Here is a 56104-nt window from a genome sequence, read left to right on the forward strand (position 1 = left end):
CTGCACCCCCAAACGGGAAAATGCGGACACAACCCCAAAAAACAACAAACAAAAACCACCAAACACACTATTGAGTTCTCAAACAACACACCCGCTCCGCGGGCAACCCTGCCACTGTACTGCATGTGGACAGAGAGGTCAAACCGCGTCCGCCGGGCCTTTCGGCCGGGGCCGTCGGTGTTTCACTAGCATACGCGCTGATGCCGTGAGCTCAAAATCGGCTGGCCACAAGGCAAATCGGCGGCGCGCCGACCGCCACAGCGGCTAGGAGACCCGTTCGATCTCCGCGCCGAGACTCACCAGGTTCTCGACGAACAGCGGATAGCCGCGGTCGATGTGGAACACGTCGTGAACCTCGGTGTCGCCGTCGGCGACCAGGCCGGCGAGCACCAGTCCGGCACCGGCCCGGATGTCGGACGACCAGACCGGCGCGCTGGAGAGCTGCGGTATCCCCCGCACCACCGCGTGGTGGCCGTCCGTGCGCGCATCGGCGCCGAGCCGGATCATCTCCTCGACGAACCGGAACCGGGCCTCGAACACGTTCTCCGTGATCATCGACGTCCCGTCGGCGATCGCCGCCAGCCCGATCGCCATCGGTTGCAGGTCGGTGGGAAAGCCCGGGAACGGCAGCGTCGCGACGTTCACCGCTCGGGGGCGCTCGTACTGAACGACCCGGAAGCCGTTGTCGTGCTGCGTCACGGTCGCACCGGCGTCGTGCAGCTTGTGCAGCACCAACTGCAGGTGCTGCGGGTCCACCCCTGTCACCGAGATGTCGCCGCGTGTCATCGCCGCAGCGATGCCCCAGGTGGCGGCGACGATGCGGTCACCGATCACGCGGTGCTCGGTGGGATAGAGCCGGTCGACACCGGTGATCGTCAGCGTCGAGGAACCGGCGCCGGAGACCTGCGCGCCCATCTGGTTGAGCATCGTGCAGAGGTCGACGACGTCGGGTTCGCGGGCCACGTTGTGAATCGTCGTCACGCCTTCGGCGAGCACCGCGGCCATCAGGATGTTCTCGGTGGCGCCCACCGACGGGAACTCGAGCTGGATCTCCGCCCCGTGCAGATGATCGGCCTCGGCCACGACGCAGCCGTGTTCGATGTTGCACCGCGCCCCGAGCTGTCGCAGCCCTGCCTGGTGCATGTCCAACGGCCGCGACCCGATCGCGTCGCCGCCGGGCAACGCGACCTTCGCCCGCTTACATCGGCCGACCAGAGGTCCGAGCACGCACACCGACGCCCGGAACTGCCGCACCGCGGCGAAGTCGGCGTCGTACTTCAATTCGTCGGGCGACGTGATCCGCACGGTGTCCCCGGTCAGTTCGACCGTGGCACCCAGGCCGCGCAGGACCTCCGCCATCAGCGGAACGTCGAGGATGTCGGGGCAGTTGGTGATCGTGCTCGTACCCTCGGCCAACAGCGACGCGGCCATCAGCTTGAGCACACTGTTCTTGGCGCCCCCGACGGCAACTTCGCCCGATAACCGGCTACCGCCGGTCACCACGAATCGCTCGCTCACGCCGGTCAGTGTAAACAGCGCACGGGGCTAATACAGAAATGCGAGCCGAGCTCCCCGGTGCCGCGTGCCGGTACGGTTTGTCCATGGCCGTGCACCTGACCCGCATCTACACCCGCACCGGCGACGACGGAACGACCGGTCTCAGTGATTTCAGCCGGGTCGCGAAGAACGACCCCCGGCTGGTGGCGTATGCCGACTGCGACGAGACGAACGCCGCGATCGGGACGGCGATCGCCCTGGGCAACCCGGATCCGCGTATCCGGGAGGTGTTGCTGCAGGTGCAGAACGATCTGTTCGATGCGGGCGCCGACCTCTCCACGCCCGTCGTCGACAATCCGGAACACCCGCCGCTGCGCGTCCCGCAGACCTACATCGATCGGCTCGAGACGTGGTGCGACGAGTTCAACGAGCCGCTTCCGGCGTTGAATTCCTTTGTCCTGCCCGGTGGTACGCCCCTCTCGGCGCTGCTGCACGTTGCCCGCACGGTCGCCAGGCGCGCGGAACGGTCGGCGTGGACGGCAGTCGACGTGCACGGCGATTCGGTCCACGTGCTGCCGGCCAAGTACCTCAACCGGCTGTCGGACCTGCTGTTCATCCTGTCGCGGGTGGCCAACCCCGGCGGCGACGTACTGTGGCAGCCCGGCGGCCCGGCAGGTACCAAGGCGACCTAGCGCGTCAGTAGTTGCGGCGCCTGGCCCGTGGGGACGGCCGGGACTCCAGCCAGGACAGGAACGCCGTCAGCGCGCCGCGGTCCAATGCCACCTCGTAGCCCTGCCGTTCGTCTCCGGTGTCCCGCAGTTCGAGCACCACGATCTCGTCGGTCATGATGTCGAATTCGTCGCCGCGCGGGGCCCGCCGCGACACGATCTCCACGCCACGGCGGCTCAACCGCCGATCCGGCCACCATCGCAGGCTCGACAGCCGGTAGAACTCGGCTTCCCCACCGCGGTACCGCATCACGCCGTGCCGCCAGCCGTGGCCGCCGACCGCAGGGACATCCCGCAGGATCGCGCCGGTACCGCCGACCTGCCTCAGCTTCCACAGCCGGTAACACAGGACGGCGACGACCGACGCCAGCACACCGGTGAGCGCAACCATGATCCACATGGACGCGCTCATGGCCGGAATCTAGTCGATCTGGCCCAAGGCGCGAAGCCTCGCGCGCCCTCTGGCCGCGGTCGCCTCGTCGTCGGAGTCCGCGTCGGTCTTCGCCTGCTCGGCGTTGATCTCGGATTCCAACTCAGCCGATTCCGCGAGGATGATCACGCCTTCATCGGTGACCGACATGAAGCCGCCGTCGACGGCGACCCGCAGGTCCTCTTCGCCCTCGCGTTCGACACGCACCATGGCGTCGTCGACGAGTTGCGCCACCAGCGGGATGTGCCGGGGCAGGATGCCGATCTCACCGGAGGTGGTGCGGGTGAAGACGAAAGTCGCCTTCCCCGACCAGATCTCCCGCTCGACGGCGACGATGTCAACGTCCAGTTCGGAGTCAGCCATCGCTAGTCGTCCTTGTCAGCGTCATCGCCCTTGCTGTCGCCGCCCTTCTTGGCGTCGTCCTTCTTGGCGTCGTCCTTCTTGCTCTCGCCGTTCGAATCGCCGCTGTCCGAGTCGCCGTCGGAGTCGCTGCCGTCCGAGTCGCCTTCCGAGTCGCTGCCGTCCGAGTCGCTCTGGACCGGCGCACCGTCGCTGGCGTTGTCGTCCATCTTCGCGCCGAGGCTCTCCGCCTTCTTCTGCAGATCCTCGAGGCCGCCGATGAGGAAGAACGCCTGCTCCGGCAGGTGGTCGAAGTCGCCCTTGGACAGCTTGTCGAACGCCTCGATGGTCTCCTTGAGCTCGACGGTCGAACCGGGCTGGCCGGTGAACTGCTCGGCAGCCATCATGTTCTGGCTCAGGAAGCGCTCGATACGACGGGCGCGCTGCACCAGCTGCTTGTCCTCCTCGGCGAGTTCGTCGATGCCGAGGATGGCGATGATGTCCTGGAGGTCCTTGTAGCGCTGCAGGATCCGGATGACCTCCTGGGCAACCCGGTAATGCTCGTCACCGACGACCGACGGGTCGAGGATGGTCGAGCTCGAGGCCAGCGGGTCCACCGCCGGGAAGATGCCCTTGGAGAACACCGAACGGCTCAACTCCGTTGTCGCGTCGAGGTGGGCGAACGTGGTCGCCGGCGCGGGGTCGGTGTAGTCGTCGGCGGGCACGTACACGGCCTGCATCGAGGTGATGGAGCGGCCACGCGTCGAGGTGATGCGCTCCTGGAGCTCACCCATCTCGTCGGCCAGGGTCGGCTGGTAGCCCACCGCGGACGGCATACGGCCGAGCAGCGTGGACACCTCGGAGCCGGCCTGGGTGAACCGGAAGATGTTGTCGATGAAGAGCAGCACGTCCTGCTGCTGCTCGTCGCGGAAGTACTCGGCCATGGTCAACGCCGACAGGGCGACGCGCATACGCGTGCCGGGCGGCTCGTCCATCTGACCGAACACCAGCGCGGTGTCCTTGAGGACGTTGGCATCGGCGAGCTCGACCCAGAGGTCGTTGCCCTCACGGGTGCGCTCACCCACGCCGGCGAACACCGAGGTGCCGCCGAAGTTGCGGGCGATGCGGTTGATCATCTCCTGGATCAGCACCGTCTTGCCGACGCCGGCACCGCCGAACAGGGCGATCTTGCCGCCACGCACGTACGGCGTCAGCAGGTCGACGACCTTGAGGCCGGTCTCCAGCATCTCGGTGCGGGGTTCCAGCTCGTCGAACGGCGGCGGCTTGCGGTGGATCGACCAGTGGTCGAAGTCCTCGCCGTAGCCGGGCTCGTCGAGGCAGTCACCGAGCGCGTTGAACACGTGGCCCTTCACGCCGTCACCGACCGGCACGGAGATGGACTTTCCGGTGTCGGTCACCTCCACGCCGCGGACCAGGCCGTCCGTGGGCTGCATCGAGATGGTGCGCACCAGGCTGTCGCCGAGGTGCTGAGCGACCTCGAGGGTCAGCGTCTTGGCGAGGTCGCCGTAGGTGATCTCGGCGTGCAACGCGTTGAACAGCTCGGGCACCGATCCGCGCGGGAACTCGACGTCGACGACGGGCCCGGTGATGCGTACCACGCGACCGGCGGTGTCGGTGCTGGTCTTCTTTTCAGCAGTAGCAGTCATGTCTCTTCTTCGCTTCCTAGCTTCTTCGCTGGGCTTCCGGGCCTTGGTTTACTTCTTGGCGGCGTCCGCGAGCGCATTGGCGCCACCGACGATTTCGCTGATTTCCTGAGTGATCTGGGACTGCCGTTCACGGTTGGCCATGAGCGTCAGTTCCTTGATCAGATCGTCGGCGTTGTCCGTCGCCGACTTCATCGCACGCCGGCGCGATGCCGACTCCGACGCCGCCGCCTCGAGCAGCGCGGCGAAGATCCGGGTGGACACGTACCGCGGCAGCAGAGCGTCGAACAGCGTCTCCGCGTCGGGCTCGAAGGAGAACAGCGTGTGCGGCTCGTTGTCCTCCTCCTCGCTGTACTCCACCACCAGCGGAGCGATCCGGCGGGCGATAGCCGACTGCGACAGCATCGACTTGAACTCGGTGAACACGATGTGCAGTTCGTCCAGACCGAGGACGCCGTCCGCACCCGCGTCGTCGCCTTCGTCGTCCTCACCCGCCATGAACGCGTCGACCAGGGTCGACCCGATCTCCTGCGCGTGAGAGTAGTCGGGCCGCTCGGAGAAGCCGTTCCACGACTCGGCGATGTCCCAGTTACGGAAGCTGTAGTAACCCAAGGCTTTACGGCCGACCGTGTAGAGGACGGGCTCCTTGCCCTCCTCGCGCAGCAGCGAGAACAGCTCCTCGGAACGCCGGAACACGTTGGCGTTGTAGGCCCCGGCCAGCCCTCGATCCGAGGACACCACCAGCACACCGGCCCGCCGCGGATTCTCGCGTGCGACGAGCAACGGATGGTCCAGCGCACTGGCGCTGGCGAGCTCGGTGAGCATGTTGGTGATCTCGCGGTCGTAGGGCCGAGCCGCCTGGACTCGGGCCTGCGCCTTGGCGATACGCGAGGTCGCGATCAGCTCCTGGGCCTTGGTGATCTTCTTGATCGAGCCCGCGGAGCGGATGCGGCCGCGCAGTTCGCGCAGTGTGGCAGCCATGGGTTATGAACGCCTTACTTCTTCTTCGGAGCGGGCTTGCGGACCTTGACCGATTCCTTCTCGAGGTCCTCGTCGGACATGGCGTCGACGTTCTCGTCGGCAACGACGGATTCGCCGGTGGAGCTCTCGAAGCCCTTCTTGAAGTCGTTGACGGCGTCAACGAGCTTCTTCTCGAGCTCATCGGACAGCTTCTTGCTGTCCCGGATCTCGTCGAAGATCTCCTGCTTCGAGGACTTCACGTGCTCGAGGAACTCCTGCTCGAAACGCATCACGTCCTCGATCGGCACCGAGTCGAGGTGTCCACGGGTGCCGAGGAAGATCGCCACCACCTGCTCCTCGACCGGCATCGGGCTGTTCTGCGGCTGCTTGAGCAGCTCCACCAGCCGGGCGCCGCGGTCCAGCTGCGCCTTGGAGGTCGCGTCCAGGTCTGAGGCGAAGGCGGCGAACGACTCGAGCTCGCGGTACTGAGACAGATCCAGGCGCAGCGAGCCTGCCACCTCCTTCATCGCCTTGATCTGCGCGGCGCCACCGACGCGGGACACCGAGACACCGACGTTGATGGCCGGCCGCACACCCTGGTTGAACAGGTCGGTCTCCAGGAAGCACTGGCCGTCGGTGATCGAGATGACGTTGGTGGGGATGTAGGCCGAGATGTCGTTGGCCTTGGTCTCGATCAGCGGCAACCCGGTCATCGAGCCGCCCCCCAGCTCGTCGGAAAGCTTCGCGCAACGCTCCAGCAGCCGCGAGTGCAGGTAGAACACGTCGCCGGGGAACGCCTCGCGGCCCGGCGGACGGCGCAGCAGCAGGGAGATGGCGCGGTAGGCCTCGGCATGCTTGGTCAGGTCGTCGAACACGATCAGCACGTGCTTGCCGTCGTACATCCAGTGCTGCGCGATGGCCGAACCGGCATACGGCGCGAGCCACTTGAAGCCGGCCGAGTCCGAGGCCGGCGCGGCGACGATGGTGGTGTACTCCATCGCACCGCCGTCTTCGAGCGTCTGCCGCACGCTCGCGATCGTGGTGCCCTTCTGGCCGACGGCGACGTAGACGCAGCGCACCTGCTGATCCGGATCGCCGGTCTCCCAGTTCTGTCGCTGGTTGAGGATGGTGTCGACGCAGACCGCGGTCTTGCCGGTCTTGCGGTCACCGATGATCAGCTGCCGCTGGCCACGGCCGATCGGCGTCTGCGAGTCGATCGCCTTGATGCCGGTCTGCAGCGGCTCGCCGACGCCTTGGCGCTGCACCACCGACGGGGCCTGCAGCTCGAGGGCGCGACGCTCGGTGGTCTCGATCTCGCCGCGGCCGTCGATCGGCTGGCCCAGCGGGTTCACGACGCGGCCCAGGAAGCCGTCACCGACGGGTACCGACAGCACCTCGCCGGTCCGCTTGACCTGCTGGCCCTCTTCGATCTTGTCGAAGTCGCCGAGGATCACCGCGCCGATGCTGTGCTCGTCGAGGTTGAGTGCCACGCCGAGGACACCGCCGGGGAACTCGAGCAGTTCCTGCGTCATCACCGAGGGCAGCCCCTCGACGTGCGCGATACCGTCACCGGCGTCGATCACGGTGCCGATCTCTTCGCGGTCGGTGTCGGTGGCGAAGTTGGCGACGTAGTCCTCGATCGCCCCCTGGATGTCAGCAGCCGAGATGGTCAACTCTGCCATGCGTTCGTCTTCCTGCCTCTTGTGTTCGTGGTCTGTGGTGTGGTTGTCAGCCCGGTAACCGGGTCTCGGCCGCGGCGAGACGCGACGACAGCGAGCCGTCGATGACCTCGTCGTTCACTGCGATGCGCAGTCCGCCCAGGATGTCGGGCTCGATCTGCATCTGGATCGACACCGGGTGACCGTAGATACGGCTGAGCACCTCGGTGAGCCGGGTGCGCTGGTTGTCGCTGAGCGCGGCGGCGGCGGTCACGTGGGCCACCACCTCACCCCGCCGGGCCACGGCGAGCTCGGCCAGCTCACGCACGACCTCGTCGGCGCGTTCACCGGTCAGCAGTTCGACGGCCTGGGCGAGCAGTGCCTTCGTGGTGTCGCTGGCTCCACCGGCCGAACTCCCGAGCACCGAGTCGAGCAGTGCGATCCTGCCCTCTGCGGGAGTGGTGTAGTCGCTGAGCAGTGCGCTGAGCTGGTACTCCTCGTCGATGATCCGGCTGAAACGGAACAGCTGATCCTCGACCTCTGCGGTCTCGTCGTTGCGCTCGGCGCGCACCAGCAGGGCGACCCTGGCGGCATGCCGCAGCGCGAAGACCAGATCGTCGGAATCGGACCACCGCTGCAGCGCCGCCGTCTTGACGACCTCGAGCGCGGTGTCGGACACCTTGCCCGAGAGCAGTGTCTCCGCCAGATTCGCCCTGCCCTCGGAATCGTCCGTCGACTCCGCCAGGTGTTTGGCCAGCACAGTCTCGGTGCGCAGCAGCTTCGTCACGGCGACCAGATCGTCGGCCAGCGTGGTGAGTCCGTCCGCGTCGGCGCCGTCGGTCAGTTCCTCGAGACGGGCCACCACCGCGTTGAGCGCTTCGCGGCTCGTCGCCCGCAGCCGGGCGCCGACGGCTTCGTCGACCGAAGCCTCCGACGGAGCCATCGCGTCGAGTTCGTCGAGGAACCGGTCGACGGTGGCCGACTGACGGCCCTCGTCGGACACGTGCTCGCGAACGATTTCGCTTGCGCGCGCGACTGATTCGGTGCCCAGATGCTGTCGCAGCTCGCGGATGAGCTGCTGGCGCAGGAGCTGGACCTGCTGCGCGCCCTGCACCTTGATCCGCTCGACTTCGCTGTCGGCCTGGGCCCGCATCTGCTCGGCGATCTTCTCGGCGTCGGCGCGGGCCTCCTCGACCACCCTGGCCGCGTCGGCCTTGGCCTCCTCGACCGCCTTGGCGTGCTGGGAGTCGGCCTGAGCAACCTTGTTGGAGGCCGTCGCGCTCTCCTCCAGCTGCCGGCGCACCGTCTCCTGCTGCGTGGTCATCATCCGGCGAACCGGAGGAACGACGTAACGCCACAGCAGCCAGAGGATGACCACGAAACCGATGAGCTGACCGATGAATGTCGACATGTGGTTACCGTCCCTGACTGGTCGCTGCGGACCCGCTGGTGACATCGACTCCGAGCACGCGGCTCGCCAGGGTCGCCGACAGCGTCTCGATCGACGACTGCAGTTCGGCCGAGGTCTGCCGACCCTGTTCGGACAGTTCGTCGTTCGCGCGTGCAAGCGTCTCCGCCGTCTCGGCGCTCGCCCGGCCGCGCATGTCCTCGAGGATCTTGCGGCCCTCGCCGCGGGCGTCGTCGCGGATCCCCGCGGCGTCGCGCCGGCCCTTGCCCATCACCCTGCGGGAATCGGCCTGCGCGGCCGCGAAGAGTTCGGCCGACTTCTTGTTGTCGTCGTTGGTCTTGGCGACCATCGCCTCGCGGTCGTTCAGCACCTTGCTGATCGGCGGCACCACGAACTTGGCGATGACGAACAGCACGATCAGGAAGATGAGCAGCACGAAGAAGAACGTGCCGTTCGGGATGAGGAAGTTGCCGCCGCCCCCGCCGCCTTCTTCGGCGGCGAGGATGGCGGTGCTCAGGTCGCCCATGCCGCGAATGGCTACTTGACCGGGGTGGCGAACACGAACAGGGCCATGAACGCCAGGTTGATGAAGTACGCGGCCTCGACCAGACCCACCGTGATGAAGAACGGCGTGAAGAGTCGACCCTGCGCCTCCGGCTGACGGGCGATTCCGGCGATCAGCGCGTTACCGGCGATACCGTCACCGATACCCGCGCCGATGGCGCCGCCGGCCATGATCAGTCCACCGCCGATGAGTGCGCCGGCAGCGATTGTGGGATCCATTCCTTATCCTCCTTGATAACTGGTAGTGGCCTACCAGGACGTGGGTCGTGCTCGTGCTCGTGCGGTAAAGCGGTGGCGCGGTCGATCAGACGATCAGTGATGGTCCTCGTCGAGTTCCATGGACTGACTGAAGTACAGGATGGTCAGCAGCGCGAAGATGAAGGCCTGGATCGCGCCGACGAACAGGTCGAACATCTTCCAGATCGCGTTCGGCGCCCACATGATCCAGGGCGGGAACAGTGCGATCAGGGCGACCAGGATGCCGCCGGCGAAGATGTTGCCGAAGAGTCGCAGGGACAGCGAGATCGGCTTGGCCAGCTCCTCGACCAGGTTGATCGGCGCCAGGATCGCGACGTGGCCCTTCAGCAGTTTCTTCGGGTGGCCGAGCGGGCCACGGCGCCAGAAGCCGGCCGCGTGGTAGGCGATGAAGACGAAAAGCGCCAGCGCCAGCACGAAGTTGATGTCCGACGCCGCCGGTTTGAGCAACTCGTGGACGCCGGTCGCGTCGGAGTACTGCACCGGCAGGACGGACAACCAGTTGGCGACCAGGATGAAGGCGAACAGCGTCACGGCGAGCGGCAGCACGAACGGTGCGATCTTCATTCCGATCGCGGCCTCGATCTGGTTGCGCATCTGGACGGTCAGCGCCTCCCAGAACAGCTGTACGCCGTTGGGCACGCCGCTCGAGGTGACCTTGGCCCGCAGGAAGAAGGCCAGCCCCAGCACGATGGCTGCGGCGATCGCCGTGGAGAGGATCGTGTCGGTGTTGACGGTCAGCCCGAACCAGTGGGCCTCGGTGTGGTGGCCGACCTGAATGCCGCTCTCCGCGGCCAGGATGGTCTGCGTCATTGCTGTGGAGTCTCTCCTTCGAGTCCGTCAGCGGCTTGGGCTTTGAGCTTTTTCACGACCGGCAGTGCCGTCGAGGCCACCAGGATGACCTGGAACAGCGCCATGCCGAACACCACTCCGAGTCCCTGTGGCTTGAAGATGTAGGCGATGGTCAGCCCGATCACCGTCATGACCAGCAGGCGGGTGGCCGAGTTCAGCGCCATGTTGCGCTTGAGTGGGTGGTCCTTCGCGGTGATGGACTCCACCGACCGCTGGATCAGCACCGCGTTGATGAGACCGAGCGCGAGGCCGATGGCGAAGAAGGCACCCACCATGGGGTGATCGAGCAGTGCAGCGGCCCCGGTCGCGAGCGCGGCCAGCGCCACGCAGATGATGAGCAGGCGCACCGGCCGGAAAGCGACTGCGGGCAACACCAACGGCGCGTCCTGCGCTGGCGTCGTCACGACTTCACCTCAATCCCGCGAATCTGAGAAGTTGTCCCGATGTTCCTGTGCGTGCCTGCCGAGCGTATCGGAGGGCGAAAAGCTCGCTGGAATCACCCAAGGGGCAGCTCCCTTTGTCGGTCGTTCTTCCGCGTCGTCAGGCTGTGAAACCGACGACCCGGGGGCCGGCAACCCGCGAGGTCTTTCGGGTTCTGGAGGAAAGGTACCACATGGTAGGCGGCCCTAAACCGGACCTACTACTTTTTGTCGTACATGGCCGGATCGGCCGCTTCCACGGGGTCCTGCCCGCGTCGCAGGAGCGGGATCAGGGTGGCCACGATCGCGACCACGATGGCGGCGAGCATCACGCCGCCGGTGTATCGCGGATCGAAGAAGATGGTGCTCGCGGCGCCCAGCGCGATGATGCCCACCCACAGGTAGATCAGCAGCACCACCCGACGGTGCGAGTGGCCGATCTCCAGCAACCGGTGGTGCAGATGCATCTTGTCGGGGCTGAAGGGGCTGAGCCCCGCCCGGGTGCGACGGATGATCGCCAGCAGCATGTCGAGGGCGGGCACCAGCATCACCGCGACCACCAACAGGAACGGCGACAGCAGGGCGAACACGTCGCGCGCGCCGTAGGCGGTCTGCGAGATCGGGCCCGCCGCGGTGGTCGACGCCGCGGCCAGCATCAGGCCGATCAGCATCGACCCGGAGTCGCCCATGAAGATCTTGGCGCGGTGGAAGTTGTGTGGAAGGAACCCCAGACACGCACCGGCGAGCACCACCGAGATGACTGCCGGCGGGTAGAACAACACGTCGCCGCCGTGGTCGCGGAGCAGTCCGACGGAGAAGATGCAGATCGCCGACGCGGTGATCAGGCCCAGTCCGGCGGCCAGACCGTCCAGACCGTCGACGAAGTTCATCGCGTTGACGATCGCCACGGTCAGCGCGAGCGTGAGCAGGATCGACGACACCTGGTCGAGCACGATGGTGCCGACACCGCCGATCGGGATGTAGAGCACGCTCCACGCCACCCCCATCGTGACGAGCACGCTGGCGGCGGTGATCTGGCCGGCGAACTTGGTCAGCGCGTCCAGCCCCCAGCGGTCGTCGATCAGGCCGATCGCCATGATCAGCCCGCCGGCGACCACCACCGCAGGCATGCCGGTCGAGTAGACGAACCCCCGGGTCAGAGCGGGAAGTTGAGAGGCGAGCAGGACGGCTGCGGCGACACCGACGTACATCGCCAGGCCGCCCATCCGGGGGGTCGGCTGCACGTGCACGTCGCGCTGGCGGGGAACGGCCACCGCGCCGAGACGGGTGGCCAGCACCCGCACCCATCCGGTGGCGAAGTAAGTGATGATGGCGGCGGTCAGGCCGACGAGCGCGAGCTCGCGCAGCGGCACGCCCGCACCGCGGTCGGACAGCGCCAGCAGTTCCTGCGACGCATGATCGAGCACTGCTGTCATTACCGCGCCACCGTACTGCAACCGCGCGGGCTCACTCGGTGAGCAGGCTCTCGGTGTTCACCCCGAGGACCTCGGCGATCGACTCCGCGCTGACCGGCCCGACGCGCAGGATGCGCGGGTGGGCGCCGGTGAGGTCGACGATGGTGGAGGCCGACTGCTGGGCCGACGGGCCGGCGTCGAGGTACACCTCCACCTGGTCGCCGAGCTGGGCCCGCGCGTCGGCGGCCGTCACCGCGGCGGGCCGGCCGGAGATGTTGGCGCTCGACACGGCCATCGGGCCGACCTCGCGCAGCAGTTCGATGGCCACCGGGTGCAGCGGCATCCGCAGCATCACGGTGCCGTCGGCGTCGCCGAGGTCCCAGGCCAGCGACGGTGCCTGCCGCACGACGAGGCTCAGCGCGCCCGGCCAGAACGCCCGGATGAGTTCGCGGGCCGTGCGCGGCACCGTGTACACCAACCCGTCGATGGTGTGCCAGGAGCCGACGAGCACCGGCACCGGCATGTCGCGTCCGCGGCCCTTGGCGGCCAGCAGGGCGGCGACCGCGGAGCTGTCGAAGGCGTTGGCGCCGATGCCGTAGACGGTGTCGGTGGGCAGCACCACCAGTGCGCCGCCCTTGAGTGCGCTGACCGCCGAGGCGATCCCGGTGTCTCGCTCGTCGGGGTCGGTGCAGTCGAAGTATCCGGTCATGTCGTGCACTCGATCATGTGGTGGGCCTCCGGATCGCGGTGACGAAGCGCGGCCGCCCGGCGAGATCCCGGTGCGCGGCCGCGTCGGTGAAAGTGCCGTGGTCGGTGAACGCCGCGACGGTTTCCGCCGAGGTGGTGTCGTCGTGTTCGATGCCGCACCGCCCGCCGGGCCGCAGCAGCCGCGCCGCCACCCCGACGATCGGCCGGATCACCGCCATGCCGTCGGATCCGCCGAAGAGCGCGTGCGCGGGATCGTGGTCGGCGACCTCGGGCTCGAGCACCGCCCCGTCGGGGATGTACGGCGGGTTGGCGACCAGAAGGTCGACGCGACCGTCGAGGTCCGGCAGCAGGCCCGGGGCCGTCACGTCGGCGCGCACCACCTCGACGGCGGTGCCTGCCACGTTCTGAGCGGCATAACCGAGGGCCGCCTCGCTGTCGTCGACGGCCACCACCCGGGCGTCCGGCCGGACCCGCGCGAGCGCGAGTGCCAGGGCACCGGATCCGGTGCACAGGTCCACGATCACCGGGCGGTCACCGAGCGGCTGGGCCAGCGCCCATTCGAGCAGCGACTCCGTCTCGGGCCGCGGGATGAACACGCCGGGGCCGACGCGAACCTGCACGGGCCCGAACGCCGCCGTGCCGAGCAGGTGCTGCAGGGGTATCCGCCGGCTGCGGGCGGCGACCAGCTCGCGGTAGCGCTGCAGGACACCGTCGGCGGGGGTGTCGATCAGGGCCAGCCGGCCGCGGTCGGTTCCGGCGGCCTCGGCGGCGAGATCCATCGCATCGACGCGCGGGGAACCGATGCCGGCCGCAGCGAGCGTCGCCGCGGCCTCGTCGATCGCCTCACGCATGCGCGTCATGCCTTGTTGAGTCGGGCCTGCTTGTCGGCGGCGGCGAGCGCGTCGAACAGCGCGTCGAGGTCGCCGTCGAGCACCTGGTCGAGGTTGTGCGCCTTGAAGTTGATCCGATGGTCGGCGATGCGGTTCTCGGGGTAGTTGTACGTCCGGATGCGCTCGCTGCGGTCGACGGTGCGGATCTGGCTGGCCCGGTCGGCCGACGCGTCGGCCGACGCCTGCTCCTCTGCGACCGCCTGCAGGCGCGCGGCCAGCACCTGCATGGCCCGCGCCTTGTTCTGCAGCTGGGACCGCTCGTTCTGGCAGGTGACGACGATGCCGGTGGGCAGGTGGGTGATCCGCACCGCCGAGTCGGTGGTGTTGACGCCCTGACCGCCCTTGCCGGACGAGCGGTAGACGTCGATGCGCAGATCGGACTCGTCGATCTGCACCTGTTCGACCTCTTCGGGCTCGGGGTAGACCAGGATGCCCGCGGCCGACGTGTGCACCCGACCCTGCGATTCGGTGACGGGCACCCGTTGCACCCGGTGCACACCGCCTTCGAACTTGAGCCTCGACCAGACGCCGTCGGCCGAATCGCCCTTGCTGCGGATCGAGAGGGTGGCGTCCTTATAGCCGCCGAGGTCCGAGGTGGTCTCGTCGAGCAGGGTGACGGTCCAGCCGTGCCGTTCGGCGTAGCGGATGTACATCCGGGCCAGGTCCGCGGCGAACAGGGCCGACTCCTCGCCGCCCTCACCCGATTTCACCTCGAGGACGATGTCGTCGGCATCGTGTGGATCGCGGGGGGCCAGCAGGTCGGACAGCTGGGTCTCCAGCGCGTCGACGCTGGCGGCGAGTTCGGGCACCTCGGCAGCGAACGAATCGTCGTCGGCGGCCAGTTCGCGGGCGGCCTCCAGGTCACCCCGGGCGGCCTCCAGTTTGCGGTGCGTGGCGACGATGGGCGCGAGCTGCGCGAAGCGCCGGCCGGCCCTGCGGGCCCGCGCGGCGTCGGCGTGCAGCGCGGGATCGGACAGCTGGCGCTCCAGGTCTGCGTGTTCGGCGATCAGCGCGTCGACCGCGGTGGGTGCGCTCATGTGTGCCGATCTCCTCTCTCACGTCCCCGTAACGCAACCGACGCCCGGCCTGCGCTGACAGCGACAGAACGGGCGTCGGAAGGGCAGCTACTTGTCGGCGGCCTTCTTCTCCGCGGCACCGGCGCGCTTGCCATAGCGCTTCTCGAAGCGGGCGACACGACCACCGCTGTCGAGGATCTTCTGCTTGCCGGTGTAGAAGGGATGGCACTGAGAGCAGACCTCGACCACGATCTGGCCACTGCCCTTGGTGCTGCGAGTCTGGAACGAGTTGCCACAGCCGCACTGGACGGTGGTCTCGACGTATTCGGGGTGAATTCCCGTCTTCATTGGTGTCCTCTTCATTCGTTGGCCGCCGGGTCGCCTGCCATTGACCTGGTAGATCAGGCGTGAACCGGAACCGAGGGTGACTAGCGGTCGATTATGCCAGGTCAGCCGCCAACCTCCTAAACACCGGCGGAGGCTGCCGCTATTCCTTGGCCGGACAGGCCGGGCAGGCCCGCGCGCCGGCCCGAGAGCACCAGCAGGATGTCGCGGATCGGTCCCCGCACCTGCGCGCCGTCACCCACCTGGAAGTCGGCGTCGGTGGCGGTGAACTCGACCCCGGCGAATCGCTTCCGCGCGTGCATCGGGAAGCCCATGTCCCACACCCGCCGGGCCGCGACGACCGCGGCATCGGGCGGCATCGGGCGGTCGACGCCCAGCGGTACGGCGATGTCCTGACCATGCACCAGCGCGTCCATCAGCGGGTCGGCCACGGCGGTGCCCGGTGGCCGCCGCCGGCTGCCCGCCATGGCACGCAGCGTCGCGACGATCTCCTCGGGCGTGCTGGGATCCTCGCGCGCGACACGGTGCACCATCGCGTTGAAGCGGAAGCCGGAGCGCAGCACCTCGCGGACCAGGCGGTGCCAGGGCGCGCCGGACTGGGTGATGTGCACGGCGACGTCACGGACGGTCCATCCCGCACACAGTGACGGTGTCGCCCACCGGTCGGCGTCGAGCGTCTCGAGGAGGTCGGCCAGGGAGGACCGCTCGGAGTCGATGTGATGCCAGATCTTGTCGGTGTTCACGACGCGCCTCCCTTGTAGTCAGGTTACCTGACTAAAGTAGTCAGGAACCCGTACTAAAGTCAACGGGGTGACTGAAGCGCCCAATACCGCGACCCTGCTTTTCATCGCGCATCGCGCTGCCGAGACGCAGATCTTCCAGGCGCTGCGGGCCGCGGGCTTCGACGACCTGACGGTGGCGCAATGTCGAATCGTGCAGAGGTTGAGCTCGAACGGCATCCGTGTCACCGAACTCGCCGAGCAGGCGCAGGTGACCAAGCAGACCGCGGGAGCGTTGATCGATGAACTCGAGCGGAGCGGTTACGTCGTGCGCAGACCCGATCCGGCCGATGCGAGGGCACGCCTGGTGACGCTCAGCGCCAGAGGCGGAGCACTGTGTGCGGCGGCAGCCGCCGAGGTCGCCAAGGTGGAGGCCGAATGGCGCACCCACGTCGGCCCGGAAGCCTACGAACAGTTGCGCGGGATGCTGATGTCGCTGCGCGAGATCACCGATCCGTACCGCTGACCGCCGGCTGACCGTGTGCCGCGTATCCGGTCCCGGATCGCTTCCAGACCACCCTGCCTCGCGGATCCGTCCCACGGGCCACCAGTTCGCGCTTGAGGATCTTGTTGGTGGCCGTGCTGGGCAGGTCGTCGGCGATCCACAGGTAGCGGGGCCACGCCTTCGGCGACAGGTCGAGCTGGGCGGCGAGGAACGTCTCGAACTCCGCCGGTGTCAGCGTCGCGCCGTCCTGCAGCACCACCGCGGCCATCACCTGGTCGCCGACGAGGTCATCGGGCACCGGATACACCGCGACTCTGTTGATCACCTCCAGCCGCAACAAGATCCGCTCGATCGGCGCCGACGTCAGGTTCTCGCCGTCGACGCGCATCCAGTCGGCCGTGCGGCCCGCCAGGTAGATCCAGCCGTCGGCGTCCCGGTAGGCCAGGTCCCCTGACCAGTACATCCCGTGGCGCATCCGGTCCGCCGTTGCGTCAGGATCGTTGTAGTAGCCGCGGAACAGCCCGCTGCCCGCGGTGTTGACCAGCTCCCCCACCGCGTCGTCGGCGTTGACCAGCGCACCGGTGGCGTCGAACTCGGCCACCGCGCACTCCTGCAGGGTCTCGGAGTCGTAGATCGCCACGCCGGGGAAGCCGCGGCCGATGGACCCCGATGGGCAGTCGTCGGGCCGGGTGATGATCACCGCGGTCTCGGTGGAGCCGAACCCGTCCCAGACCGTGCATCCGAAGCGCCGGCCGAAGGCTTCGATGTCGCGATCGGCGGCCTCGTTTCCGAAGGCGATACGCAACGGGTTGTCATGGTCGTCCGGTTGCTCGGTGGTGGCCAGGATGTAGGCCAGCGGCTTGCCGACGTAGTTCATGTAGGTGACGCCGTAGCGGCGGATGTCGGCGAGGAATCGTGACGCCGAGAAGGACGCCGGCGCCATCGCCGCCCCTGCGCCGACGGCGACGCTCCAGCCGGCGTACACGGCGTTGGAGTGGAACAGCGGCATCGCGAGGTAGCAGACGTCGTCCGGACCGAGTTCGTAGCGTTGCACCAGCGCGCTGCCGGCGAACAGCACCATCGAGTGCGGCACCTCGACGGCCTTGGGTTCGCCGCTGGTCCCCGAGGTGAAGATCATCATGAAGGTGTCGTCCGGCGCGACCTCGCGGTGCGGCGTCAGCGCGGGCGCTGCGACAAGACGTTGCGCCCACTCCGCGCTCGACGTGTCGAACACCGTGACACCGGGCAGTTCGAGGCCGTCCAGTAGGGGGCGGTGTTCGGCGTTGGTGAGCAGTATCTGGCAGTCCACCCGGGCGACGTCTCGGGCGAGTGCGTCGCCGCGTCGCGTGGTGTTCACACCGCACAGGACGTAACCGCCGAGCGCCGCGGCGGCCAGCGCGGTCAGCATGTCGGGGGTGTTGCCGAGCAGGACGCCGACGTGCAGCGGCCGCTGCGGATCGGCTGCGGCGATCAGTGCCGCCGCCTGGGTGGTCGCGTCGGCGATGTGCTCGCGCCAGGTCCAGCTGCGCTCGCCGTGGCGCACCGCGACCGTGTCGCGGTCGGCACGTTCGCGCAGGAGTTGCTGCAGGGTTTCGGTCATGCCCGGCCGCCTCGTCGAGTTGTGAACAGATTCGCAGAAGTGTCTACCATGGTTGTCTACCATTCCGGTGTCGCGGACCGTGCGCGGCACGTCACTTGGCAGAATGCATCCGACGCGGGCGGCTCCGCGGCAGATTGCGGAAGGGAACCACAGGTGACGGCGAGCACTCCTACCCCGACGGTGCGCGATCGGTTGATCGACGCCGCAGAGGAGTGTCTGCGCGCCAACGGCATTCGCGCGACGACGGTGTCGCAGGTCGCCGAACAGGCCGGCGTGTCGCGCGGCTGGCTGTACCGGCACTTCCCCGACAAGGTGTCGCTGCTCGGGGCCGCGATCGTTCGCCTCAACGACGCCTACTGGTCGCAGGCGCACGCGATGCTGGAGTCGGTCACCGGCCTCGACCGCCAGCTCGTGGCAGGCATCCGGCACGGCCGCACCGCCTACGACGACCCCGGCGCGCTCCTGATGAAGCTGCGGATCGACGAGCCCGAGGAGTTCGCGGCGTGCGCGGGCGCCGGTGTGGCGGGACTCGTTCCAGACCTCGCCGACTTCTGGTCCCGCTACCTCGTCGCCGCCCGCGACGCCGGCGAGATCCACGCCGAGACTGACATTGCCGAGGCATCGGAATGGATTGCGCGAGTGATTCTCTCGTTGGCCACCGTCCCGGGGAACACGCTCGACGCCGGCGATTCCGAAGCGATGCTCAGCCACGTCCGGCGCTATGTGATGCCCGGCCTGCGGTCCGATCCCGCGATCTGATCCTGATCCGGCCGAGCTTCGCCGTCGCCGTCCCCGTCGTCGTCGAAGGTGAACTGACCACCGGCGATGCGGGCGAGCATCTGCGCCGTCCAGTCCGAGGTGGCGGCGAACGATCCGCGCCACAGGTCCAGCAGATGCTGGGCGTGCGGCGGCTCGTCCGCGTCGGGCCACTGCGTCTTCATGTCCTGCAACTGATCGCCGATTGTTCGCGTGACACCCAGTTGCGCCTCGAGCAACTCGACGACCCGGCGCCTGGGCAGGAAACGCATGAAGGCGATGCCCGCACCGAACTCCTCGATGTCGGGACTGAGCAGGGCCGCCTCGAGCAACCGGTAGAACTCCTGCTCCCCGGCCGCCGTGACGCGGTACGCCAGGCGCGCCGGCCCGCGTGACGCCTCGGTGCGGCCTGCGTCCACCAGCAGTCCTTCGCGCGCCAGTTGTTTGACCGCGTGGTAGATCGACGGCGGCTTCACGCTCGTCCAGGTGTCCACCCGCCACGACGTCAGTTCCCGGTGCACGGCATAGCCGTGTGCGGCGCCGCGCATCCTCACGACGCCCAGTACGAGGAGCCGGACGGTCGACATCAGTCCGACAGCCAGCGTTCGAGCCGGGCGGCCGCGGCCAGGTCGTCGGCGAGCGCGGCACGGTCGGCCTGGGTCAGTGGCAGGGTATTCAGTTCGGCGTCGATCTCGTCGGCGCGCGCCCGGTCCCCGAGTGCGACAGCGACTTCTGCGCGGGCGGCCAACGCGCGGGCGACGTCACGCAGCGGCGCGTCGGCACGGTGACGGCGCAGCCCGGAGTCGAGCGCCCGGGCGGCCGCACGGGGATCGGTCTTGAAGTCGCGGAAGATCCGCGCGTTGTCGATCACCTTGGCCAGCCCGGTCAGCGCCGCCGAGCCGCCGTACTCGAGTTCGATGGGCTCGTCGCGGCTGATGAAGACCAGGCTGTTGCCGGACGGGTCGACCGCGGAGAACCGGGTCTGGCCCGGCCGGAAGTAGGTCATCCGCGGTCTGCCCGTTGCCGGCACCTTCCCGTAGTGGCCGCGCAGCGCGACGGTGAAGTCGCGGTGCAGCCCGGCCAGGGTGTCCTGGTCGTCGACCATCACCACGCAGCCACCGGAGCTCTCCTCGGCGGGGTCGAGGTTCTTCGGCGCTCCCACGTACTGGATCTCCAGTTCGGCGCGACGGAACCACAGCGACAGGTACGGACGGGTCTGGCTGTAGATCGTCTCGAAGCCGAGCGCAGTGAAGAACTCGACAGTCTGCTCGGGCGCGACGCAGGGCAGCATCGGGATCGTTGTGGTGGCCATGCCGCCAGACTACTCAACCCTGAGTACTGACGAGGGGCGAAGAAAAGCCCCCGCCGTTCGGGCGGGGGCTCTTCTGCTCAGCCATTGTCAGTCGTTGTCGACCGATCCCGGCGTGTTCTTGGAGACCTGCACCAGGAACTCGTAGTTGCTCTTCGTCTTGCGCAGCTGGCTCATCAGCAGGTCGATGGCCTGATGGCTGTCCAAACCGGACAGCACCCGGCGCAGCTTGTGCACGACGCCGAACTCGTCGGTCGACAGCAGCAGCTCGTCCTTGCGGGTGCCCGACGGGTTCACGTCGACCGCCGGGAACACCCGGCGCTCGGCGATCTTGCGGTCGAGCTTGAGCTCCGCGTTGCCGGTGCCCTTGAACTCCTCGAAGATCACCGTGTCACCGGTGGAGCCGGTCTCGACCATCGCGGTGGCGATGATCGTCAGCGAGCCGCCGAACTCGATGTTGCGGGCGGCGCCGAGGAAGCGCTTCGGCGGGTACAGCGCCGTGGAGTCCACACCACCGGACAGGATGCGACCCGAGGCCGGCGACGCGTTGTTGTACGCGCGGCCCAGGCGGGTGATCGAGTCCAGCAGCACGACGACGTCCTTGCCCTGCTCCACGAGCCGCTTGGCCCGCTCGATCGCCAGCTCGGCGGCCTGGGTGTGGTCTGACGGCGGCCGGTCGAAGGTCGAGGCGATCACCTCGCCCACCACCGAACGCTGCATGTCGGTGACCTCTTCGGGCCGTTCGTCGACGAGCACCACCATCAGGTGGCATTCCGGGTTGTTGACCGTGATCGCGTTGGCGATGTCCTGCATGATCGTGGTCTTACCGGCCTTGGGCGGCGAGACGATCAGGGCGCGCTGGCCCTTGCCGATCGGCATGATCAGGTCGATGACGCGGGTGGTCAACCGGTCCGGGGTGGTCTCCAGACGCAACCGCTGATTCGGGTACAGCGGCGTCAGCTTGTTGAAGTCGGGCCGCTTCCTGGCGTCCTCGACCGGGCCGCCGTTGACGCTGTCCAGGCGCACCAGCGGGTTGAACTTCTGCCGCTGATTCTGGTTGCCGCCGTCACCACCCTCTTTGGCCACCCGCACGGCACCGGTCACCGCGTCACCGCGGCGCAGGCCGTTCTTGCGCACCATGTTCATCGACACGTAGACGTCGTTGGGGCCGGCCAGGTAGCCGGAGGTCCGCACGAAGGCGTAGTTGTCGAGCACGTCGAGGATGCCCGCCACGGGCTGCACGACGTCGTCGTCACGCAGTTCGGTGTCACCGCCACCGCCGCCGGCGCCCTCGGCGCCTCGTTCCCCACGGCGCCGGCGATCGCGGAACCGGCGGCCACGCCTGCCACCGCGTTCGTCGTCGTCGTTGTCGTCGTTGCGGTTGTCGTTGTTCCGGTTGTCGGCGTTGCGGTTGTCGGCGTTGCGGTTGTCGTTGTTGCGGTTGTCCGCATTCCGATTGCCGCCGCGGTTGTCCGCATTGCGGTTGTCACCACGATTACCGCCGCCGTCGCCACGATTGCCGCCGTCGCCACGGTTTCCGCCGTCGCCACGGTTTCCGCCGTCGCCGCGGTTGCCGCCGTCACCACGATTGCCGCCGTCGCCACGGTTCTCCGCGTTGCGGTTGCCGCCACGGTTCTGGTCACCCTGGTCGCCATCGGACTTGTTGTCGCGCTTGCGTTCCTGGGTCGCGTCGGCCGACGCCTTGTCGCGGTCGTCGCGCCTGTCGCGCGCCTTCTCGCCGTCGGCGGTCTCGGTTTCCTGGCTCTTCACCGCGGACTCCGCCTGCGCGGGCTTGTCCTCGGTCTTGACGTCGCCGTCGCTCTCCGCGGCCGGCTGCTGCGGCTCGCCGTCGACGGGCGCACCGGCGCGGCGGGAGGCACCCCGCCGTTCGCGGCGGGGCCGCTGCTGCTGAGGCGCTTCCCCCTCGGCCGGAGCCGTCTCGGCGCTGTGGCCGTTGGCCTGCCCGGTGTCGGCCTGCTGGCCGCCGTTCTGCTGCTCGCGACGGGCGCGGATGGCGGCGACGAGGTCGCCCTTGCGCATGCCGGAGGCGCCTTCGACGCCGATCTGCCTGGCCAGGGCCCGCAGTTCGGGAAGCACCATGGTGCTCAGCGACGCCGACCGGTCACCCGACGCCACGTCGGCTGTGGGCGCCGTCTCCGCCGCCGACGTGGCGGCGGGGGCGCCGGCAGCCGGTGCGGGGGTGTTGTCTGAGGTCACAGTGTCGGACAGTGCGCCGTTCTCGGCGCCGCCGCCAGCTGTGAAGAGGTCCGTATCAGTCACGGATTTCCTTTCTTCCCTCGCTCGCTATCGCATCTCGCAAGGGGTCATCTGCATTCAGCGGATTCGCTGAACGCGAAGGTCCCACCGCCGCCTGTGCAACGGTGATCGCCGGAATTCGCCGCCCGACTGCGAGTCGTCAATCCACGAGTGGAATTTCGAGAGAATGAGTGGTCGTCCTAGTGTCGGCGCAGGCAGAGACGCTGCGATTGCTGGACGAGAGCGAGAATAGCCCCCTTCTCAGCCGGAAGCAAGAACGTGGCCTTTCGAAAGGTCCGGCATGTCAGCTCCTGACAGGAACGCCGGACGTCCAGCTCACCCCACGGCCGACCGCCATCTTCTCGACGGTGAACCCGTGTGCGGCGCCGTACTCGTGGACGGCCGCCGGAAGAACAGACTCGGTGCTCAGGCCCAAAACCGATGGTCCCGCCCCGGAAAGCACGGCTGGAACACCACAACGGCGCAACAGCTGGAGATATTCCGCCGAGGCCGGCATGGCCGGGCCACGCTGAGGCTGGTGCAGGACGTCTTCTGTCGCGGCCATCAGCAGGTCGGGCCGGTCGGTGAGCGCGACCACCAACAACGCCGCACGGCTCACGTTGAACCGGGCGTCGGTGTGATCGACCTGCTCGGGTAGCAGCACGCGGGTCTCCGCCGTCGACGACCGCTGCTGGGGAATGGCGGGGAACAAATGAATGCCGGGGTGCAGGCGCAGCGAGGCCGCGGCGTAGCGCCGCGAACCGGGGTCCACCTCCGTCCACGACACCACGGCGCCACCCAGCACGGCGGCCGCCGCGTTGTCCGGATGCCCCTCGAACTCCGACGACAGCTGGATCAGCCGGTCCTGTGTCATCGCCGTCGCGCCGGCCTGCACGATGAGTCCGTTGACCGCCGCGAGTCCGCCGACCACGGCCGCTGCCGAGGATCCCAGCCCGCGCGAATGCGGAATGTCGTTGCGGCACCGCACGATCAGACCCGGCGCGCGAAATCCCGTGGCACGCAGGCCCGCCTCGACGGCCCGCACCACCAGGTGCGTCTCGTCCAGCGCCACCTGGCCGGCGCCCTCCCCCTCCACCTCGACCGTCAGACCGGACTCGGTTGTCTCCAAGACGATTTCGTCGTAGAGATCGAGCGCCAGACCCAGGCTGTCGAAGCCGGGGCCGAGGTTCGCGCTGGACGCGGAAACCACCGACGTCGCGGTCAGCCCGACGGGCAGCGTATCGGTCACCGGCGATCGTCCCGTCAGCCCAGTTCCAGTTCCGCGACCACCGCGGCCGGGTCCACCGCGATCGCGGTGACCGGCGGCATCCCGCGAAGCGCAGTATCGGGATCCTTGAGGCCGTTGCCGGTGACCGTGCACACCACGGTGGATCCGCGACGCACCCAGCCGTCCTCGACCGACTTCAGCAGTCCCGCAACGCTGGCCGCCGATGCGGGCTCCACGAACACCCCTTCGGACTGCGCGATCAAGTGGTACGCCGTCAGGATCTCCTCGTCGGTGGCGGCGAGGAAACGGCCCTCGGACTGCTGTGCCGCCTCGACGGCCGACGTCCAGGAGGCAGGCGCCCCGATGCGGATCGCGGTGGCGATGGTCTCGGGGTTCTTCACCGGCTGACCGTGTACCAGTGGCGCGGCACCGGCCGCCTGGGTGCCCAGCATCCGGGGCAGCCGGTCGGCCAGGCCGTCACGGTGGTACTCGCTGTAGCCCTTCCAGTACGCGGTGATGTTGCCGGCGTTGCCCACCGGCAGCGCGTGCACGTCGGGCGCGTGGCCCAGCGCGTCCACGATCTCGAATGCGGCGGTCTTCTGACCCTCGATGCGATAGGGGTTCACCGAGTTGACCAGCGCGATCGCGGGATAGTCGCTGGTCAGCTTGCGCGCCAGTTCCAGGCAGTCGTCGAAGTTGCCGTCGACCTGAATGATCTTGGCGCCGTGCATGACCGCCTGGGCGAGCTTGCCCATCGCGATCTTGCCCTGCGGAATCAGCACCGCGCAGGTGATGCCCGCGCGGGCGGCGTAGGCGGCCGCGGACGCCGAGGTGTTGCCGGTCGACGCGCACAGCACCGCCTGCTGGCCGCGGGCCACCGAGTCGGTGACGGCGACGGTCATGCCGCGGTCCTTGAATGAGCCGGTGGGGTTGAGCCCTTCGACCTTGAGATGCACCGTGCACCCGGTCTGTTCGCTGAGCCGCCGGGCGTGGATCAGCGGTGTGCCGCCCTCGAGCAATGTGACGGGCGTCCAGTCGTCGCCGATGGGCAGGCGGTCGCGGTAGGCGGCGATCAGGCCCGGCCACGGCGTGTGCACCGCGTGAGAAGGTGCGCTCATTCGGTGAAGCCTTCCATCCGCAGGACACTGTTGATGCTCTGCACCACGTCGAGATCGCCGAGCGCGTCGACGGTCTCGGACAATGCGGCGTCGGTGGCCCGGTGGGTGACCACCACGATCCTCGCCCCGCAGGGCTTGCCACCCTCGTCGACCATTCCCTCCTGGCGAACCGAGGCGATGCTCACCTCGCGCTTGCCGAATTCCGCTGCGACCGCGGACAACACCCCGGGGCGGTCGGCGACGTTCATGTTGACGTAGTAGCGGGTCGGGATGAAGCCGATCGGCGACACCGGCAGTGCGGCGTACTTCGACTCGCGCGGACCGCGCCCGCCCTGCACGCGGTTGCGGGCGGCCATCACCAGGTCACCCATCACCGCCGACGCCGTCGGGGCGCCGCCGGCGCCCTGGCCGTAGAACATCAGCCGACCGGCCGCCTCGGCTTCCACCACGACGGCGTTGAAGGCGCCGTTCACGGTCGCCAGAGGATGACTCAGCGGGACGAGCGCCGGGTAGACGCGAGCCGAGACACGTTGCTGCCCCTCATCTGTGGTGAGTCGCTCACAGATGGCCAGCAGCTTGATGGTGCAGCCGAGTTCCTTGGCGGATTCGAAGTCCTCGGCGGTGACCGCGGTGATCCCTTCGCGGTAGACGTCGTCGGCGGTGAGCCTGGTGTGGAAGGCGATCGAGGCGAGGATGGCGGCCTTGGCCGCGGCGTCGTAGCCCTCGACGTCGGCGGTGGGATCGGCCTCCGCGTAGCCAAGCGCACTCGCGTCGGCCAGTGCGCTGTCGTAGTCCGCACCCGTCTCGTCCATCGCGGACAGGATGTAGTTGGTGGTGCCGTTGACGATGCCGGCCACCCGCAGCACGGTGTCGCCGGCCAGCGATTGCGTGAGCGGACGGATCACCGGTATCGCACCGGCCACCGCGGCCTCGAAGTAGAGGTCCACGCGGGCGGATTCGGCCGCCTGCGCGAGCTCACCGGTGGACTGCGCCATCAACGCCTTGTTGGCGGTGACCACGGACTTGCCTCGTTCCAGTGCGGCCAGGATCGCCTTGCGGGCCGGCTCGACCGGACCCATGAGTTCCACGACGATGTCGACGTCGTCGCGCGAGACGAGTGCCTCGACGTCGTCGGTGAGCAGGTCGACCGGCACGCCTCGATCTCCGGCGACCCGGCGCACGCCCACTCCTCGCAGCACCAGCGGGGCGCCGACGCGGGCAGCCAGGTCGGCGGCGCTCTGCTCGATGATGCGGACGACCTCGCTGCCGACGTTGCCCAGGCCCAGAACGGCTACGCCGACGGCTTTCTCACTACTCATGAACTCACTTCCAGACTCAACAGATCTTCGACCGTCTCCCGGCGCAGGATGAGCCGCGCCCTACCGTCGCGGACGGCCACCACGGCCGGCCGGGCCAGCATGTTGTACCGGCTCGACATCGAGTAGCAGTACGCGCCGGTCGCCGCCACGCCGACGAGGTCGCCCGGGGCGACGTCGTCGGACATCCAGGCGTCTCGCACGACGATGTCGCCGCTCTCGCAGTGCTTTCCGACCACCCGGCTGAGTGTCGGCGCAGCGTCGCTGATGCGCGAGATCAGCCGCACGTCGTACTCGGCCCCGTATAGCGACGTCCGGATGTTGTCGCTCATCCCGCCGTCGACGCTGACGTAACGGCGGTGTGCGGTCGCGCTGACCGCGACGTCCTTGGTGGTTCCGACCCGGTAGAGGGTGATGGTGCCGGGACCCGCGATCGCGCGGCCGGGCTCGACCACCAGACGGGGCGCGGGCAGTCCGACGGCGGCCGATTCCTCACCAACGATGGCCAGCAGCCTGTCGGCCAGCACCTTCATCGGCGGCGGATCGTCCTGCGGCAGATAGGAGATGCCGAGGCCGCCGCCGAGATCGACGGTGGCGATCTGCGCGGTCTTGTCGACGCCGAACTCGGCGACGACGTCGCGCAGCAGGCCGATCACCCGGTGCGCGGCGATCTCGAATCCGGCGACGTCGAAGATCTGCGATCCGATGTGGCTGTGCAGGCCGACCAGGCGCAGGTTGCCGGCCTGGAAAACCCGCCGCACCCCGGTCATGGCGGCTCCACTGGCCAGCGACAGCCCGAACTTCTGATCCTCGTGTGCGGTGGAGATGAACTCGTGGGTGTGGGCCTCCACACCAACGGTCACCCGAACGAGCACATCCTGGACGACGCCGTGTCGCCCGGCGATCTCGTCGAGGCGCTCGATCTCGATCATCGAGTCGACGACGACGTGCCCCACCCCGGCTGCAACGGCAGCGGTCAGTTCGTCGACGCTCTTGTTGTTGCCGTGCAACGCGATTCGCTCCGGCGGGAAGCCGGCGCGCAGCGCGACGGCGAGTTCGCCGCCGCTGCACACGTCCAGCGAGAGCCCCTCCTCGTCGATCCAGCGGGCGATCTCGCCGCACAGGAACGCCTTGGCGGCGTAGCGGACGTTGTCGCCGCCGCCGAACGCCGTGGCGATGTCGCGGCAGCGGGAGCGGAAGTCGTCCTCGTCGATCACGAACACCGGCGTGCCGAACTCTGCGGCGATGCCGGTGACGGGTACGCCCGCGATCGACACCACCCCGTCGGCACCGCGGACGGCGTTGCGCGGCCACACGTTCGGCGCCAACTCGAGCACATCGGCGGCCGCGAGCGGCGGCGGCGGCGTCCCGCCGTGGCGAACCTCTTCGGCGTGCCGTGGGCCTGCGGGGTGCGCCATCACATCCGCTCCGGGGCCGAGACGCCGAGGATGGCCAGACCGTTGGCCACCACCTGGCGCGTCGCGTCGCACAGCGCGAGCCGCGCGGCATGCAGGTCACCCGGCGCCTCGTCGCCCTGAGGCAGCACCCGGCACGAGTCGTAGAACCGGTGATAGTCGCCCGCCAGGTCTTCCAGGTAGCGGCACACCCGGTGCGGTTCCCGCAGCGCCGCAGCGGCATTGAGCACCCTCGGGAACTCGCCGAGGTTGCGGATCAGAGTGCCTTCCTTATCGTGCACGAGCAGTTCGAGGTGCTCGGTGCTCGCGACGAGGCCGAGGTCGGCCGCGTTGCGTGCCAGTGCCGAGAGCCGGGCATGCGCGTATTGCACGTAGTAGACCGGGTTCTCGCTGGACGCCGACGACCACAGTTCGAGGTCGATGTCGATCGGGGTGTCGACCGAGGACCGGATCAACGCATAGCGGGCGGCGTCGACGCCGATCGCCTCGACCAGGTCGTCGAGCGTGATGACGGTGCCTGCCCGCTTGCTCATCCGGACCGGTTGGCCGTCGCGCACCAGGTTGACCATCTGGCCGATCAGCACCTCGACGGTGTCCGGATCGTCGCCGAGTGCCGCCGCGGCGGCCTTGAGTCGGGCGATGTAGCCGTGGTGGTCTGCGCCGAGCATGTAGATGCACAGGTCGAAGCCGCGCTGGCGCTTGTCCAGGAAGTAGGCGAGATCACCGGCGATGTAGGCGGCGTTGCCGTCGCTCTTGATGACGACGCGGTCCTTGTCGTCGCCGAATTCGGTGGTGCGCAACCAGGTTGCGCCGTCCTTCTCGTAGATGTTGCCGGTGTCGCGGAGCTTGGCGATCGCCTGCTCGACGCGGCCGCTGGTGTGCATCGAGTCTTCGTGGGTGAACACGTCGAAGTCCGTGCCGAACTCGTGCAGCGACTTCTTGATGTGGGTGAACATCAGGTCGACACCGATGGCCCGGAACGTCTCGCGCGTCTGGTCGTCGGGGTACGTCAGCACCTCGGGATCCTTCTGCAGGATCTGGGCGGCGATGTCTGAGATGTAGCTGCCGGCGTAGCCGTCCTCCGGTGTCGGCTCGCCCTTGGCGGCGGCGACCAGCGAGTTGACGAACCGGTCGATCTGCGCGCCGTGGTCGTTGAAGTAGTACTCGCGCACCACCTCGGCGCCCTGGGTGGCCAGCAGCCGGCCCAGCGCGTCGCCCACGGCGGCCCACCGGGTTCCGCCGATGTGGATCGGGCCGGTGGGGTTGGCCGAGACGAACTCGAGGTTGACGTTCTGGCCCGCGAGCTCCGCGGAGTGCCCGTAGCCCTGACCGCCCTGCAGCGCGTTAGCGATGATGACGCCCTGCGCGGACGCCTCGATACGCAGGTTGACGAAGCCCGGACCCGCGACGTCCGCCGAGGCGATGCCGTCCCGGTCGGCCAGTGCGGTCGCCAGCCAGCCGGCCAGCTCGCGAGGGTTGGCGCCGACCTTCTTACCCAGCTGGAGGGCGATGTTGGTGGCGTAGTCGCCGTGCTCCGGATTGCGGGGGCGCTCGACGGTGACCGTGGCCGGCAGGGCGGAGGCGTCCAGGTCGTGCTCGGCCAGCACCGCGGCGGCGGTGGACTTGAGCAGCTCGGCGAGGTCGGCGGGTGTCACGGGGGTCCATCCTATGGTCTGGGGTGGTCACCGCCCGAATCGATTACTCCCCGCCGCGGGTGTGCGCGGATGGACTGCGACACGCCGCCGATCGCATACGTCGGCGCGTACTCGCCGAACAGCGGTTGGGAGTGGGCGACTCCCATGCGCTAATCTGTCTTGGCCCAACGGCGCATCGCGTGCGCCCCCGTAGCTCAGGGGATAGAGCGTCTGCCTCCGGAGCAGAAGGCCGCAGGTTCGAATCCTGCCGGGGGCACCCAGTCCACATCGGCTTTCCGTTCGCGTCGCTCCGAAACTCTCGGCGAGTCGACGCTCCGTCGCATCGCGCAACTCCGAGGCTGGGGCTTCTTCTTTCCCGACTCAACGGCGCATGACTGATTTGATTCAGCTAATTGGATACAGCGCACTCGTCGCACCGAAACGCATTTCTACATGCGCTGAACAACGCACAATCCGCCACCCGGGTTAATTAGCTCATTATCGCTTCTAGCTGCTCTATCGGAAAGATGTTGAAATTTCCGGCCATTTGTTCATTGATCTTGAGCGCGAATGGGTACGTCTCTCGGCACCATTCTGATGACCAGCAGATCCGGCGTCAGCAACGTCGGACACGGCGACGGGAGACCGCGATGAGTAGCCAGGGACTGACACCGGAGGAAATCGAGGCGGAGGTCGCCACGGCGCTTCCGGACAAAGAGGTCGTGACGATCCTCGACCTCAATGTCGACGTGGACGTGTTCATCGACGCCGCCGCGCCGATCGACCTGGCCGCGGCGGCACAACTCAACGTCGCAGCACCGCTCGAAGCTTCCGCAGCGGCCAACGTGTTGTCGCAGGACTCCGGCGCGCAGGCCGAGACCATCCAGACCGCATCGGTCAACCAGGTGCTGCTGGCCGATGCCTACGCGCAGGCCGACCAGTCCAGTGACATCGGCCAAGCGGATGAGGCCGACGGTGATCCCGCGCCGCCCCCGCCCGACGACGGTGGCACGGTCGAGGTCGGCGACCTCGCCACGCTCGAAGGCCCGCTGCTCAACGTCGATGTCAACGTCGACCTCGACACCGACTTGGCGGCACCGATCGCCGGCGCCGTCGCCGCCAACGCGAATGTGGCCGCGCCGATCGATGCGGCCGTCGCCGCGAACGTCGGTTCAACCAATTCGGACGCCATCGCGTTCTCCAACCAGGATGCGGTGATCAACCAGCGCCTCGAGGGTGTCGCCAGTGCGAACGCCGTTCAGGACTCCACCATCGACCAGGGCACCACACAGCCGGACACCACGGCCGACGACTCCACATCGGAAGACTCGAACAGCACCACAAGCGCTGGCACTTCTGGTGATTCGAGTGGTGGAACCGACGGCGGCGGGACGTCTGGTGGGGACAGTTCCGGCGGTAGCACCACCTCCAACGGCTGACGTCCCGCCCCGCTGACACGAGGAGCACCCAGGTGACCGCGACCACCGACGGCGCACGCCCGACACGGACGGCCCTTCGTCGCGCGGATGGTGTCGAGCTGATCGGGGAGATGGCGGGATCGGGATATCGGGTCCCGCCGTCCCTCGTTCGCCGCGCCGACGGGCAGACCATTCAGCTCACGCCACTGCTGTACGCGACGCTGCGGGAGATCGACGGTGACCGTCCTCCGGAGGAAGTGGCCGCCGCGGTATCCGCGTCGACGGGCCGGACCGTGAGCGAGGACAACGTCCTGCACTTCTGCGATCAGCAACTGCGGCCGCTGGGTCTGCTGGTCGGCGTGGACGGCTCCGAGCCCACCGTCGCCAAGCGGAACCCTCTCCTGGGCTTGCGGTTTCGCTATGCGGTCACCGACCCCGACCGCACCCGGCGGCTGACCGAACCGTTCCGGTTCCTGTTCCGGCCGGTGATGGTCTTGCCGGTGCTCGCGGCCTTCGCCGTTGTCTGTTGGTGGGTGTTCTTTCGCAAGGGACTTGCCGCGGCCGCGTATGACGCCTTCGAGCGGCCGGGGCTGCTGATCCTGGTCTTCGTCGTCACTGTGCTGTCGGCGGGATTTCACGAGTTCGGGCACGCGGCTGCCGCCAGATATGGCGGCGCCACACCCGGGGTCATGGGATTCGGGCTCTACCTGGTGTGGCCCGCGTTCTACACCGATGTCACCGATTCCTACCGCCTCGGTCGCGCCGGACGCCTGCGCACCGATCTCGGTGGGTTGTACTTCAACGCCATTGTGGCGGTGGCGATCACCGGTGTGTGGCTGGGACTGCGCTACGACGCGCTGCTGCTCGTCGTCGCGACCCAGATCATCCAGATGCTCCGTCAGCTCGCACCGCTGGTGAGATTCGACGGCTACCACGTCCTGGCGGACCTCACAGGCGTGCCGGACCTCTACGGCCGCATCAAGCCGACACTGCTCGGCGTATTGCCTTGGCGGTGGCGTGATCCGCAGGCACGGGCACTGAAGCCGTGGGCTCGAATCGTGGTGACCGTGTGGGTTCTGGTCGTCGTCCCGATGCTGATCGCCTCCCTCGCCGTGGCGGTCTACGCCCTGCCCCGTCTGATCGGCACCGCCTGGGCGAGCCTGAACAAGCAGCAGGACGTCTTCGCCGCGGCCTGGACCGACGGCGACTTCATCCAGGCCGCCGCCCGGGTGCTCGCCATGGTCGCGATAGCGATTCCGATGGCAGGAGTCATCTACCTGCTGATCCGGGTCATCCGCCAGATGGTCCAAGGCGTCCGGCACGCGACGAAGGGGAAGCCCGCGCTGCGCCTACTGGCGGTCGTCTGCGGCGCGGCCGTGGCGGCCGGAGTGGCCGTCACGTGGCTCGACCAGGAGAACTACCGGCCGATCCAGGCGAGTGAGCGCGGGACGATCGGTGACATCGCGTTCGCGCTCGGCGTCGATCGACTGGGCGAACCCCGAACCGTCACCGAGGCGCCGCAGCCGGTCGCGAGCAGCAGGCTCGTCCCCGGGGGACGGGGAGTCATCCAGGCGCTCTGGGACACCAGCACCCCGCCGCCGACCCAGAGCTCGCCACAACTCGCGGTCATCCTCGTCCCCAAGGCGGCGCCGACCGCGGTGGAGAGCAATGGCGGCGGCGGATACATCGCGAAACCTGCTGCTGCGCAGGCTGCCGACGAAGGCTGGGTGTTCCCGGTCGACAAGCCGCTGGCCCCGGACCCGGGTGACAACCAGGCCCTCGCCGTGAACACCACCGACGGCACGATGGAGTACGAGGCGGCGTTCGCCATGGTGTACGTCGAAGGATCGGAGGCGATGAACGTCAACGAGGCGCACGCCTACGCCTCGTGCAACTCCTGCGGCGCGGTCGCCGTCGCCTACCAGGTGGTGATCGTCATCGACGAGGACGCCACGGACGACAACGTCGCGGTGCCGCAGAATCTGGCCGGCGCGCTCAACTACGAATGCGTCAACTGCCTGACCTATGCGCTCGCACGGCAGCTGTTCGTCACATTGGACGAGCCGCTGTCGGAGGACGCCACCGCGAAGATCGACGCCGTCTGGAAACGAATCCAGGCCTACGAAGCGCAGATCGAGAAGGGCAAGGTGGACCCGGACGACATCGCCCCTCAACTCGACGCCTTCACCAACGAGATCAAGGCGATCATCGAGGCGGACCAGCCGGGAACCTTCCCGTCACCGACGTCGACCGCGCCGCCGACGACCACGGCGCCGAGTACGACGGTCGCCGCCACGACGTCAGCGCCGCCACCGTCGACCGAAGTGACCGAACCGACGGCCACGACGGGCGCCACCGCGCCCACCGAAACCGCCGTGGACGAGACGGCCACCAGTGCCCCTGCGGCGCCGGAGGATTCGGCCACTGCCGAACCGGCCACCGAGGCCCCGACCGGCACCGAGGACTCTTCGACCGACTCGACGTCGGACGCCAGGCAGGACGGTTCGGGCTCGGACAGCTCCACGTCGGATACCGGCGGATCAGGCAACACGTCAGGCGACACGTCGGGCAGCACGTCCGGGTAGCGGCGGCGCTCGTCACCGCCGGCCTTGATTGATGGGCGGACTACTCGGCGCCGGCGAGGCGGGCGGTCAAGCCGCTGCCTTGTCGTCGTTGGTTTCGGTGTCGTTCTTCTCGGCGTCGTTCTTCTCGGCGTCGTTCTTCTCGGCGTCCTTTTTGTCGCCGTCCCCGGCCTCTGCGTCCTTCTTGTCGCCGTCCTCCGTTTCCGCGTCCTTGTTCTCCTCGTCGCCGGGCGTGACGTCCTGCTTGTCACCGTCGCCCGGCGTGACGTCCTGCTTGTCACCGTCGCCCGGCGTGACGTCACCCTTGCCGACCACCTGGTCGCCCGACGGCGCCTGGGGCGTGATCGTCTTCTCGGGCACTGCGACCGGCTGAACAAGGGGCACCTCGGGTACCAGCTGAACCGCCGGCTTCTCGGTCACGATCTCGGCCTGCGCAACGTCCGAGACGACGGACACCTGGTCGACGACCTGCGGCACGGGAATCGGGGCGCCCCTCGGTGCCTCGACGAGATCAGGCACCAACCGGAGCTTCCCGAGCGCGTCCTCCGGCACCGGCGTCTCCTCGCTGGGAACCGTCTCGACGTCGGTCGGCGCCGGTGCCATGCGGAGCGTCGACAGCGGCTCCTGTGTCGTCGCCGGGTCGGCCGTGGCGTCCACACCGAAGTTGCCGAGGAAGGCCTCGATGCCCTGGATCGCTGCCGCGATCAGCTTCACGCCGACTTCGAGCCAGTTCTGATTCGGGTTGAACGGCAGGATCGACAGGCTCTGTGGCGTGTCGGGGTTGCCGCTCCAGTCGTAGCCGAGGTCGATGATCACCTTGGCCATCGGCGCCAGCAGGTCGACGAACGGTTTCACGAAAGGCTTGATGCCTGCCGAGTCGGCCAGACTCAGGATCAGGTCGGCGAGCGGCAGCGACTTCGCCGGGATCATGATGTACCGGTTGCCGTTGACGGGATCGCCGCCGCCGTAGCGGACGTTGGCCGGATCGGCGAGCGCCGCCTCCAGTTCCTCCTGCGTGTACCCGTAGGGCAGTGATCCACTGCCCGGGCGGTTCGGACCGGCCAGGTACTGACCGTGGACGGTGTCGAACGCAGCAAGCGCGTTCAGCACCGCGAGAGGGTTGCCCCAGTACTTCGGGGAGTACACCACCGGGTCGTACTCGAATCCGATGACGGTGGTCTTGATCCCGCTGTCCGTGATCATCGGCGGACCCAGCGTCGCGTCGAGCAGAGCCTGGGTGAGCAACGAGAACGGGCTGAGCCGCGGCCACAGCCCGCCGTCGGGATTGGCGATGCTGCCGATCATGACGACCTCGACACGCCCCTTCTGCTGGGCGTTCAGCCGCGTGGCCAATGCGCGCATCTCGTTGGAGACGACCTGGCCGCCCTGCGAGTAGCCGAAGATCACGAGTTGCTCGTCGTTGTCGGCGTTGTCGGCCAGCCACTCATTGACCTTCGCGTCGAGATCCTCGACGCCCTTCTCCACGGACACGTTCCACGTGTCGCAGCCATTCGCTCCGGATCGGCACCAGCCGGGGATCGGCAACGGCCAGAACGACGCGGGGTACTCGATGCTCTCGAGCGTGCAACTGCCGGGCTGACACGCGGTGTCGCCCAGGTAGTAGTCACGCACGTTCTCCATGTACGGGAGGTCGGCGACCGGGGTGCCGGTGCCCGGCACGATCAGGGCCGTGGCAGCAAGGCTGACCGCCGCGGTGACCGCCATCGCGGCGCCGAGGAAGACGGCACCCAGCACCCCTAGCAGGAACAACACGACGCTCCGCATTGCTTTACGCATGTGTCAACGATCACACACGCCGCGGCGCGACGATGGCGGATCCAGAATTTGCCGAGGCGGATTCCTCGGGTGACTACTCGACGATGAAGACCGGGATCTGCCGCGTCGTCTTGGTCTGGTACTCCGCGTACGGCGGATAGGCCTCGACGGCCAGCTTCCACCAGTGCTCGCGCTCTTCACCCTCGATCTCGCGCGCGGTGCCGGAGAACACCTTGTCGCCGTCCTGGACGGTCACCGCGGGGTTGGCCTTGACGTTGAAGTACCAGCTCGGGTGCTTGGGGTCGCCGCCCTTGGACGCCACCATGGCGTACTTGCCGTTCTCCTCGACGCGCATCAGCGGCACGTAGCGCTTCTTGCCGGACTGCGCGCCGGTCGTCGTGAAGAGGACGATCGCGCGGTCGAGGACCTCGACGCCGTCCGTGCTGCCCTGCGCCAAGATGCGCTCGGTCTGTTCGCGTACCCAGTCGGTGGGGCTCAGTTCCGGTTGATCGGTCACGGTTCACCCAACCACAGCCACCCCGTGGGCTATTCCGCGGGACACTTCGCACCACTCGACGAGCACAATGCGCAGAACCGGCTTATCGCACGCTGCGCGGGTTGTGAGCACAAGCGCGCCAACGCCATTCGCGCTCCCTAGCTTCGGATGTGACGCCGTCAGGAATCCCCCTGGAGGCCGACGATCGAGGAGCATCCCATGTCGACATACGACCCGAACACCCGCACCGAGAGCTGGTGGAACCCGCCTACCCGCCCCGCAGGGGTGTACCGCTTCGAACCGGCCGCCGCGACCGCGGCGCAGCCGACCCCGGCCCTCGCCGCACCACCGCCCTATGCGTGGTCTGCCGAGCCCGTCGCCGCCGAGTATCCGGCGCCCGCGCGGACGCCGCGTTCTCTTCGGCCGGCGGCCCTGATCGCCGGTGCCGGTGGGGTCGCGGCGGTCGCCGCCGCGCTGGCACTCGTCTTCGGCACACCCCACACCGCCACCGCCGCCCCGGCCCCCGCAGCACCAGCGCCGGCAGCGGCCGCCCAACCCGCTGCGCCACCCCCACCGCCTCCGGCACCGGCGCCCCCGCCGGCCCCCGCGGCCGCGCCCGCGATCCGGGCGGCGTCGGTGTCGTCGGCCCCGCCCCGCCGACAGGTCAGCCAGGCTGCGCAAGCGGACACGTCGTCCCATGAACCCGCACCTGCGCCGCCGAGCCCGCCCGATCCCTCGACACAGTTCCAGCAGCACGGATACCAGTGGCAGCCGTGGCATGACACCTCGCGGCCCGACTGGGACTGGCGTTCGTTCCGGTCACACTCCGACCATTCGCGCGACCGCTCGGACTTCCGGCACGACGACCACGACTCGTTCCGTGGCCACGACCGGCGATCCGGCGGACAGGACTCCTGACCACGCCCGCACCGGAAGTCGATGCCGGCGGCGGCCCGCCACCCCGATTCTCCCGGGTTGCGCCCAAAACTGCAGGTAGGCTTCCGGGCCATGGCCAGGAAGGGCCGGATCGATGCGCGGCTCGCGACGCAGGTGCTCGTGCTGCAGTTCGCGGTGGTGGCGATCACCTTGGTCGCCGCGTTCGTGATGTTCGCGGTACTCGGTCACCAGGAACTCCGCCAGGAGTACGGTCTGCGCGCGCTCGACATGGCCCGCGTGCTCGCCGCAGCGCCCGCGGTGCGCGCCGACGTCACCGCGCTCGACGGGCAGCCGGGGCCGTTGGTGCCCTCCGCACTCGCCAAAGGCCCCCTGCAGACCATCGCCACCCAGGTTCGGCAGCGCACCGACATGCTCTTCGTCGTCATCACCAACGACGAGGGCCTGCGACTGGCCCATCCGGACGTCGCCGAATTGGGAAAGCGGACGAGCAGCGACCCGTCGCAGGCACTGGCCGGGCGCGAGGAAGTGGAACACGAGACCGGCACCCTCGGTCCATCGGTGCGAGCGAAAGTTCCCGTCTACGCGCCGGATTCGCAGCGCGTGGTCGGCGAGGTGAGCGTCGGGGTGTCGACCAGGGCCGTGCATGAACAGCTGTGGAGCAACCTCCGCGCCTCGGCGCTGCTGGGTGGGGTGGCCCTGCTGCTCGGAGCGGTGGGATCCGTGCTCTTGGCGCGCCGCTGGCGTTCACTGACGCTGGGACTGCGGCCCACCGAGATGGCCGAGATGGTCCGGGTCCAGGCGGCGGTGCTGCACGGGATCGGCGAAGGCGTCGTCGCCGCGGATGCCGACTGGCGGACGGCATTCGTCAACGACAAGGCCTGCCGACTACTGGGAATCGGCGACGCACGGGGCCGGCCCGTGTCCGACATCGGACTGACCCCGCGGGTGCTCGCGGTGTTCCGCGCCGCGGACCCCACGCCCACGCTGGCCACCGTCGGGGAGCACGTCGTCGTGGTCTCGGCCAGGCACGTCGAACGCAACGGGCGGAACCTGGGCACCGTGCTGGTGGTGCGGGACCGCACCGACGTCGAATCGCTGACGCGCCAACTCGACGCCGTTCAGCTGATGAGCAGCGCGCTACGCGCTCAGCGCCACGAATTCGCGAACAGGCTGCACCTGCTCAACGGCCTGCTGCACGCCGGGCACACCGACGAGGCGGCGAGTTATGTCGAGGAGCTGCTCGGCACCGGACCACTGGGCTCGGCGGTACCGGGCATGGACGCGGTACGCGACCCGTACCTGCAGGCTTTTCTCGCCGCGAAGGCAGCTGCCGCACGCGAAGCGGGTGTCACACTCACGATCGGCGAGAACACCTGGGTTGCCGGGCGGTTGGCGCTGCCGGTCGACGTCACCACGGTGCTCGGCAACCTGGTCGACAACGCCATCGACGCGACGAGGAGCGCCGCAGGGGCGGTCAAGGAGGTTGAAATTGAACTACTGCAAGAGAATTCGACGCTGCACATCACGGTCGCGGACAGCGGCTCCGGGGTGAAGGCCGAATTCGTCGACCAGCTCTTCGTCGAAGGCACCACCACCAAACCCGATTCCGGGATCCCCGGCGGACGCGGTATCGGGCTGGCCCTGTCCCGCCAGCTCAGCCGGGCACTCGGTGGCGAGCTGTGGCTGTCGAGCGCCGGTGACCCCGACGCCCGGCTGTGCGGCGCAGAATTCATCGCCCGGCTGCCGGGAGTCATGATTGAGGAGGAGGCACAGTGGACGCCCCAGAATTGACGGTCCTCGTGATCGACGACGACTTTCGAGTGGCCAACATGCACGCCGAGATCGTCAAGGCGCTACCGGGATTCACCGTCGTCGAGACCGTGACCACGCTGGCTGCCGCGCGCCGGGTCGGTCCTGTGGACCTCGCCCTGGTCGACGTGTACCTGCCCGACGGGTCGGGCGTCGACTTCGTGCGTGAGCTGGCCGGTGACGCGATGATGCTCACCGCCGCCACCGAGTCGCGCACCGTGCGGGCCGCGATCGCCGCGGGCGCGCTCGGCTTTCTGGTCAAGCCCTTCCCGCCCACCGAGCTTGCCGCCCGGCTGGCCGGCTATGCGCGGTATCGCCGGATCCTCTCGGCCCAGACGCTGAGCCCCGCCGCCATCGACGCGGCCATCGACGCGCTGCGCCCGAAGATCGCGCCGGCACCACAGTCCGCGGCGCCGCAGTCCCCCACCAGGAAGCTCGTGCTGCAGGCGTTGCACGGTGCCGAACACCCCTTGTCCGCCGCCGAGGTGGCCGATGTGACAGGGGTGTCGAGGGCGACGGCTCAGCGCTACCTGGCGACGCTCACCGGTGCCGGCGAGGTGACCGTCGGGTTGAGGTACGGCACCACCGGTCGTCCGGAGCAGGAGTTCACCGCGGCGGCCGAGCGGCCGCCGCGCCCGCGCCGCTGACGCGGCAACGCCGACGGCCCGGTCACGCGAACACCCCGACCGCATCGGCCACCCGGCGGAGTTGGTCGATGTCGCTGCTCGTCGGGATCAGGTGCACCTCGTCGGTGCCGATGTCGGCGAATCTGCCGAGCACCTCGACGAGTTGACGCTCTGTACCGGCGAATCCGGTGGTCGGGGCCATCGCATCGACGTATTCGGCGGGAATCCAGTTCATGTACCGCCGCAGATGCCGGTGCACCTGCCCGCGCGCGACGTCGTCGTCACCGATGGCGAACCAGAACGAGGTACCCAGATGCGGTGCCGGCTTGCCCGCCTGCGCCCACGCATCGCGGGCGACGTCGAACAGCTCGCGCTGCTTGCCGAGGTCCATGTCGAGCGTGATGCCGGCGAGTCCGCGTGCCCAGGCGGCCGCGCTGCGCACGGTCTTCGGGCCGATGCTGCCGATGAGCAGTTCGGGCCCACCGGCCTGAACCGGCGACGGCCCCACCGGCAGCACGGAATCGGTGACCTTCTCCCCGGCCCACACCCGCTTCATCACCGCCACCCGCCGGGCCATCTCACGCATCGTCTGCGTCGCGGGATCCGCGCCTGCGGCCACGTAGTCCTCGTGGCGGCCACCCACACCGATGCCGACCGTCAGGCGACCGCCGCTGAGCATGTCTCCCGTCGCCAGACCCTTGGCAAGCATCACCGGATCGTGGAGTTGAGGCACCACGACGGTGGTCACCAACCGGACCCGTTCGGTCCAGGCCGACAGAGCGCCCAGCAGGGTCAGGCTGTCCGGATTGTCGAATGCGACGCGCTCGCCCCAGCACAGCGACGAGAACGGCCCCCCGTCGATCACTTCGGCCCAGGCGCGCAGCAGAGCCGCATCGAGGTTCGGCTCCATCACCGGCATGGTCATCCCAATCCGCACGCGGCGATTCTGGCACGGGTGGCAGCATCCAGGGCATGGCAATCGACGCATCGACCATCGGGCACATCCGGCTCACTGTCACCGACATCGACCGTTCGCGGCAGTTCTACGAGCAGGTGTTCGACTGGCCGGTGGCCCTCGAGGTGCCCGCCGATGCCGACGCGACGACCCGGGAACGGCTGCACTTCCTGTTCGGCGGCGTCCTCTACCGCGTCGGAGATCTGCTGATCGGCCTGCGGCCCGTCGGCACCGACCGGTTCGACGAGGACCGCACGGGCCTGGACCACCTGGCGCTACGGGTGTCCAGCCGCGACGCGCTGGATCAGGCCGCGCGTCACCTGGACGGCCTCGGCATCGCCCACGAGCCGGTCAAGGCCATCGGGCACGGCTGGATTCTCGAGTTCCGCGACCCCGACAACATCGCGCTGGAGCTGATCGCCGAGGCGTAGGTCAGCGCCGCAGGCCCGCGACGGTGAGCAGGTGTGGCCGGCGCAGCACCAGTCCCACCCACAGCAGCACACCGACGTACACGGCGAAGAGCGTGTGGGAGAACAGAGGCGCCTCGACCCGCATGTTGGCGGTGACCGCGCCACCGAGGTAGGCGGTGATGCCGAGCGCCCCGAGCACAGAGGTCCGCGGAATCGCCCAGACCGCAACGCATATCGTCAGCACGATGCCCATGACCAGCGCCTGCCCCTGCGGGAATCCGAGGGTGGCGGTGCCCTCTTCGACCTGGGACGCACCAGCGAGCTTGCCCAGCGCGTCGAAGACCAGGAACGCCCCGACGAGGACGCTGATCGCGACGCCGGCGCGTCGGCCGGCCCGGCTGCCCGCGGCGTCGACGGTGTTGCTGTGCGGTGATGATGCGGTGACGGTCATGATGTGCTCCTCGGGTCCGGACTGATGTGTCACAGAGCAGACCGGGCGTCGCCGCGGAATTCATCGGTGCGGGGGTTTCCCCTACCCGATCAACGGGGAAACACTGTGTCGCGCGCCCCGGCGACTCCATAGGTTTGTGGGCATGGTCGCAGTCACCTCCAACCCCTCCCCGGTGCCCGACGCCGCCGCCGAGAGCACAGAGCCCACCGCCGACGACAACACGCCGGCCGTCCGCCACCTGGGTGTGACACCGACGGCCTCGATGATCACCGGCGCCGCGATCGCCCTTGTGTGGTTCTGGATTCCGCTCGCCATCCTGGTCCTGGGTGTCTCGTCGATCCCCTCGGGCGTCGGGTTCGTGCTCGCGGCCGTGGTTTTCATCTACCTGATGCGCGGTGTCGAACGACTCGAACGGCTGCGCAGTGAGGCGGTGTTCGGCATGGGCATCGGCGTGCCGGCACGCAAGGTGTCGCAATACAGCGGATTCCAGCGCTGGCTGCACCAGCAGTGGCTCGACTTCAGCAGCGCACGGTTCTGGAAGGGCGTGGCACACCATTACCTCCGGATGGCGTACGACATGACGGCTGTCGGCGCCGCATTCGCGCTCACCGCCTTCGCCTTCCTCGCACCTCCGGCGGCGATGGCCGTCAGCGCCAGCGGCGACGACGCCGGCCTGCCTTCCCTGCCTCCGGTGCTGGCGTGGTTGCTCGCCGCCGTCGCGGTGCTCGCCGCCGTCGCCATCCTGGTCTTCGCGCCATGGCTCGACGCCCGGATCGACCGCTGGCTGCTGTCGCCGTCACCGACCGCCGCGCTGCAGCACCAGGTGAGCGCACTGGCCGATGCCCGCTGGGGCGCGGTCTCCTCAGCGCAGACCGAGCGACACCGCATCGAGCGCGATCTGCACGACAGCGTGCAACCCCGCCTGGTGGCCCTGGCGATGACGATCGGCCTCGCGCAGACCAAGCTCGACACCGATCCGCCCACCGCCAGACAGCTCATCGCCGAGGCCCACGACGACGCCAAGAGCGCACTCGTCGAACTGCGCAACGTGGTGCGCGGCATCGCCCCCACGATCCTGTCCGACCGTGGTCTCGACGCGGCGCTGTCGTCGGTGGTGCAGCGATCCGCCGTTCCGACCACGCTCGACCTGCAACTGCCCCGCCGGCTGCCCGACGAGGTGGAGGCGTGCGCCTACTTCGTGGTGGCCGAGGCACTGACCAACGTCGCCAAACACGCGCAGGCCACCCAGGCGGTCGTCACGGTGCGGCTCGACGAGGCGTCGAACCAGTTGCACGTCAACATCTTCGACAACGGCCACGGTGGCGCAGGCATCACGGCGGACGACAACGCCACCGGCCTGCGCGGACTCGACGAGCGGGTGCGGGCCGCCCGCGGCGCCTTCACCGTTTCCAGCCCGGCGACCGGGCCCACCAACGTCACGGCGGTGCTGCCATGCGCGTCGTGATCGCCGAGGACTCCGCACTGCTGCGGGCCGGCATCGAGCGCATCCTCACCGACTCCGGGCACGACGTCGTCGCCGGCGTACCCGACGCCACCAACCTGCTGCGACTGGTCAACGAGCAGCGTCCCGACCTCGTCATCGTCGACGTGCGGATGCCGCCGACCTTCACCGACGAGGGCATCCGCGCGGCCGCGCTACTGCGCAGCCAGAACCCCGAGTCGCCGGTGCTGGTGCTGTCGCACTACGTCGAGGAACGGTATGCCGCCGAGTTGATCGCCTCGGACACAAGGGGATTCGGCTACCTCCTTAAGGACCGGGTGGCCGATGTGCCCGCGTTCCTCGACGCCGTCGACGTGGTGGGCGGTGGAGGCACCGTGCTCGATCCCGAGGTGGTGTCGCAGATCCTGGTCCGTTCGCACCGACGCAGTGTCCTCGAGCAGCTGACACCGCGCGAACTCGAGGTGCTGCAACTGATGGCGGAGGGTCGGACCAACTCCGCCATCGCCACCGCGCTGCACGTCTCGGTCGGCTCGGCCGAGAAGCACATCGCGTCGATCTTCACCAAGTTGAACCTGACGCCCGACGAGGGTGAGAACCGCCGCGTGCTGGCGGTGCTGCGCTACCTCGAGTCATGACCCACCCGGAAGGACCCTGCGCATGACCACCATCGCTCCCCCGACGCCCGCACCGGCCGGACCGCCGCCGGCCATGACGCCCGGCGGCCGTAACGCCCTGCGCGGAGCCCTGATCGCCGTCGCCGCGCTGCTGGTGATCGGCAGCGTGGTGGCGTTCGGCATCACCGCGTGGGGCGTCAGCACGGTCCGGGTGGTCGCCGACAGCCAAAACCTGCCGACCGCGATGCGCTCGCTGGTCATCGACACCGCCGACGTGCCGGTCGCCATCCGCATCACCGCGGATCGGGCGACCCGCGAACCGCGGGTAGATCTGCGACTGGTCAACGCCAACGGCGGCGGCGAGCACCGGCTCGCGGTGACCGGCAGCGGCGCCGAGCGGCGGGTGACGATCGATGGGTCACCCTCGCCAATGCTGCCGTGGGCACGTGGCGGCGAGATCACCGTGACCCTGCCGCCGGATCAGGCACGCAGGCTCACCGTGCGGACCCAGCAGAGGACCGGCGTGGTGCTGGCGCAGGCCGACGTCGACCAGTTGATCGCACGCACCGACGACGGGGCGGTCGTCCTCAGCGGTGCCGCGCGCAGGATCGAGGTGCACACCGTCGACGGCGAGGTGACCGCGCACGACCCGATCTCGGTGCGCGAGCAGTTCAGCGCCGTCACCTCCGACGGAGACATCGCGGTCGACTTCCGAGACACCGCACCGCGGATCGTCGACGCGGTGAGCCGCAACGGCGACGTGGTGATCGGACTGCCCGGACGCGGCCCCTATCTGGTGCGCGCACAGTCGGGTGAGCCGGCGACAGTCTCGGTGCCTGAGACCGACGACCCAACCGCCGCCGTCGGCGACATCACCGCGCGTTCCGACACCGGTGACGTCGTGATCGAGGGCGTGCACTTCCGCCGCCGCTGACGTCGTCCCGCAAACCCAGGCCTCGGGCAAGGGACTCGGCGCCACCCGGCACGTTCACGCGTTGACGGCGTTCGGCGACGGCGGTTGGACCGGCCACGCACGCATCCGGTGCGGGTGACTTTGAGCGGCGGTCCGTTGGGGTTCCGGGCATCTACCAGCCGAAATATCGACCATGCCGTCAATATCCGTCGGCGTTGACGTCCGGCATCGACCTCCGCACGCCAGCGTCGAGTTGGAGTTGTTTCCTGAACAAACAACGAGCCGGCGTGCCACGATAAGCGGAATTACGTCGACATCGGCAAACGCCGGGACGGCTCGTTGGGTCCGCACGTGAGGAGCAGTGAATGGGTTGGGCGACGATTTCGGGACTCCGCGGCGCGATGGCCAGAACAAGTGTGGTCGTCGCAGGCATCGGCATCGCCGCCGCCAGCGCGATGGGCACCGCGAACGCACAGCCGAACCCGAACGATCCCGAATGCCAGGTGAAGCCGTGGCTGGCCAAGTGCCTGGACAACCCACCGGGGCCCGACGACCCCGCGCCGCCGCCTCCTCCCCCCGGTTCTGGCATCCCGACTGGGCCTGCGGATACCGCATGCATCAGCCAGCCCACCAATCCGATCTGTGCCGGCGGCCCGTACGCGCCCCCGACACCACCACCTCCGCCGCCACCTCCCGGTGCGCCGCCACCACCACCTCCCCCGCCGCCACCACCGGGCGGTGCCGTCGCGCCGCCACCGGTCGCGCCACCGCCGCCACCCGTCGCGCCGCCGCCCATCGCGCCCCCGCCGCCACCCATCGCGCCGCCCCCCATCGCGCCTCCGCCGATGGCACCGCCGCCGATCGCGCCACCGCCGATGGGCGGACCGGCAGGCATCCCCGGCATGGGTGGACCCGGGGGCATCCCCGGCATGGGCGGGCCTGCCGGCATCGGCGGCATGGGCGGACCTACCGGCATCGGCCACATCGGCATGCCCGGTGGCATGGGCGGCGGCATGGGGATGGGCGGCCTGGGCCACATCGGCATGGGCGGCGGCATCCACACCGGCGGCTTCGGCGGCGGCATGCACGCGGGTGGGATGGGCATGGGTATGGGCGGGCCGGGCCACATCTAGGCACGCCCGACAGCGCACCGCCATCCCGAGCAGCAGCATGTCCAACGGTCGGCGCTGAGTTCGTGCATCCTTGCCCCCGCGGCGATGCACTGCTTGACTGATGTGACATGGCAATCACGTTCAACCACACCATCGTCGCCGCGCGGGACCGCCAAGAGTCGGCGACCTTCTTCACCGAACTGTTCGGTCTTCCCGCCGCGCAGGAATTCGGACCGTTCCTCGCCGTCACGCTCAACCACGGCGTCAGCCTCGACTACGCACAGGCCGCACCGGACGAGGACATCCACCCTCAGCATTACGCGTTCCTGGTGTCCGAGGACGAGTTCGACGCGATCTACGGCCGGATCCGGCAGCGGGGCATGCCGCACTGGGCCGACCCGCGGGGATCGCACCCCGGTGAGATCAACCACCACGACGGCGGCCGCGGGGTCTATTTCCAGGATCCGTCCGGCCACTACCTCGAGATCATCACCCGCGCATACGGATCGGGTAGTTGACCACCCGACCGCCCTACCGGGTGATCCAGTGGGCCACCGGGGCGGTGGGCAACGAGATCCTCGCCGCCGTCCTGGACCGGTCAGACCTCGAACTGGTCGGCGTGCGGGTCTACTCCGCGGACAAGGACGGCGTCGACGCCGGCACCCTCATCGGTCGCACACCCGTCGGCGTCACCGCCACCACCGACGTCGAGGCGATCCTGGCCCTCGACGCCGACTGCGTGGTCTACACACCGCGCATCGTCGACCTCGACGACGTGTGCGCGCTTCTGGCCGGCGGCAAGAACGTGGTCACCACCGCCTTCCTGTTCCACCCCGACCGGATGCCCGCCGCCGACCGCGATCGGTTGCTCGCGGCGTGCGGGCGGGGTGGCACCACCGTGCACGGCAGCGGACTGAATCCCGGCAACCTGTCGGGTGCGCTGCCGCTCGCGCTGTCGGGCATGTGTCGCACCGTCGAGCGGATCACACTGCAGGAGCGGGCCGACTGGTCGGTCTACGACAGCACCGCCATCACGTTCGACAACATGTGCTTCGGTCGCCCGGTCGACGAGATCAGCCCCACCGCAACCGATTTCCTCGCGTTCAACAGCGGGATCTTCACCGAGCAGGTGTGGCTGCTGGCCGACGCGCTACACGCGGGCATCGACGAGGTGACGGCCTCGGTCGACGCCGTCGCGGCCGTCGAGGACCATCAGATCTTCGACCACCTGCTGCGCGCCGGCACCACCGCGGGCCAACGCTGGAACTGGGTCGGCCGCCGCGACGGCCGGCCACTCGTCGAGATCGAGACGCTGTGGACGGTGGGCAACGAGTACCCGGCGCACTGGCCGAAGCCGCAGCACGGGTGGACGCTGACCATCGAGGGCGATCCGTCCATGCGCACCCACTTCATCTCGCTCGCGAGCTTCAGCCGCACGGCCACCATGGCCGAGCACGTCAATGCCGCCAACATCGCCACCGGCATGCAGATCCTCAACGCCGTGCCCGCGGTGTGCGAGGCACCGACGGGCTTCGCGACCACCGCGACGCTGCCGCTGATCCGCAGCGCCCGCGGCTTCGGGAACTAGACCGGCGGGTGGTGACCCCGCTGCCGTTCCTGGCCGAGGTAGTCGGTGGCCAACGCCGCCACATGCCCGGGTAGCGCCCCGGAGGCCACGTCGGCCAGCGTCGTCTGCTCGAGCACCGAACGCATGCTCGCCCGCAGTGCGCGCCACACGTCGGTGAGCGCCGCCGTGGGGCCCGAGTACGGCAGATCGCCGAGACCGATGTCGCGCACGCTGGCCAGCGGTCCGTCGATGCAGCGCAGCACGTCGGCCAGGCTGATCTCCGCTGCCGGGCGTGCGAGTTCGTAGCCACCCTCACGGCCGCGGTAGCTGCGCACCAACCGGTCGGTGCGAAGGTCGGACAGGATGTCGACGAGGAATTGGGCAGGGATGCCCTGCGCCTTGGCGAGATCGTCGGTCTTGACCACGACGCCCTCGTCCGTCGTGGCCAACTGCACCATGGCCCGGACGGCGTACTCCGCCTTGGCCGACATCCGCATGCCCGACACGTTAGTAGCCGCCGGCGGGGCTGTTTCGCCCGGACAGCGTGCGCACCGACTCCGGCACCGGCGTGGCGGGGTCGCAGTCCGGCGCGGTCAGGGCGGCGCCATAGCTCACCGACATCGGCACGACCCCCGCCCAGCCGCCTGCGGCGATGTCGTCCTCGGGGTCCTCGGGCCAGCCCGCGCTGACCTTCAGCGACCAGTTGTCGGTGCCGATCGGCATCCGCAGTGCCACGGTCGCGGCCAGTTCCTTCCGCGTGCTGGGCCGCAGCTCGGCGACCCGGCCCGGGACGAACGTGTCGGTCAACGTCTCCAGGCAGGCCGGCTTCTCGTCGTCGGGGACGCGGTCGAACACGCCGAAGAGGACGGCGCTGCGGTACCGGAAGGACGATTCGAAGGCGCTGCGGGCGACCACGACCCCGTCGAGCGTGGTCACCGAGACCGCCGCCGGGGCGCCGGCCGACAGGGCGCGCAACCACGGTGAGCCCGTCGACCCGTGGATGACGAGATGGTCACCGACGCGCGCGAACCCCGTCGGGAACATCACCGGATGCCCGTCGCGCACCAGCGCCACGGTGGCAAGCGGTGTGGCGGCCAGCAGTTCGTCGAGAGCGGCCCGCGACGTGTTCTGTTTACCGTTGAGCCGGGTGACCTTCGTCGAGGGCTGCGTCATTCTCCGAGCGTAGTGACGGCCAGCACGGCCGCGGCGAGTTCGGGGCGGCACACCACCAGATCGGGCAGCTTCGGATCGGCCGCGTTGTACCGCAGCGGCGACCCGTCGATGCGCGACGTGTGCAGACCGGCCGCACGAGCGACCGCCACCGGGGCCGCCGAATCCCACTCGTACTGACCGCCCGCGTGCACGTACACGTCGCTGCGGCCCTGCACCACCGACGCCACCTTCGCACCGGCCGAACCCATTTCGACGAGCTCGCCGCCGAGCGCGTCGCGGACCGCGAGTGCGATCGCCGGCGGCCGGGTGCGCGACACCACGATGCGCGGCGGGCCGTCGACGGCGCCCGGCAGGGCCACCTCGGGTGTGGCGAACGTGGTGTTCTGCGCAGGGAGGGCGACGGCGCCCGCGACCAGTTCGCCGTCCTGCCAGAGGGCCACGTGCACCGCCCAGTCGTCGCGGCCGAGTTCGGAGAATTCGCGGGTGCCGTCCAGCGGGTCGACGATCCACACCCGTTGCGACCGCAGCCGGACCGGATCGTCGGCGCCCTCCTCGGAGAGCACCGCGTCGGCGGGCCGCGCGGACGCCAGCTCCGTCATCAGGAAGTCATGAGACCGCTTGTCCCCCGCGGCCTTCCGCTCGGCGACCTCGGCGTCGGCGAACTCGGCCCGCACGTCGAGCAAGAGGTCGCCTGCCCTGGTCGCGAGCCGGGCGGCCAACTCGTGGTCGTTCACTCGCGGCTCTCCAGCAGATCGATCACCATGGCCGCGAGTTCATCAGGCGTGTGGTCGGACGTCAACCGCAGGTCGGGATTCTTCGGCCGCTGGTACGGGCTGTCGATCCCGGTGAAGTGCGTGATCTCCCCGGCGCGGGCCTTCTTGTACAGCCCCTTCGGATCACGCCGCTCGCAATCCTCGAGCGGGGTGTCACAGAACACCTCGAAGAAGTCCGTGCCGGCCTCGGTGTGCACCCGGCGCGCGAGCTCCCGGTGCTCTTCGAGCGGACTGATCGCCGGCACCAGCACGATCTGCCCGGAGTCGGCGAGCAGCGTGGCGACGTGCGACAGCCTGCGCAGGTTCTCCGCGCGGTCGGCCATCGAGAACCCGAGGTCCGCGTTGAGCCCGTGCCGCAGGTTGTCGCCGTCGAGAACGTAGGCGGGCACGCCCTTCTCCAGCAGCTTCTGCTCCACCAGCATCGCCACCGACGACTTGCCCGCTCCCGACAGGCCGGTGAACCACACCGTCCTGCCCCGGGTGAGCCGGTCCTGGGTGCTCACCAACGACTCGTGCCGCACGGTGTTGGGGCTGGCGACGTCGTTGCGGTTGTCGCGCAGCACCATCCCGGCCGCCACGGTGCCGTTGGTGTTCGGGTCGATCAGGATGAACGAGCCGGTGGCGGCGTTGCGGCTGTACTCGTCGAGCAGCAACGGAACCTGGCTGCGCAGCGAGATACGGCCCAGCTCATTGAGTTTCAGCGCCGTTGCGGATTTGTCGCGGTGCAGAGTGTTCACGTCGAGCCGGTAGTCCAGCGCGGCCACCTTCACCCGCGTCGTGCGGGTGGTCTGCTTGATCAGGTACTCCCGGCCGGGTTCCAGCGACTCCTCGTCGGCCATCCAGCAGACCGTGGCGTCGAAATCGCGCGCCACCCTCGGCTGATTGTTCGGCCGGGCGATCAGGTCGCCGCGCGAGATGTCGATCTCGTCGGCCAGGCTGACCGACACCGCCATCGGCGGGAACGCCTCGTCGACGGGGCCGCCGGGTCCCTCGATCGCGGTGATGTGCGACGTCTTGCCCGACGGCAGCACCACCACGTCATCGCCGGTGCGCATCACGCCACTGGCCACGGTGCCCGCGTAGCTGCGGTGGTCCTGGTGCTCGTGGGTCTGTGGCCGGATGACGTACTGCACCGGGAAGCGGACGTCGATGAGGTTGCGATCACCGGCGATGTAGACCTCTTCGAGATGCGACAGCAGCGCAGGGCCGTCGTACCAGGGCGTCGCGTCGGACTTCGTCACGACGTTGTCGCCGAGCAGGGCCGAGAGCGGGATCGTCGTGACGTCGTGGATGTCCAGGCGTGCGGCGAAGTCGTGGAAGTCGTCCCGGATCTTCTCGAACTGCTCTCTGTCCCAGCCGATCAGGTCCATCTTGTTCACCGCGAGCACGATGTGCTGGATGCCCAGCAGCGACGCCAGGAACGCATGCCTGCGCGACTGCTCGAGCAGGCCGTGCCGGGCGTCGACCAGGACGATGGCCAGCTGCGCCGTCGAGGTGCCGGTGACCATGTTGCGGGTGTACTGCGTGTGTCCAGGGGTGTCGGCGATGATGAATTTCCGCTTGGGCGTGGCGAAGTAGCGGTAGGCGACGTCGATCGTGATGCCCTGTTCCCGCTCGGCGCGCAGGCCGTCGGTGACCAGTGCGAGGTCGGTGTAGTCGTTACCGCGCTCCTTGGAGGTGCGCTCGACGGCCGCGAGCTGGTCCTCCATCACGGCCTTGGAGTCGTAGAGCAGCCGGCCGATCAGTGTCGACTTGCCGTCGTCCACCGAGCCCGCGGTCGCGAGCCGAAGAAGCGTAGCCATATCAGAAGTAGCCCTCTCGCTTGCGGTCCTCCATGCCGGCCTCGGAGATCCGATCGTCGGCGCGGGTGGCGCCCCGCTCGGTCAGCCGGGAGATCGCGGTCTCGGCGATCACTTCGTTGACGGTGGCGGCGGTCGACTCGACGCATCCGGTGCAGGTGACGTCACCGACGGTGCGGAACCGCACGGTCTTCTCCACGACGTCCTCGTCCTTGCGCGGCTGCAGGTACCGGTGCACGGCCAGCCACATGCCGTCGCGCTTGAACACCTTGCGCTGATGGGCGTAGTAGATCGAGGGCAGCGCGATCTTCTCCGCACCGATGTAGGACCAGATGTCGAACTCGGTCCAGTTGGACAGCGGGAAGGCGCGGATGTGCTCGCCCTTGTGGTGGCGGCCGTTGTAGAGGTTCCACAGCTCGGGCCGCTGCGCCTTGGGGTCCCACTGACCGAACTCGTCGCGGAAGGAGAACACCCGCTCCTTGGCGCGCGCCTTCTCCTCGTCGCGGCGGGCACCGCCGAACGCGGCGTCGAACTTGTTCTCCCGAATCGCGCGCAGCAGCGTGAACGTCTGCATCGGATTGCGCGACGGGATGGTCTCGACCACGCGGCCTGCGTCGATGTCGTCCTGCACCTTGGCCACCACCAGCCGGACACCCGATGAGGCGACCAGGTCGTCGCGGGCCTGCAGCACCTCGTCGAAGTTGTGGCCGGTGTCGACGTGCATCACCGGGAACGGCAGGCGGCCGGGCCGGAACGCCTTCAGCGCCAGGTGCAGCATCACGATGGAGTCCTTGCCGCCGGAGAACAGCAGCACCGGCCGCTCGAACTCGGCGGCCACCTCGCGGATGATGTGGATCGCTTCGGCCTCCAGCACGCGCAGATGGCTCAGCTCGTACCGGGCCGTCTGGGCGAGGGTTTCCTGCGTCGCCGTCATCACTTCCCCATTAAGTTGGTAGAACTGACCGGGTTAATCTGCATAGGCTGTATGGAACCAGTCGACGACGCGTGTGTCAACGCCCGGTGCCGGGCCTAATTGTGCGGCGGGTCGTCGATGTGCGGCCGATTCGCCGACGACACCCGAGCACCGGCCGTCCCGACGACGGCACGCCGCACGCTCGACGAGCTTCAGTCGTTCGGCGTGATGACGGCGCGGCCGTTGATTTTGCCCTCGTGGAGCAGGTGATAGGCGTGGGCCGCGTCATGGAGAGGGAAGTGCTCGACGAGCATCTTGATCTTGCCGGACTGCGCGAGGTCGATCACCTCGATCAATTCCGGAATGGACCCCCAGAACGGTGCGGCAACCGAGCATTCGTTCGGCGGGCTGTGGAAGTTCACCGGCAGCGCCGCGCCGCCCACACCGATGATCGTGATGTGGCCGAGCACCCGCGCCACCTGCGCCGCCATCGTCAGCGTCGGGTTCACGGCGACGAAATCCAGGACTACCTCCGCGCCGTGCCCCTTCGTGATGTCCTTGATTCGCTTGACCGCACCGTCACCGGACACGAGGGCTTCGTCGGCGCCGAGTGTCTTCGCGATCTCCAGCTTGTCGTCCGAGGTGTCGACGGCGACAACGGTCGTCGCCGAGCACAGCGCCTTGAGCACTTGAATGGCCATCTGTCCCAGTCCACCGGCGCCGATGACGACCGCGGTCGATCCCGGGCCGAGGAGGTGCACGGAGCGCTTCACCGCGTGATAGCTGGTGAGCCCAGCGTCGGTGAGCGGCGCGGCGTCCCGGGGGTCGAGATCGCCCAACGGAATCAGGTAGCGCGTTGACGGCACGAGCAGGTACTCGGCCATGCCGCCGTCGGTGCCGCCGAGGCCACCGGGGCTGGGCTTGCCCGGTGTCTGGCAGTAGTTCTCCATCCCCTTGCGGCAGTTCATGCACAGACCGCACCCCCACGGGCCGTAGACGATGACGGGGTCCCCCGGTGCGAAACCCGTTGTACCCGAACCCATCTTCTCGACCCAGCCGGCGTTCTCATGTCCCAGCGTGAACGGGAGCGTGAAGGCCGTGGTGTCGGGTGGCGACTCCAGAACGTGCAGATCCGAGTGGCAGGCGCCGGCGCCTCCGACCTTGATCAGCACCTCCCCCGGGCCGGGTTCCGGGACCGGCACGTCCCGGAGTTGGCCGGGCTGCTGCCATTCGACGAACTGAAAGGCCTTCACGGCGAGCTAGTCCGCGATCCGGTCGAACTCGACCTCGAGATGCAGCGGTCCGCGGAAAACCTGATTCTGGCGGTAGGGCGGCGGATCGACAACCAGTCGGGGGTTCTCGACCCGGCGCAGGAATGTCTCGACCGCGATGTTGACCTCGAGTCGCGCCAGTGGCCCACCGACGCAGCTGTGCACTCCCCGGCCCCAACCCACGTGCTGGTTGTCGGGCCGCTGGATGTCGAACTTCTCGGGGTCCGGGAACCGCTTCGGGTCGCGGTTGGCGGCCCCGTAGAGCAGATGGACCGCTGATCCCGCCGGGATCACCGTGCCCCCGACCTCCACGTCGGCGGTGACACTGCGGCTGGGAAAGAATTGGACCGCCGACTGCAGCCGCAACACCTCTTCGATCGCCTTGGGAATCAGTTCCGGCTTGTCGCGAAGCAGGTCGAGCGATTCGGGGTTGCGCAGCAGGAGCAACACGCAGTGGGCGATGGTGTTGACCGTCGAGTCGTGGCCGGCGATCAGCAGGAGCATCGCGTTGGCCGCGGCCTCCTCGGGCGTCATCGGTCCGTCGGGACCGTCGTGGTCGTTCACCATCTTCGACAGCACGTTGTCCTGCGGGTTCGTCAGGAAGCCCTGGATCAGGTCGGCCATGTACGCGGTGAGCGCCGCGGTGCTCTCCTTGCCCTTCTGCTTGCGGGCCTGCCCCTCTTCGGTGGCGGCGTCCGGACCCATGTCGGCGCCCGCCATGAAATCGAAGATCCAGCCGTGGAACGTGGGCTCGTCCTTCAGCGGAACGCCCAGGATCTGGCAGATGACGGCTACCGGAACCGGGTAGGCGTAGTCGTCGACGACATCGAAGGTGTTGCCGCCCTTCGCCTTGGTCTTGTTCAGCGAGTCGTCGCAGAGCGCCTGGATGTCAGTGGCCATGGCGGGGATCACATTCGGCGAGTGCGGCGGCGCGAAGTGCCGCATCACCTGCCGGCGCTGCCTGTCGTGTTTGGCTGGATCCGACACGATCAGGCTCGGCTCCCGGCCGTATGCCTGCATGTGCTCGGCGCCGACGTCGGCCTGCGTATGGGCCGCCGGCTGGGCCGAGATCGGACTCTTCGAGATGTCCGAGCTGACGTGCGGGTCGTGCGCGAGTTGCAGCAGCTCGCGGTATCCGGTGACGACATAGACCTTGTCGGCCACCTGCACCACGGGTGTCTTTCGAAGCTCGTCGAAGAACCGGTAGGGATCGTGGCGGTTCTCGTACCTCATCGCCTCGGTCCAGGCGGTCTCTGCGGTGGTCATGCGGCTCCAGTCCTAGCGGGCTTTGGGGCGGTACTCGGCGCCCCGTGAGGTCGGATCATGGCCGGTGAGAACGACATCGGGAATCCCGGTCGGTGCGCGCGGATCGCCGAAGCGCGCCGACATCGGCTCGGCATCGGTGGGCACGTCGTAGCCCGGTGGCGGTGGCGGGAACGGCGCAGACTGCTCGATGAGCCGGGCGTAGTACTCCAGCCACTTACCGTGATTGAAAGTGATGGCACCGACGATGCGGCCGTTCTTGCCGAAAGCCGCGGCGAAGCGGAGATCCTCCACCGAGCCTTGGGTGAACACGATCTCGTCGCCGAAGGAACACACGCCGACCCCTTTGATGTTCACGCCGAACTGGCCGGACCAGAACTGCGGCAGCGGCAGGTGTGGACGCCGCCCCTTCTCGAGGTTGACCATGTTGTGCGCCGCGGTGCGGGCGCCCAGCACGGCGGCGTCGACGTGCTCGATCGCCATGAACTGGTACTCGTAGAGCACGTGCGGGGCCCGCGCGATGTCACCGGCGACGAAGATGTTGTCGGTCACCACGCCGTTGATGTCGAAGGCGCGGCAGCCGGCGTCGCACGCCACACCCCAGAACCCGCTGGCGAGTTCGGCGCCCTCGAGCCATTCGATGTTGCGGACGGAACCCAGCGACGCCACCACGACGTCGACGTCCAGCAGGGTGCCGTCCGAGAGCTGAGCCTGCCGGACATGACCGTCGGCATCACCCTTGAGGGCCTCCACCGCCACCCCGGTGCGCAGATCGACACCGGCGTCGCGCTGCATCTTGGCGGCGATGTCGCCGATCACCCCGCCCAGCGGTCCGACCAGCGGTGCGCTGGACCGCTCCGCGACCGTCACGTCGAGCCCGAGATCCCGGCAGACCGACGCCATCTCAGACCCGATGAACCCGGCACCGACGATGAGCACCCGCTTCGGGCGAGCCTTGAAAGCCGCTTGTATCCGCGCGGCGTCGTCGCTTGTGCGCAGGGTGTAGAGGCCCTTGAGCTTCGCCTCTTCGGGGTTGAACCACCCGCGGGAGCGGACGCCGGTGGCGATCAACAACCGGTCATAGGGCACCTTGTCGCCGTTGGCGAGAAGCACTTCCCGGTTGTCGCGATCGAGACCGGTGGCCGCCACCCCCAGTCTCCAGTCGGCATCGACCTCGCGCAGGCGCGGCAGCTTGGTGTTCTCGGCCGGCACCCATCCCTTGAGCACCTGTTTGGACAGCGGCGGGCGATCGTACGGCTCGTGCACTTCGTCACCGATGATGGTGAGCGAGCCGGTGAAGCCCTCGTCGCGTAACGCCTCAGCGGCGCGAAGGCCGGTCAGCGACGCCCCGACGATGACGATCCGCCCCTGCTCCTTGAATGTCCGGACGAGATCGTCGACCAGTGCGTGCGTGCTCATTTCGTCGTCCTGTCGGACGGCGGATCCATCTCGGCGATGATCGCCTGCACCGGGCACGACGCGACCGCTCGCGCGACCTGCTGGCGTTGCGAATCGTCGGGGTTCGGGTCATAGGCGAGCGCCTCCTCACCCTGCAACTGGAGCACGTCGGGCGCCAGCGGGACACACTGCGCATATCCCAGGCACCTGTTCAAGTCCACGACAATGCGCATGCTTCTCGGCTCCTTCTCAACCGGCGCCGAGGGCTGGTCAGCGCTGCTCCCGAGCACGGAGCGATCGTGCTGACGCTACGGTAAATCCGCCGCGATTGCTGCGGTAATGAACGAGCCACAGAGTGCTGTGAACGCGGGCAGAGTGAGCCCTGGATCCGGCGACCCAACCGAGGGGCGCGGCGGCTTTATCCGAGAGGCTCAGTTGCACCCGCCCGCGTTGACCCAGCGGCCGTTGTAGCTCACGCACCCGGTGACGTTCGGAGGCGGCGGCGGGTCGTACGGCATGGGTGCGTAATAGGCGGGCGGCGGAACGTAGGGCGCTACCGCGTCGGCGACGTTGGCACAGCCGCTCACCGATACTCGTCGGCCTGCGCTCACGCACACGTCGGCGTTCGCGATCCCGGGACCGGCGACGGTGACGATCGCTCCGGGGATGGTCGCAAGGGCGAAGACGCACGCCGAGGCAGCGGCCCACGTCCGTGTCGAATGAGTCATCAGCCACCTACAGGTGCTGGTGCATCGCAGCGTGCCCGCAGGTCGGAGACCGGCCGACGGATCCCGTTGATCTCGGCCTCCACCTGGGGGTTGGCAGTCATGTAGGTCTGCACCCTGCCGCGCACTTCCTCGTTCGGCAGCCCACGCAGGCTGGTGAAGAAGTTGTTGACGTCGGGGTGGCTGAACAGATACACACCCATCGCGGTTCCCACTGTGCCCGAGGCCTGGGCGAGGTCCCCCGCTGTACAGCCAGGAGGCGCGGGCGGAGGAGGGGGCGGAGGTTGCGCGGACGCCAGTGCGGCACCGCCGAACAACGCACCGGCCATCACCCCGCTGCCGATCAATCCGGTCATCGCACGGCGTGCGGAAGAGCCCGACAGGAACATGGGTGACCGCCTTTCCTCTGGTCTGGACCGCAACCGGATGGTTGTCGACACTCGAAGCTAAGCACTGCCGGCGGACCACCCAGTGGATATTGACGCGATTGGCGGTTCGGTGTCAGACATCGCAGCGCTGACGCAGCACGATTACCCCGGAGGTAATTGCCCGGCCTCCGATACTGGAGACATGACCACGATTGAGCCCCGCACCGGCGCCGAGGTGATGGCCGCCTTCATCCCGCAGTCCCCGTTCGCGGTCAAGCTGGGCATCGTCGCCGAGCGGCTGGACCCTGACGAGGTGCGGCTACTGCTGC

Annotated in this window: 57 protein-coding genes and 1 tRNA gene (1 of these 58 cut by a window edge); 17 read left to right on the top strand and 41 right to left on the bottom strand. The window is 68.6% G+C overall.

Annotated features, from left to right (window positions below; translation table 11 throughout):
- Nucleotides 1-264: 264 nt before the first annotated feature.
- The gene (gene murA / locus AB0K11_RS06620; protein WP_364973849.1) at nt 265-1518 is read right to left on the bottom strand and encodes a UDP-N-acetylglucosamine 1-carboxyvinyltransferase; all 1254 of its coding nucleotides are present in this window, start codon (nt 1516-1518) and stop codon (nt 265-267) included.
- An 83-nt stretch (nt 1519-1601) separates the two neighbouring features.
- Between murA and AB0K11_RS06625 the strand changes: the two genes are divergently transcribed.
- Nucleotides 1602-2189, top strand: coding sequence for a cob(I)yrinic acid a,c-diamide adenosyltransferase (locus AB0K11_RS06625; RefSeq protein WP_364973851.1), 588 nt, complete (start codon nt 1602-1604; stop codon nt 2187-2189).
- A 4-nt stretch (nt 2190-2193) separates the two neighbouring features.
- Here the strand turns inward: AB0K11_RS06625 and AB0K11_RS06630 are convergent, their stop codons facing one another.
- The 16 genes from AB0K11_RS06630 to AB0K11_RS06705 all read right to left on the bottom strand — a co-directional run bounded on the left by AB0K11_RS06630 (nt 2194) and on the right by AB0K11_RS06705 (nt 15891).
- Nucleotides 2194-2637 carry a DUF2550 domain-containing protein gene (locus AB0K11_RS06630; protein WP_264014166.1) on the bottom strand — a complete coding sequence of 148 codons (444 nt, stop codon included), beginning with the start codon at nt 2635-2637 and terminating at the stop codon, nt 2194-2196.
- A 9-nt stretch (nt 2638-2646) separates the two neighbouring features.
- Nucleotides 2647-3018: a F0F1 ATP synthase subunit epsilon gene (locus tag AB0K11_RS06635; RefSeq protein WP_264014165.1), complete on the bottom strand. Its 372-nt coding sequence runs from the start codon at nt 3016-3018 to the stop codon at nt 2647-2649.
- Nucleotides 3019-3020: 2 nt separating this feature from the next.
- Nucleotides 3021-4661: a F0F1 ATP synthase subunit beta gene (atpD, locus tag AB0K11_RS06640; RefSeq protein WP_364973855.1), complete on the bottom strand. Its 1641-nt coding sequence runs from the start codon at nt 4659-4661 to the stop codon at nt 3021-3023.
- Nucleotides 4662-4709: 48 nt separating this feature from the next.
- Nucleotides 4710-5639, bottom strand: coding sequence for a F0F1 ATP synthase subunit gamma (locus AB0K11_RS06645; RefSeq protein WP_364973857.1), 930 nt, complete (start codon nt 5637-5639; stop codon nt 4710-4712).
- Nucleotides 5640-5653: 14 nt separating this feature from the next.
- Nucleotides 5654-7300: a F0F1 ATP synthase subunit alpha gene (gene atpA, locus AB0K11_RS06650; RefSeq protein WP_364973860.1), complete on the bottom strand. Its 1647-nt coding sequence runs from the start codon at nt 7298-7300 to the stop codon at nt 5654-5656.
- A gap of 46 nt (nt 7301-7346) precedes the next feature.
- Nucleotides 7347-8687 (bottom strand): F0F1 ATP synthase subunit B/delta, encoded by a 1341-nt coding sequence (locus AB0K11_RS06655; protein WP_364973863.1) that lies wholly within the window; start codon nt 8685-8687, stop codon nt 7347-7349.
- 4 nt (nt 8688-8691) lie between these two features.
- Entirely contained in the window at nt 8692-9210 is a 519-nt protein-coding gene (locus AB0K11_RS06660; protein ID WP_364973866.1) for a F0F1 ATP synthase subunit B, read from the bottom strand.
- 11 nt (nt 9211-9221) lie between these two features.
- Nucleotides 9222-9467, bottom strand: a complete 246-nt coding sequence (locus AB0K11_RS06665) for a F0F1 ATP synthase subunit C (protein ID WP_059158422.1) — start codon at nt 9465-9467, stop codon at nt 9222-9224.
- A gap of 93 nt (nt 9468-9560) precedes the next feature.
- Nucleotides 9561-10316: a F0F1 ATP synthase subunit A gene (atpB, locus tag AB0K11_RS06670; protein WP_364973869.1), complete on the bottom strand. Its 756-nt coding sequence runs from the start codon at nt 10314-10316 to the stop codon at nt 9561-9563.
- On the bottom strand, nt 10313-10759 hold the full coding sequence (locus AB0K11_RS06675; protein ID WP_364973872.1) for an ATP synthase subunit I: 447 nt from the start codon (nt 10757-10759) through the stop codon (nt 10313-10315). Before AB0K11_RS06675 ends, atpB begins: the two co-directional genes overlap by 4 nt.
- Before the next feature lie 236 nt (nt 10760-10995).
- Nucleotides 10996-12210: an MraY family glycosyltransferase gene (locus AB0K11_RS06680; RefSeq protein WP_364973875.1), complete on the bottom strand. Its 1215-nt coding sequence runs from the start codon at nt 12208-12210 to the stop codon at nt 10996-10998.
- 31 nt (nt 12211-12241) lie between these two features.
- Nucleotides 12242-12898, bottom strand: a complete 657-nt coding sequence (locus tag AB0K11_RS06685) for an L-threonylcarbamoyladenylate synthase (RefSeq protein ID WP_364973877.1) — start codon at nt 12896-12898, stop codon at nt 12242-12244.
- 13 nt (nt 12899-12911) lie between these two features.
- Entirely contained in the window at nt 12912-13757 is an 846-nt protein-coding gene (gene prmC / locus AB0K11_RS06690) for a peptide chain release factor N(5)-glutamine methyltransferase (protein WP_364973880.1), read from the bottom strand.
- Nucleotides 13754-14824 (bottom strand): peptide chain release factor 1, encoded by a 1071-nt coding sequence (prfA, locus tag AB0K11_RS06695; RefSeq protein ID WP_364973883.1) that lies wholly within the window; start codon nt 14822-14824, stop codon nt 13754-13756. Before prfA ends, prmC begins: the two co-directional genes overlap by 4 nt.
- Before the next feature lie 87 nt (nt 14825-14911).
- Nucleotides 14912-15151 carry a 50S ribosomal protein L31 gene (rpmE, locus tag AB0K11_RS06700; protein ID WP_364973886.1) on the bottom strand — a complete coding sequence of 80 codons (240 nt, stop codon included), beginning with the start codon at nt 15149-15151 and terminating at the stop codon, nt 14912-14914.
- 116 nt (nt 15152-15267) lie between these two features.
- A complete protein-coding gene (locus tag AB0K11_RS06705; RefSeq protein ID WP_364973889.1) occupies nt 15268-15891 on the bottom strand; it encodes a maleylpyruvate isomerase family mycothiol-dependent enzyme in 624 nt (207 codons plus the stop codon).
- A 67-nt stretch (nt 15892-15958) separates the two neighbouring features.
- On the opposite strand from AB0K11_RS06705, the gene AB0K11_RS06710 reads away from it, so the two are divergent.
- Complete coding sequence (locus AB0K11_RS06710) at nt 15959-16393, top strand: MarR family transcriptional regulator (protein ID WP_364973892.1); 435 nt, start codon at nt 15959-15961, stop codon at nt 16391-16393.
- On the opposite strand, the gene fadD1 is transcribed toward AB0K11_RS06710, so the two are convergent.
- Entirely contained in the window at nt 16374-17972 is a 1599-nt protein-coding gene (gene fadD1 / locus AB0K11_RS06715) for a fatty-acid--CoA ligase FadD1 (protein ID WP_364973894.1), read from the bottom strand. The two genes, AB0K11_RS06710 and fadD1, sit on opposite strands and share 20 nt — an antisense overlap.
- Before the next feature lie 153 nt (nt 17973-18125).
- On the opposite strand from fadD1, the gene AB0K11_RS06720 reads away from it, so the two are divergent.
- Nucleotides 18126-18731: a helix-turn-helix domain-containing protein gene (locus AB0K11_RS06720; RefSeq protein ID WP_364973896.1), complete on the top strand. Its 606-nt coding sequence runs from the start codon at nt 18126-18128 to the stop codon at nt 18729-18731.
- Here the strand turns inward: AB0K11_RS06720 and AB0K11_RS06725 are convergent.
- The 8 genes from AB0K11_RS06725 to argS all read right to left on the bottom strand — a co-directional run bounded on the left by AB0K11_RS06725 (nt 18692) and on the right by argS (nt 29025).
- The gene (locus AB0K11_RS06725) at nt 18692-19315 is read right to left on the bottom strand and encodes a PadR family transcriptional regulator (protein ID WP_364973899.1); all 624 of its coding nucleotides are present in this window, start codon (nt 19313-19315) and stop codon (nt 18692-18694) included. The two genes, AB0K11_RS06720 and AB0K11_RS06725, sit on opposite strands and share 40 nt — an antisense overlap.
- A complete protein-coding gene (locus AB0K11_RS06730; RefSeq protein WP_364973901.1) occupies nt 19315-20040 on the bottom strand; it encodes a glyoxalase in 726 nt (241 codons plus the stop codon). The genes AB0K11_RS06725 and AB0K11_RS06730 overlap by 1 nt, the downstream gene beginning before the upstream one ends.
- A gap of 87 nt (nt 20041-20127) precedes the next feature.
- Nucleotides 20128-22317, bottom strand: a complete 2190-nt coding sequence (gene rho / locus AB0K11_RS06735; RefSeq protein WP_364973904.1) for a transcription termination factor Rho — start codon at nt 22315-22317, stop codon at nt 20128-20130.
- A 280-nt stretch (nt 22318-22597) separates the two neighbouring features.
- Nucleotides 22598-23542, bottom strand: a complete 945-nt coding sequence (gene thrB, locus AB0K11_RS06740; protein ID WP_364973906.1) for a homoserine kinase — start codon at nt 23540-23542, stop codon at nt 22598-22600.
- 14 nt (nt 23543-23556) lie between these two features.
- Nucleotides 23557-24639, bottom strand: a complete 1083-nt coding sequence (thrC, locus tag AB0K11_RS06745; RefSeq protein WP_364973909.1) for a threonine synthase — start codon at nt 24637-24639, stop codon at nt 23557-23559.
- On the bottom strand, nt 24636-25958 hold the full coding sequence (locus tag AB0K11_RS06750) for a homoserine dehydrogenase (RefSeq protein WP_364973912.1): 1323 nt from the start codon (nt 25956-25958) through the stop codon (nt 24636-24638). Before AB0K11_RS06750 ends, thrC begins: the two co-directional genes overlap by 4 nt.
- Complete coding sequence (gene lysA / locus AB0K11_RS06755; protein WP_364973914.1) at nt 25955-27376, bottom strand: diaminopimelate decarboxylase; 1422 nt, start codon at nt 27374-27376, stop codon at nt 25955-25957. Before lysA ends, AB0K11_RS06750 begins: the two co-directional genes overlap by 4 nt.
- Entirely contained in the window at nt 27373-29025 is a 1653-nt protein-coding gene (gene argS, locus AB0K11_RS06760) for an arginine--tRNA ligase (RefSeq protein ID WP_364973916.1), read from the bottom strand. The genes lysA and argS overlap by 4 nt, the downstream gene beginning before the upstream one ends.
- Nucleotides 29026-29208: 183 nt before the next feature.
- On the opposite strand from argS, the gene AB0K11_RS06765 reads away from it, so the two are divergent.
- From AB0K11_RS06765 to AB0K11_RS06775, 3 genes are all read left to right on the top strand, one after another.
- Nucleotides 29209-29281, top strand: a tRNA-Arg gene (locus AB0K11_RS06765).
- 373 nt (nt 29282-29654) lie between these two features.
- Entirely contained in the window at nt 29655-30443 is a 789-nt protein-coding gene (locus AB0K11_RS06770) for a peptidoglycan-binding protein (RefSeq protein ID WP_364973918.1), read from the top strand.
- Between the two features lie 32 nt (nt 30444-30475).
- Nucleotides 30476-33007, top strand: a complete 2532-nt coding sequence (locus tag AB0K11_RS06775) for a M50 family metallopeptidase (RefSeq protein ID WP_364973920.1) — start codon at nt 30476-30478, stop codon at nt 33005-33007.
- Nucleotides 33008-33073: 66 nt separating this feature from the next.
- Here AB0K11_RS06775 and AB0K11_RS06780 read toward each other — a convergent pair whose 3' ends face one another.
- The gene (locus AB0K11_RS06780) at nt 33074-34801 is read right to left on the bottom strand and encodes a PE-PPE domain-containing protein (RefSeq protein ID WP_364973922.1); all 1728 of its coding nucleotides are present in this window, start codon (nt 34799-34801) and stop codon (nt 33074-33076) included.
- A gap of 73 nt (nt 34802-34874) precedes the next feature.
- Nucleotides 34875-35297 (bottom strand): nitroreductase family deazaflavin-dependent oxidoreductase, encoded by a 423-nt coding sequence (locus AB0K11_RS06785; protein ID WP_364973925.1) that lies wholly within the window; start codon nt 35295-35297, stop codon nt 34875-34877.
- A gap of 198 nt (nt 35298-35495) precedes the next feature.
- Between AB0K11_RS06785 and AB0K11_RS06790 the strand changes: the two genes are divergently transcribed.
- The 3 genes from AB0K11_RS06790 (at nt 35496) to AB0K11_RS06800 (ending at nt 38629) form a co-directional block, all read left to right on the top strand.
- Nucleotides 35496-36194 (top strand): hypothetical protein, encoded by a 699-nt coding sequence (locus AB0K11_RS06790; RefSeq protein ID WP_364973927.1) that lies wholly within the window; start codon nt 35496-35498, stop codon nt 36192-36194.
- Between the two features lie 90 nt (nt 36195-36284).
- Nucleotides 36285-37964 carry an ATP-binding protein gene (locus AB0K11_RS06795; protein ID WP_364973929.1) on the top strand — a complete coding sequence of 560 codons (1680 nt, stop codon included), beginning with the start codon at nt 36285-36287 and terminating at the stop codon, nt 37962-37964.
- Entirely contained in the window at nt 37946-38629 is a 684-nt protein-coding gene (locus AB0K11_RS06800; RefSeq protein WP_364973931.1) for a response regulator, read from the top strand. The genes AB0K11_RS06795 and AB0K11_RS06800 overlap by 19 nt, the downstream gene beginning before the upstream one ends.
- A gap of 22 nt (nt 38630-38651) precedes the next feature.
- Here the strand turns inward: AB0K11_RS06800 and AB0K11_RS06805 are convergent, their stop codons facing one another.
- Nucleotides 38652-39533 carry an LLM class flavin-dependent oxidoreductase gene (locus AB0K11_RS06805; protein WP_364976624.1) on the bottom strand — a complete coding sequence of 294 codons (882 nt, stop codon included), beginning with the start codon at nt 39531-39533 and terminating at the stop codon, nt 38652-38654.
- Between the two features lie 47 nt (nt 39534-39580).
- On the opposite strand from AB0K11_RS06805, the gene AB0K11_RS06810 reads away from it, so the two are divergent.
- Entirely contained in the window at nt 39581-39994 is a 414-nt protein-coding gene (locus AB0K11_RS06810; RefSeq protein WP_364973934.1) for a VOC family protein, read from the top strand.
- 1 nt (nt 39995) lies between these two features.
- Here AB0K11_RS06810 and AB0K11_RS06815 read toward each other — a convergent pair whose 3' ends face one another.
- Complete coding sequence (locus tag AB0K11_RS06815; protein ID WP_364973936.1) at nt 39996-40424, bottom strand: DoxX family protein; 429 nt, start codon at nt 40422-40424, stop codon at nt 39996-39998.
- 142 nt (nt 40425-40566) lie between these two features.
- Here AB0K11_RS06815 and AB0K11_RS06820 point away from each other — a divergent pair, with 142 nt between their 5' ends.
- From AB0K11_RS06820 to AB0K11_RS06845, 6 genes are all read left to right on the top strand, one after another.
- Nucleotides 40567-41889 carry a histidine kinase gene (locus tag AB0K11_RS06820; RefSeq protein WP_364973939.1) on the top strand — a complete coding sequence of 441 codons (1323 nt, stop codon included), beginning with the start codon at nt 40567-40569 and terminating at the stop codon, nt 41887-41889.
- Nucleotides 41877-42521: a response regulator transcription factor gene (locus AB0K11_RS06825; RefSeq protein WP_364973942.1), complete on the top strand. Its 645-nt coding sequence runs from the start codon at nt 41877-41879 to the stop codon at nt 42519-42521. Before AB0K11_RS06820 ends, AB0K11_RS06825 begins: the two co-directional genes overlap by 13 nt.
- Nucleotides 42522-42543: 22 nt before the next feature.
- Nucleotides 42544-43434 carry a hypothetical protein gene (locus tag AB0K11_RS06830; RefSeq protein ID WP_364973944.1) on the top strand — a complete coding sequence of 297 codons (891 nt, stop codon included), beginning with the start codon at nt 42544-42546 and terminating at the stop codon, nt 43432-43434.
- Nucleotides 43435-43814: 380 nt separating this feature from the next.
- Nucleotides 43815-44546 (top strand): hypothetical protein, encoded by a 732-nt coding sequence (locus AB0K11_RS06835; RefSeq protein ID WP_364973947.1) that lies wholly within the window; start codon nt 43815-43817, stop codon nt 44544-44546.
- A 107-nt stretch (nt 44547-44653) separates the two neighbouring features.
- Nucleotides 44654-45043, top strand: coding sequence for a VOC family protein (locus AB0K11_RS06840; RefSeq protein WP_364973950.1), 390 nt, complete (start codon nt 44654-44656; stop codon nt 45041-45043).
- Nucleotides 45040-46113, top strand: coding sequence for a dihydrodipicolinate reductase (locus AB0K11_RS06845; RefSeq protein ID WP_364973953.1), 1074 nt, complete (start codon nt 45040-45042; stop codon nt 46111-46113). Before AB0K11_RS06840 ends, AB0K11_RS06845 begins: the two co-directional genes overlap by 4 nt.
- Here the strand turns inward: AB0K11_RS06845 and AB0K11_RS06850 are convergent.
- From AB0K11_RS06850 to AB0K11_RS06900, 11 genes are all read right to left on the bottom strand, one after another.
- Entirely contained in the window at nt 46110-46589 is a 480-nt protein-coding gene (locus AB0K11_RS06850; RefSeq protein WP_269892194.1) for an RrF2 family transcriptional regulator, read from the bottom strand. The genes AB0K11_RS06845 and AB0K11_RS06850 overlap by 4 nt on opposite strands.
- A gap of 10 nt (nt 46590-46599) precedes the next feature.
- On the bottom strand, nt 46600-47265 hold the full coding sequence (locus tag AB0K11_RS06855) for a pyridoxamine 5'-phosphate oxidase family protein (RefSeq protein ID WP_364973957.1): 666 nt from the start codon (nt 47263-47265) through the stop codon (nt 46600-46602).
- Nucleotides 47262-47999, bottom strand: coding sequence for a 3'(2'),5'-bisphosphate nucleotidase CysQ (locus AB0K11_RS06860; RefSeq protein ID WP_364973960.1), 738 nt, complete (start codon nt 47997-47999; stop codon nt 47262-47264). Before AB0K11_RS06860 ends, AB0K11_RS06855 begins: the two co-directional genes overlap by 4 nt.
- Entirely contained in the window at nt 47996-49840 is a 1845-nt protein-coding gene (gene cysN, locus AB0K11_RS06865) for a sulfate adenylyltransferase subunit CysN (protein ID WP_364973962.1), read from the bottom strand. The genes AB0K11_RS06860 and cysN overlap by 4 nt, the downstream gene beginning before the upstream one ends.
- Nucleotide 49841: 1 nt before the next feature.
- Complete coding sequence (gene cysD, locus AB0K11_RS06870; protein ID WP_364973965.1) at nt 49842-50771, bottom strand: sulfate adenylyltransferase subunit CysD; 930 nt, start codon at nt 50769-50771, stop codon at nt 49842-49844.
- A 191-nt stretch (nt 50772-50962) separates the two neighbouring features.
- Nucleotides 50963-52003, bottom strand: a complete 1041-nt coding sequence (locus AB0K11_RS06875) for an NAD(P)-dependent alcohol dehydrogenase (RefSeq protein WP_364973967.1) — start codon at nt 52001-52003, stop codon at nt 50963-50965.
- 6 nt (nt 52004-52009) lie between these two features.
- Entirely contained in the window at nt 52010-53287 is a 1278-nt protein-coding gene (locus AB0K11_RS06880; protein WP_364973969.1) for a cytochrome P450, read from the bottom strand.
- A gap of 12 nt (nt 53288-53299) precedes the next feature.
- Entirely contained in the window at nt 53300-54703 is a 1404-nt protein-coding gene (locus tag AB0K11_RS06885) for an FAD-dependent oxidoreductase (RefSeq protein WP_364973971.1), read from the bottom strand.
- On the bottom strand, nt 54700-54915 hold the full coding sequence (locus AB0K11_RS06890; protein WP_184444367.1) for a ferredoxin: 216 nt from the start codon (nt 54913-54915) through the stop codon (nt 54700-54702). The genes AB0K11_RS06885 and AB0K11_RS06890 overlap by 4 nt, the downstream gene beginning before the upstream one ends.
- 198 nt (nt 54916-55113) lie before the next feature.
- Nucleotides 55114-55410 (bottom strand): hypothetical protein, encoded by a 297-nt coding sequence (locus tag AB0K11_RS06895; protein ID WP_364973974.1) that lies wholly within the window; start codon nt 55408-55410, stop codon nt 55114-55116.
- Nucleotides 55410-55763: a heme-binding protein gene (locus AB0K11_RS06900; protein ID WP_364973976.1), complete on the bottom strand. Its 354-nt coding sequence runs from the start codon at nt 55761-55763 to the stop codon at nt 55410-55412. The genes AB0K11_RS06895 and AB0K11_RS06900 overlap by 1 nt, the downstream gene beginning before the upstream one ends.
- Nucleotides 55764-56010: 247 nt before the next feature.
- Between AB0K11_RS06900 and AB0K11_RS06905 the strand changes: the two genes are divergently transcribed.
- Nucleotides 56011-56104 carry the start of a PaaI family thioesterase gene (locus AB0K11_RS06905; RefSeq protein WP_364976627.1) on the top strand. Its footprint extends 296 nt past the window's final position, so the window shows 94 of its 390 coding nt (coding positions 1-94); it begins with the start codon at nt 56011-56013; its stop codon lies beyond the right edge, outside the window.

It is taken from the genome of Mycobacterium sp. NPDC050551 (assembly GCF_040674075.1).
Classification (GTDB): domain Bacteria; phylum Actinomycetota; class Actinomycetes; order Mycobacteriales; family Mycobacteriaceae; genus Mycobacterium.

Coding starts and splice junctions, on each gene's coding strand:
- AB0K11_RS06625 (WP_364973851.1), top strand. CDS start 1,602: ATGGCCGTGCACCTGACCCGCATCTACACCCGCACCGGCGACGACGGA.
- AB0K11_RS06630 (WP_264014166.1), bottom strand. CDS start 2,637: ATGAGCGCGTCCATGTGGATCATGGTTGCGCTCACCGGTGTGCTGGCG.
- AB0K11_RS06635 (WP_264014165.1), bottom strand. CDS start 3,018: ATGGCTGACTCCGAACTGGACGTTGACATCGTCGCCGTCGAGCGGGAG.
- atpD (WP_364973855.1), bottom strand. CDS start 4,661: ATGACTGCTACTGCTGAAAAGAAGACCAGCACCGACACCGCCGGTCGC.
- AB0K11_RS06645 (WP_364973857.1), bottom strand. CDS start 5,639: ATGGCTGCCACACTGCGCGAACTGCGCGGCCGCATCCGCTCCGCGGGC.
- atpA (WP_364973860.1), bottom strand. CDS start 7,300: ATGGCAGAGTTGACCATCTCGGCTGCTGACATCCAGGGGGCGATCGAG.
- AB0K11_RS06655 (WP_364973863.1), bottom strand. CDS start 8,687: ATGTCGACATTCATCGGTCAGCTCATCGGTTTCGTGGTCATCCTCTGG.
- AB0K11_RS06660 (WP_364973866.1), bottom strand. CDS start 9,210: ATGGGCGACCTGAGCACCGCCATCCTCGCCGCCGAAGAAGGCGGCGGG.
- AB0K11_RS06665 (WP_059158422.1), bottom strand. CDS start 9,467: ATGGATCCCACAATCGCTGCCGGCGCACTCATCGGCGGTGGACTGATC.
- atpB (WP_364973869.1), bottom strand. CDS start 10,316: ATGACGCAGACCATCCTGGCCGCGGAGAGCGGCATTCAGGTCGGCCAC.
- AB0K11_RS06680 (WP_364973875.1), bottom strand. CDS start 12,210: ATGACAGCAGTGCTCGATCATGCGTCGCAGGAACTGCTGGCGCTGTCC.
- AB0K11_RS06685 (WP_364973877.1), bottom strand. CDS start 12,898: ATGACCGGATACTTCGACTGCACCGACCCCGACGAGCGAGACACCGGG.
- prmC (WP_364973880.1), bottom strand. CDS start 13,757: ATGACGCGCATGCGTGAGGCGATCGACGAGGCCGCGGCGACGCTCGCT.
- prfA (WP_364973883.1), bottom strand. CDS start 14,824: ATGAGCGCACCCACCGCGGTCGACGCGCTGATCGCCGAACACGCAGAC.
- rpmE (WP_364973886.1), bottom strand. CDS start 15,151: ATGAAGACGGGAATTCACCCCGAATACGTCGAGACCACCGTCCAGTGC.
- fadD1 (WP_364973894.1), bottom strand. CDS start 17,972: ATGACCGAAACCCTGCAGCAACTCCTGCGCGAACGTGCCGACCGCGAC.
- AB0K11_RS06725 (WP_364973899.1), bottom strand. CDS start 19,315: ATGTCGACCGTCCGGCTCCTCGTACTGGGCGTCGTGAGGATGCGCGGC.
- AB0K11_RS06730 (WP_364973901.1), bottom strand. CDS start 20,040: ATGGCCACCACAACGATCCCGATGCTGCCCTGCGTCGCGCCCGAGCAG.
- thrC (WP_364973909.1), bottom strand. CDS start 24,639: ATGAGCGCACCTTCTCACGCGGTGCACACGCCGTGGCCGGGCCTGATC.
- AB0K11_RS06750 (WP_364973912.1), bottom strand. CDS start 25,958: ATGAGTAGTGAGAAAGCCGTCGGCGTAGCCGTTCTGGGCCTGGGCAAC.
- AB0K11_RS06770 (WP_364973918.1), top strand. CDS start 29,655: ATGAGTAGCCAGGGACTGACACCGGAGGAAATCGAGGCGGAGGTCGCC.
- AB0K11_RS06780 (WP_364973922.1), bottom strand. CDS start 34,801: ATGCGTAAAGCAATGCGGAGCGTCGTGTTGTTCCTGCTAGGGGTGCTG.
- AB0K11_RS06790 (WP_364973927.1), top strand. CDS start 35,496: ATGTCGACATACGACCCGAACACCCGCACCGAGAGCTGGTGGAACCCG.
- AB0K11_RS06795 (WP_364973929.1), top strand. CDS start 36,285: ATGGCCAGGAAGGGCCGGATCGATGCGCGGCTCGCGACGCAGGTGCTC.
- AB0K11_RS06805 (WP_364976624.1), bottom strand. CDS start 39,533: ATGACCATGCCGGTGATGGAGCCGAACCTCGATGCGGCTCTGCTGCGC.
- AB0K11_RS06810 (WP_364973934.1), top strand. CDS start 39,581: ATGGCAATCGACGCATCGACCATCGGGCACATCCGGCTCACTGTCACC.
- AB0K11_RS06815 (WP_364973936.1), bottom strand. CDS start 40,424: ATGACCGTCACCGCATCATCACCGCACAGCAACACCGTCGACGCCGCG.
- AB0K11_RS06820 (WP_364973939.1), top strand. CDS start 40,567: ATGGTCGCAGTCACCTCCAACCCCTCCCCGGTGCCCGACGCCGCCGCC.
- AB0K11_RS06825 (WP_364973942.1), top strand. CDS start 41,877: ATGCGCGTCGTGATCGCCGAGGACTCCGCACTGCTGCGGGCCGGCATC.
- AB0K11_RS06830 (WP_364973944.1), top strand. CDS start 42,544: ATGACCACCATCGCTCCCCCGACGCCCGCACCGGCCGGACCGCCGCCG.
- AB0K11_RS06835 (WP_364973947.1), top strand. CDS start 43,815: ATGGCCAGAACAAGTGTGGTCGTCGCAGGCATCGGCATCGCCGCCGCC.
- AB0K11_RS06840 (WP_364973950.1), top strand. CDS start 44,654: ATGGCAATCACGTTCAACCACACCATCGTCGCCGCGCGGGACCGCCAA.
- AB0K11_RS06850 (WP_269892194.1), bottom strand. CDS start 46,589: ATGCGGATGTCGGCCAAGGCGGAGTACGCCGTCCGGGCCATGGTGCAG.
- AB0K11_RS06855 (WP_364973957.1), bottom strand. CDS start 47,265: ATGACGCAGCCCTCGACGAAGGTCACCCGGCTCAACGGTAAACAGAAC.
- cysN (WP_364973962.1), bottom strand. CDS start 49,840: ATGGCTACGCTTCTTCGGCTCGCGACCGCGGGCTCGGTGGACGACGGC.
- cysD (WP_364973965.1), bottom strand. CDS start 50,771: ATGACGGCGACGCAGGAAACCCTCGCCCAGACGGCCCGGTACGAGCTG.
- AB0K11_RS06880 (WP_364973969.1), bottom strand. CDS start 53,287: ATGACCACCGCAGAGACCGCCTGGACCGAGGCGATGAGGTACGAGAAC.
- AB0K11_RS06885 (WP_364973971.1), bottom strand. CDS start 54,703: ATGAGCACGCACGCACTGGTCGACGATCTCGTCCGGACATTCAAGGAG.
- AB0K11_RS06890 (WP_184444367.1), bottom strand. CDS start 54,915: ATGCGCATTGTCGTGGACTTGAACAGGTGCCTGGGATATGCGCAGTGT.
- AB0K11_RS06895 (WP_364973974.1), bottom strand. CDS start 55,410: ATGACTCATTCGACACGGACGTGGGCCGCTGCCTCGGCGTGCGTCTTC.
- AB0K11_RS06900 (WP_364973976.1), bottom strand. CDS start 55,763: ATGACCGGATTGATCGGCAGCGGGGTGATGGCCGGTGCGTTGTTCGGC.